This window comes from Streptomyces phaeochromogenes (genome assembly GCF_001418655.1).
GTDB lineage: Bacteria > Actinomycetota > Actinomycetes > Streptomycetales > Streptomycetaceae > Streptomyces > Streptomyces phaeochromogenes.
Genome location: NZ_LIQZ01000094.1, coordinates 1 through 55,891 on the forward strand (window position 1 = coordinate 1; position 55,891 = coordinate 55,891).

Below are 55,891 nucleotides of genomic sequence, written 5' to 3' on the forward strand. Positions count from 1 at the left end.
CGCCGTCGGCGAGGCCGACGGGCCGCGGGCCGGCCTGGCCGCACTCGCGGCACTGGACGACTCACTGCCCCGCCACACCGCGGTGGCCGCCTACCTCCACGAACGCGACGGCGACCTGACGACAGCGGCACGCCTGTATGCCGAGGCGGCCCAGAAGGCACCCAACCTCGCTGAACGCGACCACCTCACCCGCCAGGCAGCCCGTCTCAACACCCGTCGGCCCCGCTGACTCCGGATTCAGTCGCTTCCGTCCGCGAGGACCTGGCGCGCCAGTGCCAGCAGGTCAGGGATGGCCGGGTGTCCGGGCCCCTCGCGCCAGGCGAGTACGACGGGAACGGTCGGCGCGTCCGCGAGTGGGCGGTAGACCAGCGAGGGGTGCGTGTAGTTGCTCGGGGTGGCCGATGTGGAGACCCCCAGAGCGCGGCCCGCGGCAATGGCGATGAACCATTCATCCGTGTTGGTCACCTCGATGGTCGCGACAGGCCGGGCCGTCGGCGGCCACAGGTCCATCGTCGTCGTGCCGGAAACGGTGTTGAGGGCGATCGGATGGGCAGCGAGGTCTGCCAGGGTGATCCGGGGGAGGGCCGCCAGCGGGCTGCCCGCAGGCATGACCACCACCCGCTCCTCCGAGAGCAGCGGCTCCGTGCGGAGCCCGGCCGTGGTGACCGCCCCGCGCAACAGGGCCGCGTCGACCTTGCCCTGCGTGAGACCCGCCGTACGGTCGTCGATACGGAGCAGCTCCAGCGGAATCCCGGGGCGTGTCTGGTCCCAGCGGCGCAGCAACGGGACCGTGTGGTCGCCGAGGGCCGCCCAGGTGTGCCCCAGGCGCAGCGGCCAGCTTCTCAACCCCCTGGGGTCGAGGGCGGTCTCGACGGCGGCGAGGGCAGCGAGGGCCTTGTCGCGGAAGGCATGGCCTTCGGCGGTCAACTCCAGGTGGTGCGTGGAGCGGTCGACGAGCCGCGCGCCCAGGTGGTCCTCCAGCTGGCGCAGAGTGCGGGAGAGCGCGGGTTGGCCCAGGTGGAGACGGGTGGCGGCGCGGGTGACGTTGCCCTCCTCGGCGATGGCGAGGAAGGCCCGCAGGTGCCGCAACTCGATGGTCATGCCTCGGGAGCATAACCGCGGTGGAATCGGCATTTCACGCGGTGCGTCCGGATCCATAGCGTGCAGGGCATGACATCCACCGAACACCACTCGACCGCGACGACAGCCGCGCCGGTTCTCGTTCGTCACCCCGCGGGGCGCGGCACCCTCGGCGGCGTCGGACTGGTACTCGCCGGGGCGGTGTCGGTGCAGTTCGGGTCGGCCTTCGCCGCGCTGCTGTTCCCCCGGGTCGGGGCGCTCGGAGTGGTTGCGCTGCGGGTGACGTTGGCCGCGGTGCTGCTGCTCGTCATCACCCGGCCCGGCCTGCGCGGATACTCGCGCGCCGACTGGGCGGTGGCCGGCGGGTTCGGCCTGGCGCTCGGCTGCATGAACGTCCTCTTCTACCAGGCGATCGACCGTATTCCGCTGGGGGCAGCGGTCACCCTTGAAGTACTCGGGCCGTTGCTGCTGTCGGTCGTCGTCTCGCGCCGCGTCGCCGGCCTGCTGTGGGCCGCTCTGGCGCTGGCCGGTGTCTGCCTGCTCGGCCGGGGAGCCTTCGCCCAACTCGACGTCGTCGGCGTGGCCTTCGCGCTGAGTGCCGGGGGAATGTGGGCGGCCTACATCGTGCTCAACGCCCGCGCGGGCGCCCGCTTTCCACGGCTGGACGCTCTGGCGATCGCGATGGCCGTCGCCGCTCTGGTCAGTCTGCCGCTGGGCATCGGGGCCTCGGGCGGGACGCTACTGGAACCGGGGGTGCTCGCTCTGGGCCTGGCGATCGCGATCATGAGCTCGGGGGTGCCCTACACCTTGGAACTGCTTGCCCTGCGTCGGCTGCCCGCGGCGACGTTCGCGGTGCTGACCAGTCTGGCGCCGGCCCTTGCCGCGATGGCCGGCTACCTGGTCCTGGACCAAGGGCTGTCGCCGTCGCAGTGCGCCGCGATCGCGCTGGTGGTCGCGGCGAGCGCGGGCGCGGTACGTACGGGCAGCCGCTGAGGCGAGGCCCCGCCGTGCCGCGGCGGATCCTGCTGGCCGCGACTCGGCCGCCGACCGAGAGTCTGCGCCCTTTCGCGCCGGCTCTGCAGCACATTGAACCCAGTCCGATTCGAGACCACAGGAGGCCGAAGTGCCCACATCAGTGCTCGACATGTCGATGTCGCTCGACGGATACATCGCCGACCCCAACGACTACCTCGGCGGCGAAGACGGTGAGCGCCTGCACCATTGGTCCGCTCCGAACGGGGAGCCAGGACAACTGTCCGCGCCCGCGAGGCAATTCGCGGACGAGATCATCGCGACCGGCGCCGTCCTCGCAGGCCGGCGGACCGCCGAGCTCATGGACCACTGGGGCGGCGATCACCACGGCGTCCCGATCTTCGTGCCCAGCCACCGCCCGCCCGGCCCGGCCGCCCGCTGGGGCTATCCGCTGGTGACGTACGTGGCCGACGGCATCGAAAGCGCGATGGCACAGGCAAAGGCCGCAGCCGGTGACCGGAACGTCCTCGTGCACGGCGCCTACACGGCCCAACAGGCGCTCGCAGCCGGGGTACTGGACGAGCTGCAGATCCACCAGATCCCGGTACTGCTCGGAGGCGGCCATCGACTGTTCGACGTCCTGCCGTCACAGATCGAGCTGGAGATCATCCAGGTGATCGACACACCGGAGGCGACCCATATCCGGTATCGGGTTCGCCAATGAGCTGGTCGATCAGCAGGGTGGGAGTGGTTGACCGGTGGCCGCGTACTGCTCGTGCTCGCGTTTCTGCGAGTTGGAGGGCCCGGACACACCCCCGCCCTGGCAGAACTCCGTGAGTCTGCCAGGGCGGGCCGAACCACTACGGGTTCCCGCGCGATGGGCTGGTCATGGCGCCGTCGCGATGACCGTCGGCCTCCGCATGGTCAGGTGGCGGAAGTCGGCGGTACGGGAAGGTGGTGTCCGGGAGGAGGAGCGGGTCAGCGGGTGACGGTGGTCCGGTGCTCCTTGAGCGCCTGGCAGTTGGAGTCGGTCACCTGCACGTACACGTTGTTGATGTGGCCGCCCCAGTCGACGCAGTGGGCCTTGCCGTACACGTAGGCCGGGCCCGCGTACGAGGTGTACCGCCCGTAGTCCTCCGCGCCTTCGTCGGTGTCGGGGACGTAGATCCAGGTGGACATGTCCACCGCGGTGCCGGGGTTGTTGCGGATGGTCGCGACGCAGTTCTCGCCGTTCGACGAGTTGTACGTCAGGTAGACGGTGCCCAACGAGCCGACGGGCGCCGAGTTCACGGTCTTGTAGCTGCTTCCGCAGACCTTCTGCGGTGTGGTGTTGGGCGCGGCGGAGGCGGGCGCCGCCAACGCGGTGGTGGCACCCATGGACAGGGCCGCCAAAGCGGCACCGGCCAGGACGGAACGGTTGAATCTCATATTTCCCCCTTGTGCTTCTTGCAGGCGTTTGCTCCTGCCTGGTGTGACACGCGGGGCATCCGAATGGTTGTGCACAGTTCGCGTGAGGATCCCGCATTGTGCCGTCGTGCCAGTTGGAGCCGCGGAATCGTGCTTCGGCCCAACAGACGCTGGGCGGCGGTCTGTTGAGCGGCATCGCTCCTCGGTCCCGCCTACCACGGCGGCCTGACCTCGCGGCGCTGGACGGCCGCCGTGCCTCCGAGATCGTCGAGGAGTTCGGCCAGCAGCGTGCGGGCGGCGTCGAGGGCCGTGGTGCCGAAGCGCTGCCGGAGGCGTTCTTCCTGTGCTGCCCGGGCGTGACGGGCCGCTGCGACGGCTTCGTGGCCGCGGGCGGTGAGCGTGACCCGGCGGATGCGGGCGTCGCGGGGGTCCGGGAGGCGTTCGGCGTAGCCGAGGCGCTCGAGTTCGGCGACTGCTTTGGAGGCGCCCTGCTGGGTCATGTCGAGCTTCTCGGCGAGGTCGCCGATGGTGGGGCGGGCGTGGAGGAGGTGCTGGAAGACGTAGCCGTGGGACATCCGCAGGTCGGGGAAGCCGTTGGCGGCGAGTTCCGCCTGGACGGCGGACGTGGCGGCGAAACCCACGAACAGGGCGAGGGTGCCGGTGTCGAGTTCGCGTGGGTCGAGTGGCTGTTGCATGGAGCCACTCTGCCATTTGACAACCTTGGTTGTGTAACTATGGTTGTTGATATGTCGGAGCTCAACGAGCACCCCAACGTCCGCACCGCGGTCCGCTATCACCAGGCGGTGGCCCGCTTCGCCGTAGGCGAGGAACTCGCCGCCTTCTTCCACCCGGACGCGGTCCATACGCAGCTGCCCAACGCCCTGTTTCCTGACGGCACCGTCCGCCCTCTGCCGGACCTGATCGCCGCCGCACAGCAGGGGCGAAAGTTGCTCGCCGACCAGCACTTCGAGGTGATCAACACGGTCGCCTTCGGTGCCCAGGTCGCCCTGGAAGTCACATGGTCCGGCACATTGGCCGTGTCCCTCGGCGATCTGACCGCAGGTCAGATACTGCGCGCCCACATCGCGGCGTTCCTCGAATTCCGAGACGGAAAGATCATCGCTCAGCGCAACTACGACTGTTACGAGCGCCTCGGCCCAGCGGCTCCGGGCGATAACGGTGGAGTCCGCAACGCCTTTGCTCTGGAACTGAGTTGATGGTTCCGAGCCCGGCCGGAACGGGCTTCCTACATGCCTATGGGCCGCAACCAGCAGTGCCGCAGCCGCGCCTATCGCGAAGTGCGTGAAGCCCGCATTCCTCGTCGTGGCAGGGCATGAGACGCATTGCCAAGGAACTGTGGACGGATAGCCAACGACATATGGAAAGCGGCCTGACACCCTCGTTCTGATTCGATCACTGCTGCTGCGGAAGGGCTTCTGATGGTCAATATGAGGAACCGGATCGCCATCCTGCTCGCTGCGACCGCCGTGATGGTCGGCGTCTCCCTCAGCGTCGGCGCAGGCACCGCCAGCGCGGCGTTCAACGTCACCTACACAGTGAGCCACTACGACGGCAACAAGTCGGCGACCATATACCTCTACCTCAACGGCGACTACGCCGGATACGTGAACTGGAACGCGGACCCGGACAGCTTCGGCACCCCCGGAGACGCGCTGCGGGCGTACGACGGCGCGGCCGACGGGTACGGCATCAAGGGGGCGACCATATGGCCCAGCAACAACGCCACCGAGCGCACGGTCTCGACATACGGACACGCCTACCCCTACTACACCGGGTGGAACACCGGCAACCTCACCGAAGGGACCTCTCTGGACCTCTACGGGTGCGTGGGGAAGTCCGCCGGGCCTGAAGCATGCGCCGGCCCCATAGACATCCGGGCGTAGGAGCGGTCGCCCATCCGGGCAGGTGGGGTGCGGGGGCAGGGAGCACTGAGCTGACAGCCCGGCGGCAGGAGATCGGTACACGGTGGCGACGCCTGCCGGCGGGCGTCAGGCTTTGCTTGCTCTGGCCCACTTGCGGGGGATTACCCGGTCCGGCCGACACTGACATGGGCGAGCACGTTGTCGGCCAGCTCCTGCGGGGGCAGTTCGCCGTCCAGGAACACGGTGTCGCCGGGCAAGGTGTCGACCGCGGCCGTGCACGGCCCGATCCTGTCCTTGCACCACTGCCTGACCTGTTCATCCTTGGCGGGATCGTCGGGGGTGAAGCTCCGTCCGTCGATCCGCTTCACCAGGACTTCCGGCGAGACGTTGAGGAAGAAGTGGTGGGCGACGATGCCCGCGTCCTTGAGCGCGCCGAAGATCTCGCCGACATACCCGGGATTGACGAGTGTCATGGGGACCAGGACGGGGCGTCGGTACTCCTGGACCAGGCCCACGGCCAGTTCCGAGACCTGCCGGCGCCACAGTCGCAGATCCTGGAAATCGCCGGTCGGCACCTCGATGATCTCGCGCAGCACATACCCGACCATCTCCGGGTCATAGACCAGCGCCTCGGGCCAACGTGGACGCAGTTCGTCCACCAGCGTGCTCTTCCCGCTGCCGAACGCACCGTTCACCCAGACGATCACACGCTTCTCCCACTTCGTCGTCAGCGACCCCCGTCCTGGGGGGACCGTGCCCCACATCACCTCGCGGCGCCAGGACGGGGCCATTCACAATGGCAGGTGATGGCCGAGTGATCGCCAACTCGGGCCCAAAACAACTGACATGAGTCCCGGCGGGGCCGGTGCACGTCATTTTTGGGTGACGTCTTTGGATGCTGCTCGGGCGAGCGTGTCCGCCACCGTTGTGCAGGTGAGTCGTGCCACGGAACGCAGCTCGGCGTCCGAGGTGCCGGCACGGCTCAGGACGGCCAGCGACTGGTTGACGGCGACGACGAACGTGGCGAGCTCGTCGAGGGTACGGGCGTCGGCCGATGAGTCCGCCAGTGCCGCGCGTACTCGTTGGCGCTGTACGTCGAGCAGGCCACGCACCTGAAGGCTGTTCTCCTCCTTGAGCGTCTGTGACTGCGTGGCGGACTGGGCGATGAGGCATCCCGAGGGGACCGACGGGTCGGCGATACGGCCCAGGACCACGTCGAAGAACGCCTCCACGGCGCGCACCGGATCACCCGGGTGTGCCGCGAGCGCCTGCTCGTACTGCGCGCCGTAGATCGACGCATAGCGGTCGAGGCACTGGCCGAACAGGGCGTCCTTGTTGCCGAACGCGCCGTAGAAGGAGCCGCGGCCGAGGCCAGTAGCTGAACCGAGAGCGTTCTCGCACGCGAAAGGCCGCGCGATGATCGACGACACGCCAGACGTCCGCGTACAGGCGGTTCCGCCCGTCGGCGGGTGCCGGGCGCCCGCTGGATTTTGGCTCGTAGCCGCGGAGTGCACCCTGGTCGTGCTGGGTGGGACGCTGCCGATTCCGCTGTATGCGCTCTGGGTGCCGAGCCGCCCCACTTGCCGTCCTTGCCTGAGCGACCACCGCCCTCAGCGGCTTCGTGCCTTTCTTGCCCGCTCCACGAAACCCCGTCAAGTCCCGCACGTCCTGCAAGTCCTGCACGTCCTACGACAAAGGATGGTCATGAGTCTGCTGCCCACCCACTTGCCCACGCCCGAAGGCCCCGGTTCCGTCTCTCAAGTGCCGAACCTCCCGGCTCGATTCACCGAAACCTTCACCAGCCGCCTACGTCGACACCGGTGACCTGCGCCTGCACGCCGTCACCGGCGGGGAAGGGCCTCCGCTGCTCCTGCTGGCCGGCTGGCCCCAGACTGGTACGCCTGGCGTCTCCTGATGCCGTCCTTGGCTCAGGACTTCCAGGTCGTCGCGGTCGATCCGCGCGGTGTCGGGCTGTCCGACAAGCCCCTCGGCGGGTACGACACCGGCACACTCGCACGCGACATGTGGCGCTGATGGACTCGCTCAGGCATCAGCGCTTCGCCCTGGTCGGTCACGACGTCGGAATGTGGACCGGCTACGCCCTGGCCGCGGACCACCCTGACCGGCTCGACCGACTGGTCGTCGCCGAGGCCGCGATCCCGGGGCTGTCTCCTTCACCGCCTCTCTTCGGCGGTCAGGAGGCAAACGACCACCTCTGGCACTTTGCCTTCAACCCCCTCACCGACGTCAACGAGCAATTGGTCAGCGGACGGGAACAGCTCTACTTCGGTCTCCAGTTCGCCACGAAATCCGCCAAGCCGCTGCCCGACAACGCCGTCCAGCACTACGTCGACACCCTCGCTGCCGACCCGGAAGCCCTGCGATCCGGCTTCGAGTTCTACCGCGCACTCGATACGACCATCGCTCAGAACCAGAAACGTCGGACCCGACGGCTGTCCCTCCCGGTCCTCGCGATCGGGGGCGCGGAGAACATGGGTACATCGGTCGGCGAGACCATGAAGCTTGGCGCCGACGACGTGGAGAGCCTCGTCCTCCCTGAGTGCGGCGACTACCCCGCCGAGGAAGCCCCAGAAGCGATGCTGACCGCGCTGACCGCGTTCCTGGCCCCATACCGGGACAGGTAGACCGCGGCAGACATCCCGACGGCACGGAGTCCCGGAGCCCGGCGGTCAAGAGCGACCTGCAACTCGGCGAGGGCCGACGGTACTTGAGGCACTGTCGAGCCCTTGGGTCTACACCGGCAGGTTGACCGCGGCGATGCCCTTGTCGGTGGCCACGTACACGTGCCGGTTGTCGACCACGGGCCGGTAGTCCGTCAGGACCGGCGTCTTGGGGAAGGTCAGCACCCGCTGCGGGGCGCCGTCGCGGTCCACGACGAACAGTTTTTCGCCGAGGAACGCGTAGATGAGGTCCTCGTGGACGGTGGGATCGCTGCCGGTCGCGCCGCTTTGGCCGTCCATCGTCCATGCCTCGGACCCGTCGTCGAAGTCGACGGCCACGAGCTTGCCGTACGACGTGTGGACGACCAGGCCTTTGGAACCGGCGCCGTGGGGCGGGACGACGGCGGTCCCGTTGAACTCGGCGGGCCGCCTGTCGGAGGATGCCGTCTGGAACCCCGACAGTCGTGTTCCCTTCTCCGCGTTGAGGGTGATCAGCTTCTCGGAGGAGACGGTCACGTAGATGACGTTCTCCGCCACGACCGGTGGCTCGTCCGCCGGGTCGGGCAGGGAGGCGCGCCAGGCCGGACTCCCGTCGGACCGGTATGCGCGAACCATGTGCTTCTTGGCGAACACGCCGGTGGTCACCAGCACCAGTTCGCCGGCCAGCACTGGAATCGTGTCGTATTGGTCCCCGGCGAACACGTGCTCCCAGCGCACGCGGCCACCGACATCCACCGCGCACAGCTTCTGTCCGTTGCCGTACAGGCAGTAGGCGCCGTCGTCGGTGGTCACGGCCGCCCCGACCGTGCCTCCGTACAGCGGTGGTTCGCCCAGATCCGTCTTCCACAGCTCCCTGCCGTCCGGAGACACGGCGTGCAGCTTGCCGTCCACGCCCCCGAAGTACAGGGTGTCGCCGTCGGGCGACAGCGCCACACTGGGCCCGGCGTTCTCGCTGAGCCTGGCGCTGCCGTAGGCCCAGTCCACGACCGCGGGTTGCGGCGTGGCCGAGGGACGTGCCGACGGCTTGGTGCCGCCGCCGGTGTCCTCTCCGCCGCCGCCCCGATCCCGCAGCCACAGCCACGCTCCGGTGCCGACGCCGGCGGCTGTCAGAGTCCCGGCCGCGAGCCCCTGAAGCAGCCGTCGACGGGACGGTGGTGCCGAAGGCGCGACGGCCGGCGCGCCGGTGACCGTCAGCGGAGCCAGGTACTCGACCCGGCTCTCCTGCTCCCCGGAGTCCCGCTCGGGAAGCCATCGCTCGACGCCTTCGGAGGATTCGGGCCCGACCGCGGCGGCCGTGTACCACCCCGGGTGCCAGCTCACCCGCAGCGACTCGGGCGTGTGGGCCACCGCCGACATCACCTCGCCCGGGGTGGGCCGTTCCTCAGGTTCCTCCCGCAGGCAGGGCTCGACGAGCCCTCGTATGTCTTCAGGGACCGTGGACAGGTCGAAGTCCCGGTTCATGATGCGCATCAGGATCACCGCGTCCTGGCCCTCGCCGTAGGGCTCACGCCCGGCTGCCGCGTACGCGAGGACCGTGCCGAGTGAGAAGACGTCGCTCGGCGGCCCTACGTGGCCGTTGTTGCGGATCTGCTCGGGCGAGACGTACCCGACCGAGCCGACGACGGTTCCGGTGCGGGTCAGCGCGGTCGCCTCCAGCGCCCGCACGATGCCGAAGTCGATGACCCGCGGCCCGTCCTGTGCCAGCAGGATGTTGGACGGCTTGAGGTCCCGGTGGACCATGCCCTGGCCGTGGATCGCGATGAGTGCCTCGCTGAGGGCGGCGGCCAGTGACCGCACAGCTTGCTCGGGCAGCCGGCCGTGGTCCAGGACGGCGTCGCGCAGATTCGGGCCGTCGATGAACTCCGAGGCCATCCAGGGCAGTTCGGCCTCGGTGTCCGCGTCGACGACGCGGGCGATGTACGTCCCGGGCCCGCCCACGGTCCGCGCCGCCCGCACCTCCTGACGGAAACGGGCCCGGAAGGTCCGGTCCTCGGCATGCTCGGCCCGCACCAGTTTGACGGCCAGCTGCCGGCCGGCGGGCGCTTCGGCGAGGTAGACCTCGCCCATGCCGCCCGCGCCGAGTCTGCCCAGAATCGCGTACGGGCCGATCCACCGAGGATCCGTTTCGCGCAGCGCCTGCACCTCGAACTCCCCCTGTTCGCCTGTGCGATTCGTACGGCCGCAGAAAGGGAGCGTATACGCCGGAACCCGTCTGGTCAGGGGTCGCTGCCGCAACTGGAACGGGTGCGCCCGATGAGGTTGACGGCCCCTCCTGAGCCGACGGACTGGACCTGGATCGGGAGCCGGAACCGGGCCGCCATGACGGCGGACAGTGCGCCGAGATGGCCGAAGTAGTGCGCACGGCCGAGGAGTTCGGGGGCCGGGACGCTGTCGCCCCACAGTGCCAAGCCCTGTGGCCGCTCCAACGCACTGGGTGCAGGTGAGGGCTGCCCGGCACTATCGCCGCGCCATTACATTAGCGCTGTTATATTAGCGCTGTGACAAATTCTGATCCCACTGCACGGCCCGATCCCTGGCAGGCGCTGCACAAGCTGCTGGCCGCCATGGACGCCGAGATCGAGCAGGTCTACGTCGAGCGTGGCATCGAGGGGGTACGGCCGCGGTTCGCCTATCCACTGATCCGGCTTGCCCATACCGGGCCACTGACCATCCGCGAGCTCGCGGAGTCCCTGGACCGCTCGCACTCCGCGATCAGCCAGACCATCGCCGCGATGCGCAAGGAGGATCTGGTCACCTCCGAGCCGGGGCCCGACGCCCGCACCCGGCGGATCGACCTGACCGAGCGCGGCCGGTCGCTGGTGCCGTTCCTGGAGGCCGAGTGGCGCGCCACCCACGCGACGGTCGCCGAGTTGGACGCAGAGGTCCCGTACGCATTGACCACTGTCGTCGAGGAGCTGCGGCGGGCGCTGGAGCACCGGTCCATGCGGCAGCGGATCCTCCACCACCTCGTCGAGCCACAGGGATGAGTCGGCAAGTCCGGTTCCTCGACACCCGACCGCTGCGCAGCAGCCGACCGTTCCGCGACCTGTGGATCGGCTCCTCGGCCGCCCAACTCGGAGGACAGATAGCCACCGTGGCGGTGCTGGCCCAGGTGTGGGACCTGACCGGCAGCCCGGTGGGCACCGGCGCCATCGGGCTCGCGACCGGTCTGCCGATGGTGCTGTTCGGGCTGCTCGGCGGAACGTTGGCCGACTCCGTCGACCGCCGTGCGGTGGTGCGGGTCACCGCCGTGGGCCAACTGCTCGCTGCCGCAGGGCTGTTGGCCCAGGCTCTGGCGGACAACCGAAGCGTGCCGCTGCTGCTCGCCCTGGTCGCCATGGGGACCGCGTGCGGCGCGCTCGGCGCCCCTGCCCGGCGTACGTTCCCGGTCCGGCTGCTCCCCTCCGACCAGGTCGCGGCCGGTCTCTCGCTGACAAACGTCTCCTTCCAGGCCGCGATGCTGGCCGGGCCCGCGCTCGCCGGGCTGATCATCGCCCGCTGGGGCTTCCCTGCCGCGTATGCCGCACAAGCCGTGACCGTCGCGGTCTCGATGCTCGCGGTGATCCGCCTCCCGGCCATGAAACCCGAGGGCGTCGACGTGGCGGGCGACAGGCGCCGGCCGGAACGCGGTGGCTGGGGGATCATCCTGCGCCGTCCGACGCTGTGGGGCTCGATGGCCACCGACCTGTCCGCGACGTTGCTCGCCATGCCCATCGCACTCTTCCCGCTGGTCAACGAAGTCCGCTTCGAAGGCAATCCGCAGACCCTCGGCCTGTTCCTCTCGGCCGTCGCGGTCGGGGGGATCACAGCAGGCCTGCTCTCCGGGACGGTGACGCGCTGGCGCCGTGGCGGCCTGGTCCAGCTGACCGCGGCCGGCGTCTGGGGCGTGGCGTTGGCCGGCTTCGGCCTGGCCGCGCCACTGTGGCTGGCGCTCGGCTGCCTGGCCGTGGCAGGCGCCGCCGACACCGTGTCCGTGGTCACCCGCAGTGCCCTGGTCCAGTTGGAGACCCCGGATGCGTACCGGGGGCGGGTTTCCTCCGTGGAACACGTCATCGGTGTCGCGGGCCCCGAACTCGGCAACTTCCGCGGCGGCCTGCTGGCGTCGGCCACCTCCGCCTCCTTCTCCCTCGTCGCCGGCGGCCTGTCCGCCATCCTGGCGATCGCCGCCGTGGCCGCGACCAACGACCCTCTTCGCGCCTACCGCACGCCGTCTGCTGCCACGGAACCAACTGCCCGCGGGGTTGCCGACGCGGCGACGGCTGCTGGATAGGTGGTCGGTGGTCGGGGTCGGTGGTCCAACGGTTTGTCCGCCGACTTCCCCTCGAAGACGTCGGGCAGGTGCGAGGCGGGTGTGCTGCCCCGTCCGGTCCGACGAGCGCATAGGAGCTTGAGAACCTGCGAACTTGAGAACTTGAGAAGCTCAGCGTTTCCGGGAACGGGAGCGGGAGCGGGAGCGCGGGTGGGGATGGGTACGGGGATGGGGGTGTGGAACGTGGTGCGGTTCGTGGACGTACCAGTAGCGACCGACGAGGGCGCCGCCGAAGACGACGAAGCCGACGCCGATGAGCCAGGACGTCACGATCAGGACGGTGCCTACCGAGCCGTACGAGACCGCGTTGCTCACGATGAGCGGGGAGAAGACGAGGGACGAGAACAGGCGCAGGCCGACCAGGCCGGCCAGCGTGGCGATGGCGCCCGGAAGGAGGGCGCGCCAGGGGACACGGCCGCCCAGCAGGAAACGCGGTGCCCACCAGAAGAAGAGCACGCCGAGCAGCGAGGACAGGCCGATCCGGCCCCATGAGCGCAGGGTTCCCGACCCCAGGACGGCCACGCTCTGCGCTTCGGCGAACAGGTAGGCCGTCAGAGCGACGAGCCACACCACGCGTCGCCATACGGTGTGCCAGCGCCCGGCCGGCAGGTCCCACACCTTTTCGTAACCGGTCTGGACGCTGCCCGCGAACGTGACGCCGAAGAGCGCGAGCAGCACCACGCTCAGGACGCTGGTCGTGCTCAGGACCTTGCCGGGTGCTGCGAAGAGATCCTGTACGGCATCGGCGGGGCGTCCGGACAGCCCCATTCCGTCCACGATCCACAGGGCGAAGCCGCGCTCCTGGATCGGAAGGGCCGCCGCGACCACGATCAGCAGCGGCGCGAGCGTCACCAGTCCGAGCGCCGCGAAGCCCATGGCCCGGTGCATCAGCTCGACTTCCTTGCCGCGCTGCCATATGTGCGTGCCCCTCTCATGGAGGAGGCGCCCCAGTTCGGCCGACCGGTGCCTGCGGTTGTGGAGATGCGTCCAGGTCCTGGTTTGGTCCGCGCTCCTGTTCCTGTCTCTGTCTCTGCCTGTGCCTCTGCCCGTGCCGGGTCGGCCGGGGTGAGCGGAGCTCCGAGAGTCCGGCGCCTCCGAATCTTCGGGCACCCCGGACTCTTCAGGCGCCCGCGAAGAGTCCGGAGGCCCCGTTGAGCCGGACGACTCAGAGGGCTCGGAGGGCTCGGAGGAGTCAGACGGGTCCGAAAGGCGGGGCATGTCCCGCGCTCCGCTCCGGTGCGAGAGTGTGACGACGGCGAGGATCACGACGACCGCGAGGACCGCGAGGGTTACGAGGGCCGAGGGGGCTGCGAGAAGCCTTCAGCAACGACGGCACGCCCGCGTCGCACATGTGTGGTCACCTCGTCCCCTGCTCCTGTTACCGCGCACCTCATGCCGCCTCGTCCCCGCACCGGGCGGCCCCGTGCATCACGAGCGGCTGCTTCCAGCGTGCCCCGTCACCTCCGGAAGCGCGACCGGCTCAGCGGCCTTGGCACCCGCTGGCCGCGGAACCCGTTCCGGGGGAAAGCCGGGCGGTCCGCGTACCCACGACCTGCCCCAAACAGGCTCACCAGGTACTGGAAGAGGGTGGGCGGCGCGTAGTGCGCTGAGGGTGGGCCGCGACGCCATCGGCTTCGAGCCCCGGTTGCCTCACAGATCCGCCCGCCCTAGGGTGAATGCGCTTTCATCTACATGCATGCATCAGAGAGACGGGGGCCCTACCCATGAACGGCATCGCATCGTGAACGCGATCCCCACGGTGTACGACGTGGCCGAACGCTCCGGTGTGTCCATCGCCACGGTGTCCAGGGTGTACCGCAGCCCCGACTCCGTACGCGCCGCCACCCGTGAACGGGTGCTGGCCGCGGCGGGAGAGCTGGGATACGTGCCGAGCGGCAACGCCCGCGGTCTCGCCAGCCGTTCGACCGGCGTCCTCGGCCTGTGCTTCCCGGACTATTCCGACCCGGACACGCTCGATGCCGAGGACGACGATGCCGCGATGCTCTACTCGGACCAGATCATCCGGGGCATGGAGCGCGCGGCCCGCCGCCACGGATACGCCCTGCTGATCGCCGCCTCCCTCGAAGGCGGCCCGGAGAACCTCGTGGCCCAGGTGGCCGGCCGCGTGGACGGCTTCGCGGTGATGGCCCGCACGGTGCCGACCGAGGAGCTCGAAGCGATCTCCCGGCGTCGGCCGGTGGTGATGCTGGCCGGTCCCCGCGCGAAGGACCCCTCGCTCGACCATCTCGACCACGTCGAGGTCGCCAACGAGGACGGCCAGTACGAGCTGACCCGCCACCTGGTCCACGACCACGGGCTGCGCCACCTCGCCTACGTGGGGCTCGTCGACGAGTCCCCGGACGTCGAGGCGCGTTTCCGCGGATTCCGCCGGGCCTGCCACGAGGCCGGGATCGAGGCCGCCGCCGCGCCGGCACTGCGCATGCCGATGATGACCCAGGCCGAAGGCGCCCGCGCCGCTCACCTGCTGTGCGAGGGAGACGGCGACCGGCCCGAGGCGTTCGTGTTCGCCAACGACCAGATGGCGGTGGGCGCCCTCCAGGCGCTCGAACGCCGTGGCGTACGCGTGCCCGACGACGTAGTGGTGACGGGCTTCGACGGCATTCCGTTGAGCCGCCTGGTGCGCCCTGCCCTGACCACCGTGCGCCAGCCGATGGTGCGCATGGGGGAGGAGGCCGTCGACCTGCTGGTACGACGGTTGAGCGGACAGCCGCCCGAGGAGCCGGTCTCGCTGATGCTGCCGGTCGGCGTCGTCCGCCGGGCGAGCTGCGGCTGCGACGAGGCGACGACTCCTTCGACGGCGACCCCTTCGACGATGACCGGCTGATCGCCGCCTCCCTCATGGTCGGTCGCCGCCCACCTGCCTGCGAGCGACCGGCCGGCTGACTCCCGGGCACCGACTCACGCTCACCGCGCCCGGCCGAACTCGGCCCTTCCGCGCGGAGGGGGAAGGCGGCGGCCCTGGGGCTGGGGATCCACTGCCGATGGGCCGACTGCTGCCTCAGCGGAAACTCCCTCGGCGCCACTCCGCAGCGAGCGGTTCCCGCCCCTCGGCACGGTCAGCCGGTGAGCCGGTCCGATCTCCGAGAACCAGTCCTCCCCAGTCCTCCCCAGGGCGCCCCCACCGCCCGATCCCGGCACAGAAGCTCTCACCGAGACGCAGCGCGTCGGCGCCGATCTCGCCGCGCCCGCCGTAGCCGTCTCCGGTCACGAAGCCGTGGTGGGCGAACGACTCCCTCGGACGGTAGCGCCAGCAAAGCCCGCACCTGCCACCGAGCCTGCGGCGAGCCTCCGAGAGTTCACGCAACCATCTCGTGGCGAGAGCCCTGGATCACAGATGCTTTCCCCACACACTGATCCGTTTTACGTTGCTCTCGCACAGTCCCTTCGCGGTCGGCGCCGTGTCCCCGGGCAGTGCGGGCCGCCCGTCGGATGTCCCTCTCGTTACGGGAGTGTGACCAAGGCCCCTCTTGCCAGGCCCGGAATCGCTGCAACAGAGTGATGTATGCGCTTACAGGCAGCGCATACATCACTGCTCAAGGAGGAGCCGCCCATGAACCGCGCCGTCGCAACCGGGTCGATCGCACTCACCCTGGCGTCTGCGCTCACCCTCACCGCATGTGGCGGTTCGGGTGGCGCGGGCGTGGCAGCAGACGCCAAGCAGACCCTGACCGTGTGGGCGATGGGCACGGAGGGGGAGAAGCTCGGCGACGTCGCCAAGGAGTACGAGAAGTCGCACTCCAACATCACGGTCAAGATCACCCCGATCGGCTGGGACGTGGCCCATCAGAAGCTGGTCGCCGCTGCCGCCGCCGGGAAGCTGCCCGACGTGATGCAGATGGGCGGGAGCTACCTGGGCGAGTTCGCCGACATGGGTGTCCTGGAGCCGGTCGACACGAAGACCTTCCGCGAGGGTGACTTCTTCCCCGCCGCCTGGCAGCAGGGCTCCTACGACGGCAAGACCTACGGCGTCCCCTGGTACGTCGACACCCGCGTGCTCTTCTACCGCACCGACCTCGCCACCAAGGCAGGCATCAAGAAGGCCCCGGCCACCATGGCCGAGCTCCAGAGTGCCGCCGAGGCCTACCAGAAGAAGGCCGACACCAAGTGGGGCCTGTCCATCCAGCCGGGCGGGCTCGACACCGTACAGAGCTTCTACCAGTTCCTGTACTCCGCCGGCGGCGCCATCATCGACGACAACGGCAAGGCCGTCGTGAACTCCGACGCGGCCGTCAAGGCGCTGGAGAACTACGGCAGCTACTTCGACAAGGGCCTCAGCGAGAAGTCCGTACGCCCCGGATACGACGTCACCAAGGACTTCAACTCCGGTGCCGTGCCCATGTTCTTCGGCGGCCCCTGGTTCACCAACCTCCTCGACGAGAACTACCCCGACATCAAGGGCAAGTGGGCCATCGCCCCAGTTCCCGCCGACGAGGGGTCCGTGTCCATGGCCGGTGGATCCAGTCTGGCCGTCTCCGCCGACAGCGACCACAAGGCCGCGGCCAAGGAGCTCGTCTCCTACCTGACCGGAGCCAAGGGCCAGTCCGACTGGTTCGAGCGCACCAACGACCTGCCCGCCAACACGGCCGCCTGGAAGACCGGCGAACTCGCCACCGACCCCACCATGCAGGTGTGGCGGAAGCAGATGGACACCGCCCGCACCACCCCCTCCCAGCCCAAGCTGACCGAGATCACCTCCAAGGTGGACACGGCCATCGAGTCGGTCACCCAGGGCAAGTCCTCCGCGAAGGCCGCGCTGGACAAGGCCCAGTCCGAGATCGAAGGCCTCGTGCAGTAGAAGGCAGTAGGAGAGCGTCCCCTCATGTCCCTCACCACAGGACCCGCCGTCCCCCAGGCGGCCGTCGACAAGAGTCCCGACAGCGGCGGGAAATCCGGTCGCGCTCGCCGAGGCCGCCGATCACTCAGCAAGCACAACCTGACCGGATGGCTGTTCTCCACGCCGTTCCTGGTGCTGTTCGGCGTCTTCATGCTCTTTCCGATCGTCGCCACGCTCCTGATGAGCTTCACCGACTTCGGCGCCCGCAACGTCACCCGCCCGCTGGAGGCGGAGTTCGTCGGCCTGGACAACTACACACAGCTCTTCCAGGACGACAAGTTCCTCAAGGCCCTGTTCAACACCGCCTACTTCGTGGTCGTCGGCGTCCCCGCGACCATCGTCCTCGGACTGCTGGCGGCGATCCTGCTGAACAACGGCATCGACAGAGCCCGTACGTTGTTCCGGGTCGGTTTCTACGCGCCGGTCGTCACGACCATCGTCGCCGTGGCCGTCGTCTGGCGCTTCGTGCTCGACCCCTCCGACGGACTGATCGCCTCCCTCGCCTCCGAAGTCGGCCTGACGGCACCGGACTTCCTCGGCTCGGAGACCTGGGCCATGCCGTCCCTGATCACCATGGCCGTATGGCGGAATCTCGGCACCGTCATGGTGCTGTGCATCGCCGGCCTCCAGGCGATCCCGGTCGATGTCCGCGAGGCGGCCCGCCTCGACGGTGCCGGCGCCTGGCAGGAACTGCGCCGCATCACCGTCCCGCTGCTGCGGCCCACCCTGCTGTACGCCACGGTCATCACCACCATCGGTTACCTCAACGTCTTCGAGGAGCCCTTCGTGATGACCCAGGGCGGTCCCTCCGACTCCACGCTGACCGTGTCGCTCGACATGTACCGCGAGGGCTTCAACTTCTTCCACATGGGCTACGCCAGCGCCATGGCGTACGTCCTGTTCGTCGTGATCATGGGCATCACGGTGCTCCAGCTCCGACTGCTGAAGGACAACACCCGATGACCGCCGACACGGCCACCAAGGCCCGGACCCCCCGCCGCACCGGACGGATGCGCACCCCGCTGCTCTACACGATCGCCTCGGTCGCGCTGCTGGTGATGGCCGCCCCGTTCCTGTGGATGGCGCTGTCCGCGTTCAAGACGAAGCAGGACCTCACGGCGAGCCCGCCCGTGTGGATCCCCTCCCGGTGGACGCTGGACAACTTCACGGCCCTGCTCGACCAGCTCGACATGCCGCAGTACTTCCTCAACTCGCTGATCGTGGCCGTCCTGGTGACCGTCAGCAACCTGCTGTTCTGCTCCATGCTCGGCTACGCGCTGGCCAAGCTCGACTTCACCGGGCGTTCCAAGGTCTTCGCGATCGTGCTCGCCGCCCTGATGGTGCCCGGCAACCTCATGATCCTGCCGCTGTACGTGCTGATGAACGGCCTCGGCCTGATCGACACGTACGCCGGTCTCGTACTGCCTTTCGCGGCCGGTGCGTTCGGGGTGTTCCTGATGCGTCAGTTCATGCTCTCCGTGCCCGACGAGCTGCTGGAGGCGGCCCGCCTCGACGGGGCGGGGGAGTGGTACATCTTCTGGCGGATCGTGATGCCGCTGGTCAAACCCGCTCTCGCAACCCTGACGATCTTCACCTTCCTCGGCTCCTGGAACAACTTCATCTGGCCCCTGATCGCCACCAACGACCCGGACAAGTACACCCTGCCGGTGGCGTTGGCGACCTTCGCCAACGATCCCAACCGCACGGTCGGCGGCGGCAACGGCATGCTCATGGCCGGCTCACTCCTCGTCGTACTCCCGGTCCTGGCCGTCTTCATCGTCCTGCAACGGCACTTCACGCAGGGCATCGCCACCGCAGGCCTGAAGTAACCCCCGCCCGGCGCCTCTTCCCTCGGCCTTCCTGCACCTGCTCCTCCCGGCCTCCCGCACCCGCCGGTCGCCTCGCCGCGACCCCCGGGCCGGTCGCCGTGCCACCACCCCCACACCAGAAAGACAGAAACGGACGATGACGCACACCACCACCCGCTTCCCCGACGGCTTCCTGTGGGGCGCCTCCACCGCCGCCCACCAGATCGAGGGAAACAACGTCAACAGCGACTGGTGGCGCAAGGAGCACGACCCCGCCGCCGGGATCGCCGAACCCAGCCTGGACGCCTGTGACAGCTACCACCGCTGGGAGCAGGACATGGACCTGCTCGCCGAACTGGGCTTCACCGACTACCGGTTCAGCATCGAGTGGGCACGCATCGAGCCGGTCCGCGGCACCTTCTCCCGCGCGGAGATCGCCCACTACCGCCGTATGGTCGAAGGAGCTCTCGCCCGCGGGCTGCGTCCCATGGTGACCCTGCACCACTTCACCGTTCCGCAGTGGTTCGAGGACTTCGGCGGCTGGACCACCGACGGCGCCGTCGACCTCTTCGCCCGTTACGTCGAGGAGTGCGCGCCCGTCATCGCCGACGGTGTACGGCATGTGTGCACCATCAACGAGCCGAACATGATCGCCGTCATGGCGGGAGCCGCGAAGGCCGGAGACAAGGGCTTCCCGCCCGCGGGCCTGCCCACCCCCGACGAGGAGACCACCCGCGCGGTGATCGCCGCGCACCAGACGGCCGTCAAGACCATCCGTGCCCAGCACCCCGACGTCGAGGTGGGCTGGACCATCGCGAACCAGGTCTATCAGGCCCTGCCCGGCGCCGAGCAGGTCACCGCCGACTACCGTCACCCCCGCGAGGACGTCTTCATCGAGGCCGCCCGTGGCGACGACTGGATCGGCGTGCAGTCCTACACCCGCACCAAGATCGCCTCCGAGGGTCCCGTCCCGGCCCCCGACGACGTCGAACGCACCCTGACGCAGTGGGAGTACTACCCGACCGCTGTCGGCCACGCCCTGCGCCACACCGCCGAGGTCATCGGCGACGACACACCACTGATCGTCACCGAGAACGGCATCGCCACCGCGGACGACAGCCGTCGCGTCGACTACTACACCGGCGCCCTCGGCGCGGTCGCCGCCGCCATCGAGGACGGCCTGAACGTCCAGGGCTACCTTGCGTGGAGCGCCCTGGACAACTACGAATGGGGCTCCTTCAAGCCGACCTTCGGACTGATCGCCGTGGACCCGACCACCTTCGAGCGCACCGCGAAGCCGTCCGCCGTGTGGCTCGGCAGCCTGGGCCGCGACCGCGCCCTGCCGCGCACCGAGTCCTGACACCCCTCAAGACCCGGGAGCCGGCCGGCACCTGACACCGGCCGGCTCCCGTCCCCCCTCGCACGCGTACGGACCCGCCCCTCCGCACCACAATCCGGCACTACCGCACCAACCGCGCACCACGGACACGCACCCTTCCGCCTGCCTGCCTTCCCACAGCACAGGAGTCAGAGCCGCATGAACCGTCGTAGCTTCCTCACCGCCGCCGCAACCACTGCCGCGGCCACCTGCGCCACGTCCCTCACGGCAACCACCGCCACAGCAACTACCGCCACCGCGGCGAACGTCGCCCCAGCCGTACGGACCGACGCGGAACGCCGGCTGTTGCGCGACTGGTTCGTCGCGACCCACCGCTCCATGGAGGCCATGACGACCGAACTCGGCCTGGCCGCCGACAAGATCGACGTCAGCGGGAGCGGTACGCCGGTGCCGTCCGCGCAGACCTCACCGACCAACATCGGCTGCGGTCTGTGGTCCACCGTCGCAGCCGCCGGACTCGGCGTCATTTCCGCCGCCACCATGCGCCGTCGGCTGGCTCGCACGGTCGCCGCCGTGGAACGCTTGGAGCGAGCCCACGGCTTCTGGTTCAACTGGTATGACGCGCACGACGGTTCACTGCTGACGACCTGGCCGGAGACCGGCGACCCCGTGCGTCCGTTCCTGTCCAGCGTCGACAACGCGTGGCTGGTGACCGGCCTGCGCATCGCCGCGCACACGGACCCCGCCCTGCGCCCCCGCGTCGCCGCCCTCCTCGCCGACGCCGACTGGTCGTACTACTACACTCCCTACGACCCGGCCGACCCGGTCGCCGGCCCCGGACAACTGCGTGGCGGCTTCTGGCCGGACAAGCCGGGCAAGGGCGAACCCACCGGCCACCACTACGGCGCCCTCAACACCGAGCCCCGCATGGCCAGTTACCTCGGCATCGCCGACGGCTCACTGCCCACCGAGCACTACTGGCACCTGATGCGCACCCTGCTTCCGGGAGCGGGCCAGGAACAGGAACCGCAGGGCGAGTACGTCGAGATCGACGGCGTACGCGTCTGGGAGGGCCACTACACCTACCGGGGCCGGAAGCTCGTTCCCACCTGGGGTGGCTCCATGTTCGAGGCGTTGATGGTCCCGCTGTTCGTGCCCGAACCGGAGTGGTCCCCACGCTCCTGGGGCACCACCCACCGTCGCTACGTCCGCAGCCAGATCGAACACGGCCTGATCGAGGAGGACTACGGCTACTGGGGCTTCTCCCCGGCCTCCATCCCCGCCGGCGGCTACCGCGAGTACGGGGTCGACGGGATAGGCATGCAGGAGGAGGGCTACAACTCCCTGGGCGTCGTCACCCCGCACGCCTCCTTCCTCGCCCTGCCCCAGGCCCCGGCCGAGGCCCTCACCAACCTCCGCGCCCTCGACCGAGCCTTCGGCGCCTACGACGACCGCTACGGCTTCCGCGACTCCGTCGACGTCACCACCGGTCGCGTAAGCGACTTCGTCCTCGCCCTCGACCAGGGCATGATCACCGCGGCCATCGCCCAACACCTGCACCCGGGCCTGCTCCAAACGCCGTTCCGCACGGCGGGCTTCCACACCCGCGTACGCCCGCTGCTCGGCAAGGAGCGGTTCTCCCTTTAGACGGGAGGGGTATCGCCGCCGGGCCATGAGCGGATTTCCTCCGCTGCTCGACCTGGCGTCGGTACTGCGGGTTTCCACTTACTCAAGGTGCAGAGCTGCCAAGCGTGGCAGTCGGCGAGACATTTCGTCTTGGTCATCGAAGTTGAAGTCCCAAGCCAGGTCCAGGTCCAGGTTCGGGTATCGGATGGTGAACGCGTCGTCAGGGAGTCGCTTGCCGGTCGCCGTGATGTGTGCGTTCCAGGCGATGGTCAGCGTCTCCTCACAATTGAGATCGATTCCGTCGGCCGCTGCAGCTCGCACGGCGGGCATGTCTGCGAGGGCATCGGGGTCAGCCCCTATGCGCTCGAAGACCTCGCGTCCCTGCGCGATCAACCAGCCACGGAAGTAGTCGAAGCCGTCGTCGGAGCATCCGCCGTTGACCGCGTAGGCAGCGGCCCACAGAGGATTCGTGTAGGAGTCGGCCATCAGGTTCCACAACACCTGCTGAGCGGCGACGATCTCCTCGGCCGGGTGCGTGGCCAGCAGCGAGGTTGTGCGGCGGGCAACCTCTTCCGCGTCGTTCGGGTCGGGTGTCTGGTTGCGGGCTGCCTCGATGAGCTGCCAGAACCGCTGTGTGTTCATGGCTGCAGAGCATGCCAGGAGGCACTGACAACGCACTGGAGCCGGAAGGCCGGCCTGCCGGAACTCCCACGTTGCCTGTTCAGCTCCGCGGGACATCCCTGACGAACACGATCCCGTCGCTGTTCGCCAGGTGGGCCGGGTCGAAAGGGGCGTAGCCGAACCAGGGGGAGACGCGGGGTGCGGGGACGGTGTTGCCGAGGGCGGTGGTCAGTCGCGGGGCGTTGATGACGTAGCGGTCGTCCGGGAGTTCGTAGAGGAGGCCTTCGAGGGTGTTCGGCGGTGGGGTGCCCACTCCCTGGTGGCGGATCGTGCCGAGGGCCGTGGCCACGAAGGCGTACTCCTTGCCGAGTCGGGCGCTCACCAGGGCACCGGCGCTCCACCACTCCACCCGTCCCTGCCACATCTGCATGGAGCTCTTCTCCCGCTGGAGGTGGGAGTTTCCGGCATGGACGAGTGCCGGTCCCCGGGCGGCGACGGCCAGGAGGTTGTGGGACATCATCAGGTCCCGCAGCGCGCACAGCCGTGTCATGCGGGCCGGTGAGGTGTCGGCCATCGAGTGGTGGTAGCGCAGGAGGCCGGTCGCGGTGCGTCCGTACAGGCGCGCCCGGTCCAGGTCGTCCCGCGAGGTCGTCGAGATCAGGTGCGGCGTCTGTGCATCCAGCAGTGCCACCAGGTCGTCGGCGAGCAGCCGGAGCCGACCGGCCTCGGCCGACTGACCCACGGACTGGGACGGGTCCAGCATCGCGGCGGGATCGGTCCACCGGTCGTCGGCGCCGAGCAGGTGGTCGAGTGTTTCCGCGGTGCAGGGCAACAGGTCCGCGTCCACCCAGGTCGAGAGGTAGTCGTGGAGTCCGGTGAGTGCCTGCCGGGGGCTCGCGGCGGCCGTGATCTCCAGCGGGCCGTCGAAACCCGCGAAGCGGAGCCGCTCGGACGCGGGCCGGCCCTCGTTGTGGGTGCGCATCCAGCGTACGAGCTCGCGGTTGGCCGCGGACGCGCCCCAGCCGTGGCTGAATCCGTGCTCCATGACCTCGTCGAGAGTGCCCGTGCCCGAGGTGACGTAGTCGTCCACGACCAGGCCCATCATGCAGTCGCTCTCGATCGCGATCGTCCTGTAGCCCTCCTGCTCGACGAGCTGTTGGAAGAGTTCGTTGCGCAGGTCGAGCAGGGTGTCCTCGCCGTGGGTGGGCTCCCCCAGCGCGAGCAGGCGAGGGCGGGCCGGAAGCAGCCTCATGACGGCGGCAGCGTCGAAAGCGTGGACGGCATGGACGGCGTCCTTGATGTCAGTAGCCATGCCTTAAACGGTATCGTTGAACCATCGGTTGAAACTTTTTCGCGATATCGGCAGGGTCATGGGGCGAAACCTTCAAAACGGTGAGCGGCTCAGGCCGGTTGATCTGGCGCGCGGGCACGGTCTGTCCACGCAGGCGGTCAGGAACTACGAGGAGGCCGGCATCCTGCCGGCAGCTGACCGCACACCCGCCGGATACCGGACCTATACCTCTCTGCACGCGCGGGCCCTGCGCGCGTTTCTCGCCCTCGTGCCCGGCCACGGCCATCAGACGGCGACATCGATCATGCGGGCCGTGAACCAGGGCGAGGTCGATGAGGCGTTCCGTCTCATCGATGACAGCCACGCCCAACTCCTCGACGACCGGCGGACCCTCCAAGCCGTGGAGAGCGCCCTCCGCGACCTGGAGCCCACCGCGGCGCCGGAGCCCGATGTGGCTTCTGGGCCCGACGCGAGTTCCGGGCTCGCCGACAGGTTCATCGGGCCGCTGGCGGAAGAGCTCGGGATCCGGCCCGCGACCCTGCGCAAATGGGAGCGCGCCGGGCTGATGCGTCCGCGCCGAGACCCGATGACCGGGTACCGCGTCTACGACGAGTCCGACGTACGGGATGCCCGGCTGGCCCACCAACTCCGGCGGGGCGGCTACCTGTTGGAGCAGATCGCTCCGCTGATCGCCCAGGTACGGTCGGCCGGCGGGCTGGAGCCGCTGGAGGCCGCGCTGTCCGACTGGCGAGGCCGGGTATCGGCCCGCGGGCGCGCGATGCTGACCGGGGCCGCCGAGCTGGAGGCGTACCTCCGCGAGCGCGGATGAGCCGCCGGACGTCGGGCGACGAGAGCAATGGCCACTGCGCCACCGGGCGTATCGGGGAGCCGGAACGAGTACCGGCTGGGACGCAGACGCAGACGTGGATGCGGACGTAGACGTGGACCTGGTCGCGCTGTCGCGGGTCCGGCCGTCAGCGGCGTCGTAGTGCCGGGTCGAGCAGGGCGGGCGGAGTGTCGTTCTTCTCGTGTGCGGCCAGGTCGGTGCCGGGGGCGACGATGGTGTCGATGGCATCCAGTACGTCGGCCGTGAGCACGGTGTCGGCCGCGGCGAGCTGCGAGTGCAGATGGTCCAGCGTGCGGGGACCGATCAGCGCACTGGTCACGGCCGGGTGCGCGGTCACGAATCCGAGCGCGAGCTGGATCATGGTCAGGCCGGCCTCGTCGGCGACTTCGGCCAGCTGCTCGACGGCGTCGAGCCTCGCCCGGTTGGAGGGGATCGCGGTGTCGAAGCGCTGCGGCATGAACGCCGAGCGGCTGGTGGTGATGTCCCGGCCCTCGCGGATCGCACCCGACAGCCAGCCCGAGGCCAGCGGGCTCCAGGCCAGCACGCCGAGCCCGTACTCCTCGGTCACGGGCAGGACGTGGGTCTCGATGCCGCGCTGCAGGATCGAGTAGCTGGGCTGTTCGGTGACGTAGCGGCTCAGGTGGTGCTCGCGGGCGGCCCACTGTGCCTGCACGATGCGGTACGCCGGGAAGGTCGAGGAGCCGAAGTACCGGATCTTTCCCGCGCGTTGGAGGTCGGTGAGGGCCGACAGCGTCTCCTCGTCGCCGGTGGTCGGGTCCCACCGGTGGATCTGGTAGAGATCGACGTGATCGACACCGAGGCGGCGCAGGCTGTTGTCCAGCGAGGTGACCAGCCAGCGGCGCGAGCTGCCCCGATGGTTGCGCTCGTCGCCCATGGGCAGGGTCGCCTTCGTGGCCAGCACGATGTCGTCGCGGCGGCCGGCGATGGCCTTGCCGACCATCTCCTCGGACTCGCCGCCGCTGTACGCGTCGGCGGTGTCGATGACATTGATCCCGCCTTCGAGGGCGGCATCGACGACTGCGGTGGCCTCGTCCTGCGTGGTGCGCCCGATCCTGCCGAAGTTCATCGCGCCGAGCGCGAGGGAGCTGACCTGCACACCGGTGCGGCCCAAGGTGCGGTACTGCATGACCGTGATCCTCCATTGCGGGTGAAGCGTGGTGTCACTGCATGGCTTGGTTGTCGGGCCCCTGCTCTGGCATCATGAGCAAACGGAACCTCGTTCCGGAACGATACGGAACATTGTTCCGTTTAGCAAGCTCGACGGTGGAGCGACAGCGGAGGGAGACGCGGTGAACGACAGCGACGAGGGCGCGGGGGGCGCTGCCCAGTCCAAGCGGAAGGACGCACGGCGCAACAAAGAGACCCTGCTCGACGCTGCCGCCGCGGTCTTCGTCACGTCGGGGGTGGAGGCGCCGGTACGTGACATCGCGGCCAAGGCAGGCGTCGGGCTGGGCACGATCTACCGCCACTTCCCGACTCGGTCGGATCTCGTCATCGCCGTGTACCGGCACCAGGTCGACGCCTGCGCCGAGGCCGGCCCGGCCCTGCTGGAGAGCAGCCCGACACCGCACGCCGCCCTCGCGCGGTGGGTCGGCCTCTTCGTCGACTTCCTGGTCACCAAGCACGGACTCGCTGCCGCGCTGCAGACCGACAACGCCGGTTTCGAAACGCTGCACGCCTACTTCCTCGACCGTCTCCTGCCGGTCTGCACCCAGCTCCTCGACGCTGCCGCCGCGTCCGGCGAGATCCGTTCCGACCTGACCGCCTACCAACTCATGCGCGGCGTCGGAAACCTCTGCATCGGCGCCGACGGCGATTCCCGCTACGACGCACGTCGACTGGTCGAGCTCCTCGTCGCGGGACTACGCCAACCGAACTGATCGTGGCAGCCGTGGACGACGGGCTCTTCGGATGGCCGAGGGCGCGCCCTGCCGCGATGAGTTTTGGCGGCGTCGCGAGTCTGTTCCGGTGAGCGTCGTAGACATCGTATGGACGTCGCATACATGTCGCACAGACGTCGTACGGCGCTGCCCCGGCACGAGACTCCACGGAGGACACCATGACGACCACGCCCGGCACCGCGAGCAGCGACCTCCCCGGCAAGCCGCCGGTCGTCGACCTGGCCGCCTGGCGGACCGCACGTGATGAGCTGCTGGTCCGCGAGAAGGCGCACACCCGCGAGGGCGACGCGATTGCCGCTGCCCGGCGGAGGCTGCCGATGGTGGAGCTCGACGGGACGGTCGAGGTCGTCGGGGCCGACGGCCCGGCCCCGTTCCTGGACCTGTTCCAGGGGCGCGACGAGCTCGTGGTCTACCAGCACATGTGGTACGACGGCGCGCCGCACCAGGGGCAGTGCGAGGGCTGCACCACCACGGCCTGGCACGTGAAGGACGCCGTCTACCTCAACGCCCGGGGCGTCTCGTACGCGGTCCTGACCTCGGGAGCGTGGGACGAGGTGGCTCCGTACGTCGAGTTCATGGGTTACACCCAGCCCTGGTACTCGGTACGGGGCGTGGAGGCGCCGGTCGGCGGAGACATGGGGCACATCGCCTGCTTCCTGCGCGACGGCGACCGCGTGTTCCTCACCTACTCCACGACAGGCCGTGGCAACGAGCCGGTCAACGGGTCCCTCAGCCTGCTCGACATGACTCCCTACGGCCGTGGCGAGGCCTGGGAGGACAACCCCGAGGGCCGGTCCGCGATCGGCGAAGTCCGTGAGGGGCACCCGTCCGTGGGCCAACAGGCCTGCTGGTACTGGCGCTCGGACGCGGACGGCATCGCCACCTGGGGCCCGACCAGCCGCCCCGTGCCGCAGTGGACCCGCCCCGGCGCGACCCCGGCGGAGACCCTCGGCCGCCAGGGCCACCACCACTGACGCTCCTACGTCGGGACGCCGACCGCCCGTGTCACTGGAGCGAGTCGCTTCGAGCCGACTCCTGCCGCTGCTCGTGCTGCTCGTTCCAGAGGTCGGCGAGCTCGCCGAGTGCGCTGTTGAAGCGGGCGAGCTCCCAGAGCAGGTAGACACTGGCTCCGGCGAACGGTATCCACTCACCCCATCCGAAGACGAGAACCGGCATGTACAGCAGGCCTGCCAGGACAAAGAACTTGACGAAGATCTCGGCCGCGTACGTCTGCTTGCGGTCGACGGTGACATGCTCTCCGCGGCCTTGGGTCCACTGCAGGCGCGATCTCATGGCTACTCCCTATGGGCTCCGGATGGACATCATGCCGTCTGTCGCTTGGTGAGTGCCAGTACGGAATTTGGTGAGTGCTGGTGGGAAATGGGGCCGGTCGGGATCTCGACACAGGCGACTACGATCACGGTGCGCAGGGACATCAAAACCCGTTTGAACCCGGAGCGCTCCGGACACGTACGGTCAACTAGGGGCTTCTACCCGCATCCTGTGGTTCATGGCCCCCTGATTCCGTAGTGACACTTTCGAGGAGTACCGATGACCACCAACCCGCGCCTCGGAGACTGGCTGACGACGCGCCAGCCGTTCGTGCTGGGCCTTTTCCGCATGGTTCTTGGCCTGTTGTTCGCCAGCGAGGGCGCTGCCACGGTCTTCGGGGTGCTCGACAGGAAGGCCAGCCCGACGGGTGACTGGCCCTTCTGGTACGCCGGGGTGATCGAGCTGGTGTGCGGCGTTCTGGTTCTCCTCGGGGTCGCGACCCGCAGCGCGGCGTTCCTCAGCTCGGGCATCATGGCGTTCGCGTACTTCACGGAGCACCAGCAGGACGGCCTCTTCCCCTTGCAGAACGGGGGACTTGCACCGGTGCTCTTCTGCTGGGGATTCCTGTTCATCGTGTTCTCCGGCCCCGGTGCCTTCTCCCTCGCGGGACTCGTCGGCCGCGGGAGCGGCGCGCGTTCCGTCGCCGGCCCGGTGACCGAACAGGCCCGGTAGCGAGCTCAGGTCACCAGGCCCTGGCGGTAGGCGTAGACGACGGCTTGGACGCGGTCGCGGAGGTTGAGCTTGGCGAGGATGCGGGAGACGAAGGTCTTGACGGTCTCCGGGCTGATCACCAGGGTCGCGGCGATCTCGCTGTTGGAGAGGCCGTTCGCGATGAGCCGAAGGACCTCCAACTCGCGCGGGGTGAGCGGGATGTCGGGTGATGTGCCCTCGGAGGGCCGGATGCGGGCGGCGTACCTGCCCACGAGTCGGCGCGTCACCTCGGGGTCCAGCAGTGCCGCGCCCGTGCCCACGGTCCGGATCCCGTGGAGCAGTTGGGCCGGCGGCGCGTCCTTGAGCAGGAAGCCGCTGGCCCCCGCGCGCAGCGCCTCGTAGACGTACTCGTCCAGGTTGAACGTGGTCACCACGAGCACCTTGACGGGACGCGGCACCCCGGCACCGGCCAGCAGACGGGTGGCCTCGATGCCGTCCAGCATCGGCATGCGTACGTCCATCACCACGACGTCCGGGTGCACTTGGCCGGCGAGGTCGACCGCGGCCTGTCCGTCTCCGCACTCGCCGGCCACCTCCATGTCGGGCTGGGCGCCGATGATCGTCACCAGTCCGGTGCGGATCAGCACCTGGTCGTCGCAGACCAGGACCCGGATCGGTGCGGTCACGACGGGCTCCCCGCGGGTATGCGTGCCCGTACGACGAAGCCACCGGCCTTCTGCGTGCCCGCGCTGAAGTCGCCGCCCAGGACGTCCACCCGTTCGCGGAGACCCGCCAGGCCGCGCCCGCTCCCGCCGGGTGAGGCGGCCCGCGAGCCGGAACCGTCCGTACTGACCTCCACGGTGATCTCCCTTTCGGCGTGGCGCACCTGGACCGAAGTGCGGCTGCCGTGAGCGTATTTGAGGGCGTTGGTCAGGGCCTCCTGCACGACTCGGTAGGCCACGAGGTCGGCGCTGCCGGTCGACTCCGCCGGTGTGCCCTCCTCGGTGAACTCCACCGGCTGACCGGCCCGGCGCGTCTGCTCCACGAGCGTGAGCAGTCTGCCGACGGACGGTGTTCTGCCCTCGGTGCCGTGGTCGGGGTTGAGCAGGTCGAGCAGGTGCCGCAGGTCGGTGATGGCCCGCCGGCCGGTGTCGGAGACGGCGGTCAGGGTCTGGTCGAGGCGATCGGGCGAGGCGGTGAGATAGCGCGCGGCCTCGGCCTGTACGACCATCGCCGTCACGTGATGGGTCACGACGTCGTGCAACTCGCTTGCGATGCGGGTGCGTTCGGCGGTGCGGGTGTCCTCGGCGATACGGCTGCGGCGTTCGGCGTCCGCGCCCCGGGTGGAGCGCAGCCACGCCCCGAAACCCCACGCGAGGACCATCGCCAGATAGAACGTCACGAATCCGATCGGTGGCTCGCCCGAATCGAGCCGGATGAGCGTGATCGCCAGTGGCACGTACGCCACGGAGAAGGCGATCGCGGCGGTACGCCGGTGCCGTTCCAGATGGGCCCCGACACTCAGCAGCGCGATCGGCAGGGCGGTGCCCGCGAACGAGTGGTAGCCGCGGATCTGGTCGATGGCGAAGCCGACCGACACCAGGGCGAGGCAGACGGCCGGCCACCGTCGGCGCACGGCGAGCGGGAAGCATTCGAGGGCGATCGCCACGAAGGCCAGTGCGTCGAGGGGACGGTGCGGCAGGTTGCCGATCTGCGTGCCGTAGAACCCCGGCAGGAACGACGCGGCGATGCACAGCAACCCGATCGGGAGATCCCGGATCGTGACGTCGGCCCGGTGCCACCACTCGGGGGGCCGCCGAAGACTGATCATCGGGGGAGTGTAGCGGTGGTGTCGGTCCGCTCGGCTCGCCGACGGCGGGGCACCACATGGCCGCGCCGGTGGGCCAGCCACATGAACGCGATCGTCGCCAGTACGCAGAACAGCACCGAGTACACGCTTCCCTCCGGGCCGAAGTCGCCGCCGGTGAGCAGCTTCGGGCCCGACATCGCGGAGTCCAGCAGCCCTTGGGGGGTGTCGTTGCCCGAGACCTCGGTGCTGAAGATGCCGGACGCGGCGAAGTTCCAGCCGAAGTGCAGACCGATCGGCACCCACAACTTGCGGGTGGCGACGTACGCGGCGGTGAGCATGCCGCCGGCCTCGATGGCGATGGCGGTGGCGCCCCACACGCTCGCGTTCGGGTTGAGCAGATGCGACAGACCGAACAGGGCACCGGTCAGCACCAGCGCGATCCACGTGCCGATGCGTTCCTCGGTGATCCGGAACAGGACGCCGCGGAACAGCAGTTCCTCCGTCACCGCGGCGGCGGCCATGAAGCCGAACAGCCCCGCCGCGCCCGACACCGAGCCCACGCCGTCGACCTCGTAGTGCCCGGAGGTGAAGAGGTTCACCATGACGGCCCCGAACAGCGCGGCGCCGATCAGCGTTCCGCGGCCTATCGCGACCGGGGCGCCTTCCAGGGCCACTTCCGTGGACGGGCGGCGCTCGGTCCGCCGTACCACCCACCCGTAGACAACCACCGCGAGCACGGCTGTCGGGACGCCGACGGCCAGTTGGAGCCACGGGTGGTCCTCCAGCGCGGCAAGCGCCTGACCGCCGATGAACGCGACCGCCGCGACGGCCAAGAATTGCCAGACCAGCCTCATGAGAACTCCTACTCCAGAGCCGCGACCTGAGTGCCGCGGGCTGGGTAGAAAGCTATGGATCCGGCGGCCCGGAATCGTCACCGCTCGGTGGACACCTGCGCGTAGCTCTCTCGGGGGACAGGGCCTACCGGCCCGCCGGTACAGGGCGCACAGCCCGGCAGGAATTTCGGTTGCCGGTCCAGGTGCCGTGCAGCACGATGCGGGGATGCGCTTCTCGGTGAACATTCCGAACTTCGGTGACTTCGCCGATCCCAGGACCGTGGCGAAGGTGGCCGCGGCGGCCGAACAGGCAGGGTGGGACGGGCTGTTCGTCTGGGATCACGTACTGCATCGCAAGCACGGGGACAGACCTTTCGGGGACCCCTGGATGCTGCTGACCGCCGCCGCGCTGGCGACGTCCCGGATCCGGCTGGGCACGCTGGTCACCCCCGTCGCCCGTCGGCGCCCCCAGCAACTCGCCCGCCAGGTGGCCACCTTGGACGCCGTGAGCGGCGGCCGAGTCACCTTCGCCGCGGGGCTGGGCGGGCCCGTCGAGGACGAGTACGAGAGTTTCGGCGACACCACCGACCCGAAGGTACTGGCCGAGCGGCTGGACGAGGGCCTGGACCTGCTCCAGCGATACTGGTCGGGCAAGCCGGTCAACCACGAAGGACGGCACTACGAGGTACGGGACGTGACCTTGCTGCCCGCCACCGTGCAGCGCCCTCGGCCGCCGGTCTGGGTCGCCGGCTTCTGGCCGAACCGCCCGCCCATGCGCCGGGCCGCCCGCTGGGACGGCGTGGTCCCACTGTTCACCGAGGCCAGGCACGGCCACATACCGCCTGTCGACCAGGTCCGCGACCTGGTCGCCTACGTCCGCAAGCAGCGCGAGGACCGGTCCGGCACCCCGTTCGAGATCGTCCTCGGCGGTGCCACACCGGGCGACGACGCGGCCAGGACCCGCGATCTGATCGGCCCGCTGGCCGAGGCGGGGGCCACCTGGTGGGACGAGCGGCAGATCCAGACCGACGAAACACTGGACCGGCTCACACCCGTGCTGCGCCGCATCGAACAGGGGCCGCCGGTCTTGTAGTGCGGCGTACTTCTACTGGATCGCGGCTACTGGATCGCTTCTACCGGACGTGGAGGAACTCCCCGGCTCCCCGCAGCCGAGTGCGTACGCGCTTCTGGGTGGCGCCGTTGTCGAGGCGGACGTCGAGGGCGCCGGGCATGGGGGTGTCGGCCCGGCGCCCGGCAGGCAGTCGGGCCGCGTCGAGCCCGTCGCGCCGGGCGATGAGTACGCCGAGTTCATGGCGGCTGAGGGCGTCCGCTCCGGCGAGGTGGAACATGCCGCCATGATCAGACACCGCGAGCTCCAGCAGCGCGGAAGCCAGGTCTTCGACATGGACCGGGCAGCGGATGTCGTCGGTGAACAGGACGCCGTCATGTGTGCCGGCTGCCAGGGCGTGGACCAGACGCTCGTGCACGAACCCGTCAGACCCGTACCCGCCGCGTCCGATGATCAACGACGTACGTGCGACCGCGGCGGTCGGCGCCAGGAGCCGCACCGCGGTCTCGGCGGCGGCCTTGGCCGCGCCGTACGGGGTGACCGGGTCGGGCAGGCAGGTCTCGTCGTAGTGAATCCGGGAACCGGAGAACACCGCGTCGCTGGAGACGTGGACCAGGCGGCACCCGCGTCGCGTCGCGGCCATCGCCACGCGGATCGAGCCGTCGGCGGTGACCGCCCAGTCGCTTCCTCCGCTCGTGGCGTCGATGACAGCACTGGGGGCCACCGCGGCCAGTACCTCGTCGATGTGCCCGGGGGAGCGAAGATCGAGCCGGTGCCACGAGGCTCCGGAAACTCCGGCAGCTCCGGCAATGCCGTCGGGACGGGAACAGTACGTCGCGGCCGTTTCCCAGCCCGCGGCCGTCGCCCGGCGCACCAGTTCCGTACCGAGAACCCCGCTGCCGCCGATGATCAGGATCTTCATGGCGCCCTACGGTAACCGGGACCGGACCGGCCCGACCCCGAAGGATCAGGCCGCGGAGCAGGGATGACTCCCTTGATCCTGGACGACTTCCCCCGGAGACCGCGCGCGCCGGGGACGAGTGTGGCACCGTGGACACCAGGCCCGGCCCGTCACTTCCCCCCGTAGTGGCGGGTCGGGTCTGTCTGTGCTTCCCCAGCCGTTCTGTCGTTGGCGTGTCCAGGCTCCCTGGGGCTGCGGGTCATGTCGCGATATGACGCTAGTCTTCTATTCGCGCCGCTGCCCGCGTCGCGCGCAGACGTTCGACAGGACCAGGACGGAAGCATGTCGGGAGAGATTTCGCCCACCGGGAAGCACTCCGGCTCGTCGCCCGAGCTGCGAGCCTCCCATGCGGACCGGGACCGGGTGGTGGATGTGCTGCGTATCGCGGCGGGGGACGGCCTGCTGACCGCGGACGAGTTGGACGAGCGCCTGGAAACCGCCCTGTCGGCGCGGACTCTGAGTGAACTGGCCGCGCTCACCGCCGACTTGCCGCCCGTCTCGGCCGCGACCGGCACGACCGTGGCCGAGGTTAAGGACGTGGTCCGGATCGAACAGGTCCACAGCGGCGCGATCGAGCGCCTGGGGCGCTGGGTGGTGCCGCGGAGGATGGAACTCGCGGTGACGTTCTGCGCGGTGACACTCGACTTCACTGACGCAGTGATCACTCACGACACCTTGCGAATCGACCTGGCCATGACGGGCAAGACCCTGACGCTGGTCACGAGGCCGGGCGTCGTGGTCGATACCGATGGTCTGCAGCTGGTGCACAGCAGGGTCAAGTACCGCCAGACTCCGGCGAATCCTGACACGCCGGTCACTCTGCGAGTGGAACTGGTCGGTCAGAAGGCCCACGGCCGCGTGGTGGTGCGGCCCCGGCGCCGGACGTTCGGGCAGTGGCTGCTGCGCAGGACCTGATCCCTTTCCGCAGGCGCTTGGCTCCACCGTCGTGAACTGTTGGCGAGGCGAGCTGTGCTTGCGGCCCTCGACCGTCGGCGTCAGGTGTGTTCGGCGGTTCCGTCGCCGCGGCGTGGTGTCGTTGCCCAGGAGGGGAGCCAGGTCGTGTCGGGGAGCGGTGTCAGGCTTCCGAAGTGGTTGATGATCGCCCGGAGTCCGGGGTGCGGATTCTCGCGGGGGAGGATGAGCGAGAGCGGGTACGCGAGCGTCGGATTCACGACCGGGATGCGGCGCAGGTCGTGGTTCGTCGGCCAGATGTACCGGTCGCGCGAGCCCACGAGGGTTGCCACGTCCGCGGAGTCCGCGAGGATGTCGAGGAGTACCTCGTTGCCGAAGTTCGGCCCCGCGGCGTCGATGCGCAGGTCGAAGTCGGTGGCCAGCTGATCGTAGAAATCCGCCCATTCGCTTCGCGGCGCGATACCCGGCACCCAGATCCGGTGCCGGCGCAGCTGGGCCGGTGTCAGTGTCCGTGCGGAGGCGAGCGGGTGCCTCGGGCCGACGAGGAGTTCCAGCGGGGAGTCGAAGGCGTGGATCATCTGCACGTCGCGCGGCAGCGTGGCCGGGTCGGTGACCGAGCGGAACGAGGCGTCGATATCGCCTGCCTGGACGGCGGCGACCGCCAGACGCGGATCATTGACCCTGAGGGTCACCACGTCGAGGTCGGTCTCGGGATGCGACCGCCAGTAGTCGTGCAGGACGACGGCCTGCGCGGATCGCAGGCCGAGAACGTCGATCCGAAGGGCCCGCGAGCCCGGTCTGATCGCGGTGATGGCGCGATCGACACCCGTGACGATGCTCCGGGCATGCGGGAGGAAGGCCTGGCCGTCCAGTGTCAGCTCGACCCCTCGGGCGGTGCGGGTGAACAACCGGACGTCCAGTTCGCGCTCCAGGGTCGCGATCCGCTTCGACACGGCCTGTTGCGTTACGCCGAGCTCGTCGGCCGCGTGTTGCAGCTGTCCGAGCTCGGCCGCGCGGACGAACGATCGCACCGCCTCGGTATCCATTGGTCGAGCATAGACGTGCCCAACTGATGGTTGTGGCTCGCCCGGGAGTCGGTTGTTTGATCCCGCGCCGGTGCGTCCGGTGTGATTCAGCGACCCGAACATCGGTCGTCACGAGGGAGTCACATGCGCGTGCGGTTGGGGCGCAGTTTCGGTTGGCTGTGGTCGGCCTACGCCGTCAGTACATACGGTACGTGGCTTGCCTTCGGCGCGTTCCCGCTGATCGCGGTCCAAGTGCTGCACGCGTCGGCGCTCGCCGTGTCGGTGCTGGAAGCGGCCGGGCTTGCCGTCGCGGCGGTCGTCGCGTTCTCGCTGGGGCCGTGGGTCGAGCACCGGGCCAAGCGTCCGGTGATGATCGCGATGGACCTGATCCGGTTCGTCGCGGTGGCAAGCATCCCGATCGCGTACGTCCTCGGTCTGCTGTCGTACGGGCAACTGCTGGTTGTGTCGGTGATCTCAGGCACGGCGAGCATCGCCTTCTCTGCCGCATCCGGCGCCTACCTGAAGTACCTCCTCCGCGGTGATCACCTCCTCGTGGCGAACGGGAGATTCGAGGGAACGAGCTGGGTGGCGACCGCGGCGGGCCCGCCCCTCGGCGGTGCGCTCATCGGGTTGCTCGGCCCGGTCATCACGGTCATGGCAGACGCCCTCAGCTACCTGCTGTCCGCGCTCGGGGTCCTCCGCATCCGCGGAGGCGACATCGCGGCGCCTCGCGACCGGGCCACGAGATTGCGCGGAGCCGACCTTCTCTGCGGGTGGCGGTTCATCCTCCGCGACCACGTGCTGAGACGTCTGTTCCTCAACTCGATCCTGGTCGGCGGCCTGATCATGGCCACGGCCCCGCTGCTGTCCGTCCTCCTGCTGGGCCAGTACCACTTCCCGGCCTGGCAATACGGTCTCGCCTTCGGTATCCCGGCCCTCGGCGGCTTCGTGGGCGCCCGCCTCTCCGCGCGCCTCGTGACCCGCTACGGCCGATACCGGATCATGACCGTCTTCGGCTGGCTGCGATCACTCTTCCCGCTCGGTCTCGCGTTCGTCCGACCCGGCATCCCCGGACTCCTCACTGTGATCATCGTCGAGGGCCTGCTGATCACCTGCATGGGCGTCTTCAACCCGATCTACGCAACAGAACGCCTGCAGCGGACCCCCGTGGATCGCACCGCCCAAGTCCTCAGCACCTGGAGCGCCACCAGCAAACTCATGCAGGCCGCCCTGATGGTGATCTGGGGCTTCCTCGCCACACTGACCAGCCCGCTCACCGCGATCACCATGTCCGGCGTACTCCTGCTCGGAACTCCGCTCCTGCTGCCCAAACGGATACATCTGTCGGCCCCCGTGCCCGCCTTGTCGGCCGAAGAGGTCCGGGCAGGATGACGCACCTCAGTGCCCGGCTCAGGCCGGAAGGTTCCCGGCTCGCCGGTGTGGGCGGGGACGGCGTATTCGGGCCGGCGACCCACCGCCGCCATTGTGAGGCCCCTCGGTCGACCGGAGGGGGTCGGTAGAATCCGCACGTGCGTTGACCTTCCCGGCAGCGGCCAAGTGCCGCCGCAGACGGTGTGGGTGACCCCGATGCGTTTCGGGTCGCCCGGCTGGCATGCCCGTCATCACAACACCGGAGATCGCGCAATGACTGCTCAGCAGCCCATCACATACGACGCGTTTGTCGAACTCGCCGCCACTGATTCAGCAGTCGTCGGCCTCGTCCTCAAGGGGTCCCGCGCCCACGAGGGCATGACCACCGAGTACTCCGACCACGACCTGTACGTCGTCCTCGCCGACGGCGCGACGACAGCCCTCACCCGGTTCGCGGGGCACCGCACCCCAGAGCTCGACCTCGTCATCCTCTCCCTCGACGAGTTCCGCGCCGCCGGAATGCCCGGCTTCGAGAGGTACGCCCTCGCCCGCGCGCGGATCGTGCTCGACCGGCTCGACGGAGGCATCGCCCAGATCCTGGCGGGCAAGGCACGGTTCGACGCCGACGATGCCTTCCGGGAGGCGGGCGAGTGGCTCGATGCCTACGCCAACTCCCTCTACCGATCGGTCAAGAACGACCGCGACGGACATGCGCTCGCGGCCCGACTCGACGCCGCCGACAGCATCCGGTCTCTGCTGGAGTTGCTCTTCGCCCTCGACCGTCGCCCCCGCCCCTACAACAAGTATCTGGAATGGGAGCTTGCCCGATTCCCGCTGCCAGGGTGGGACACCGGCATGCTGCTCGACGCTTTGGACCGCATCTCAGGAATGGGCGACGTGTCCACACAGCGTCGTCTCTTCACTCAGGTCGAGGCGGTGGCCCGCCGGGCCGGGCACGGCGCGGTGCTGGACGCATGGGGTGAGGACTTGGACCTGATGCGACCGCAGTAGGGGCGAGCGCACGGCGAGAAGCTCTTACGCCTCCGAGCTCGACCTGTCGGAGTTGGTTCAGCTTCCGGCATGCCTGGTGGAGCGGGCGTACTCGGTGGGGGTCTGGCCGTAGCGCTTCTTGAAGGCCCGGATGAAGTGGCTGCTGTCGGCGAACTGCCAGTGGGCGGCGAGTTCCGAGACGCTCAGTCGGCCGGACGGTGTGGCGAGGGCGAGCCGGGCTTCTTCCAGGCGCCGGTGGCGGATGCAGGCGGTCGCCGACTCTCCTGTCGTGGCGAAGGCCCGTTGCAGCGTGCGTACGGAGACGTTGAGTTGACGCGCCAGCATCGGTGGAGACAGTTCGGGGTCGGCGAGTTGGCCGTTCGCGAGGTCCTTCGCGGCCTGGGCGAGTGCCGGGGCCAGCAAGGGTTCCGTGTCGTCGAACCGATGCAGCGCCACCGCCTTGGCCAGCTCGATCAGGCTGCTGTGCGCGGCCTCCACACCGGCCGGACTCAGTTCGGCCATCGTTGCGTGGACCATGTTCGAGTGGGCGGCCAGAAGGCGTACCTCGGCCGAGTCCGCCGATCCGGTCATGATCCTGTTCCCCGGCAGGGGTTTGAGCATCGCGGCGGGCAGGACGAGGACCTGGGCCGTCGTGTGGGGCACCGTCTCGAAGTGTGACGGCCGTCCGACGTGCCGGAGGAGGAACTGCCCGCCCGGGACGGTGTGTTCGGCACGATCGCGCGTGCCGCCCAACATCCAGGCTCCGCGCCGCACCACGTACATCCGCACCTGATCCTCAACGCCGCCCGGGTTACCCGCGGTCCGGATCGCCGACACTCCGTGGACATCGGTGATCGCCACATCACGTACTTTGGCGACGCGGCCCTTGACCACGGTGGCCTGATCGGACCTGCTCGCCGCACCCGCCGAGCCCGGCTTCGATTCGGCCCCGGCGTACTGCTGAACGTGGGCAGCGGCGGGACCGATGTGCACGGGAATCCTGCAAGGCAGTCCACTGCAGCCAGTCCGGGCGGGGGAGATCTCCGGCCCCTGCCTGGGCTCGCCGCCACCGCGTACGACGAGCAGGGCGACGAAGTGACCGACAGGCTCGGTGAGTTGGTCATCACCCGACCCATGCCCTCGATGCCCGTCGGCTTCTGGGGTGACACCGAGGGCGACCGCTACCGGGACACCTATTTCGACACCTATCCGGGCGTGTGGTGCCACGGCGACTGGGTGCGCTTCTCCGCGGCGACGGGCAGTTGCACGGTGGCCGGACGATCCGACGCCACCCTCAACCGCGGCGGGGTGCGCCTGGGCACCGCGGAGTTCTACCGTGTCGTCGAAGAACTGCCCGAGGTCGACGACAGCCTGGTTGTCCACCTGGAGGACCCCGTCGGCAGCCCCGGCGAACTGCTGCTGTTCGTCGCACTGCACGACGGCTCCGAGCTGGACGACGCCCTGCGCAAGCGGATCGAGACAGTGCTGCGCAACGCCCTCTCGCCGCGTCATGTGCCCGACAGCGTCATCCCCGTACCGGTGATTCCGAGGAACCGTACCGGCAAGAAGCTCGAACTCCCGGTGAAGAGGCTCCTGTTGGGAGCCGCGCTGTCCGAAGCCGTCAGCCGTGACACCCTTGCCGAGCCGACCTCGCTGGACCCCTTCACGGTCCTGGCCGCCGAGCGCCAAGTGCAAGGGTGGATCGGTCCGGCGTAGCCGGTGGTGTACTGCAGTACATGCCGCCCATGGACGAAGAACGAGAAGTGCTGAAGACGGGGGTCTTCCTCGCGGTGTTCTCGTCGGCGCTGCTCGTGGGGGTCGGGCTCTTCTGGGGATTTCCATGGCAGGTGTCGTTGCTGTTTGTCGTTGTCTCGGTCGCGATTGCCGGCCTGATCTCCGGTATGACGCTGGCCGGCGTGCGAAGCGCCGCACGTCGGAAGGCGTTGACTCACGGAGCTCTGGTCACGTGGGCCGGCCGCAACGAGGGGCGCTTCGGCATCACCGTGGCGGAGTTCACCGGCGACGCACAGGGGTGGGAGTTGCCGGCAAGTCCGCGATTCCGCGGTGAGTTGCTCGCCGTGGGCCGCCCGCAGGGCGTTGAGGTGGGCGTCGCCTGCTCTGTCGAGGACGTCGGCGAGGCGGGAACGGCAGTCACGGCGGTCCTGGTCCGTCTGCCTGGTCAGCGGTCGCCCGCACGGCTGAGCCGTCGGGAGATACGTCGGCTGGACCTGCCGTACGGCGTGGATTCGGTGGAGACGGGCGACCGCGAACTGCGCGTGCGGTACGAGGGCTGGCCGCACTCGCCTTCGGCGGTGGACGTGCTGGTCGACGCGGCCGTTCACTTGGCGGCGAACCCACACGATGTCGGCGACGCGTGACGCGTGACGCGTGACGCGCGAGGCGTGAGGCGTGAGGCGTGAGGCGTGAGGCGTGCCGTGGTGGCCGTCCGGCGGAACCTGTGCCCAGTGGCCGGCTAAGAGGCGTCGACGTAAGCGAGATGAGTGCCGCAGACAGTGCAGCGGAAGAGCATGGCGGATGCTCCCTTGCCCAGGTGCGTCAGGAAGTGCTCAAGCTTGGCTGCGTCGTGCCAGCCGCTCATACGCAGGTCGAGCCGGAGGTGGTCGAGAGCGTCGGGGTGTGCTGCCAGTTCGGTGTAGCCGACCTCGCCGAGGAAGGCGGTCGCGTCGTCGCAGTGGACGAGCCAGTGCGGATCCTGCCAGGCGTGGAAGCCGGGGGTACGGTGGGCGACCTCCTCCAGGGTCTCGTCGCTGATGCCGTCGAGCCCGTAGGCGTCGATGAATTCACCTTCGAACCGTTCGGCGGCGCTGCCGTCGGCGATGCACCAGGGGCAGAAGCTCCCGTCGACCTCTTGGGCGGTGTAGAAGGTCGCGGTGTAGATCCACCCTGTGCCGCGGTGGCAGCAGGCGCACTTCTCGGTGCTCGCGCGGATGGATCCGCTGGCGAGCGGGTCCGGGTGGTAACGGAAGACTGGCAGGCCGACGCTCACCGCTGCTGCCCGATCCATGAGCCGCAGCCCATCCCTGTCAGTGCCATGGGCTGCGGTCCGTCCTCAAGGAGATCTGTGATCAAGTGCGATGCCTCGCCGTGCCCTACTCGGTGTCAGGACCGTCGAGGAACCCAAGCAGCAGGGCGGCCTCCGCGCGGAGCCGTGCCGCTCGGTCGGCGTGCGCGGGTGCGGTCAACTGCTCCGCAGCCTCCAGCCGTTCGGCGGCCTCGGCACGCACGACATCCACCACACCGCGCTCGCTCAGCTCACACCGCGCCGCTTCGGTGGCGCCGGCACCGACCGGCGACTGCTCGAGGGCCACGCCGCGCAGCTCGGCTTCGTCCACGGGCGCCGCCTCGGCGTTGTCCAGAGCGGCGAGTGTTGACCGCAGGGCGCTCACCGCGGCCTTGTCACGCGCACGCATCGCTTCCGGCAGGGCTTGACGCATTCGAAGACGTACAGACATGCCGGTGACCTTACGGCGGGCGCCCCTGGACCCACAACGCGATATACGACGTGCAGCACCGGACTTGCCGTCAACTGAGGCGCCCTGCCTTGCCGGTGGTCAGCCCCGGGCCACCGCGATGGCCCCCGAGAGCCTCTCTCCCGCCTCGTAGATCATGTACGGGACGCCGCCGTCGGTGCCGAAGGAGGGTGCCGCGGCACGACCGTTCTCCGGAGCGGTGCCGCGCGAGTTGTAGAAGACGCCGAGGTGGGTCCGCTTGCTGAAGTCGTTGCCGACCTCGGTGATCATGATGTCGCCGCCGCTCTCCTTGTCCTTGTTGTAGACGACGTAGGTGCTGTTGTTGCGGTAGAGCAGGTGCGGGCCGCCGACGTTGACGGCGCCGACGTCGCCGTGCCGGACCAGCGGCTGCTGGTCGTAGGCCCAGGTGCGGCCGTCGGCGGACCAACCCCAGTGGATGTCACGGTGGTTGGTCGTGTTGTTGAGCATGAAGACCATCACGTAGCGGGCGCCGCGTGAGGGCAGGTCGTGGCGGAAGACCCGGGCGTACGACGTCTCGTTGGTTCCTGCCGGGAGCATGGAGGCCGACAGCACGACCTTGTCGTACGTGAAGTGGATCCCGTCGGCCGAGCGGGCGAGGCGGGTCGTGGTGTTCTCTCCGTGGAAGTACAGCCAGAACTCCTTGGCGTCCGCGTTCCACAGCACGTGGGGGGACGAGACATGGCTGACGGAGTAGTGCGGGGACCAGCTGTTGCGGACGATCGGGTTCGACGGGTACTCCGTGAACGGCCCTTCCAGCGAGTTGCCGTAGGCCAGGCAGATGCCACCGGGCGCGTCGTGCGGCGCGTAGTACAGGTAGTAGCGGCCGAGCGGGGCGCTCAGCTTGTCGTAGACGCCTCTGATGCAGGGGAAGATGATCTCGCCGGTCGGGTTGTACTTCAGCTGAGACGGCGTCAGAAGCGTACGTACGTATGTGTAGTCGGGGAATCCGCCGGGTGCTGCGGCCGAGGGCTGCGCGCCCACGGTCGTCCCGACGGCGAGGGCGGCTCCGGTGGCCGCGGTGGCGCGCAGGAAGAGGCGTCGGTCGAGGTGTTGCTCCTGCATGGTGGCTCCAATGACAGAAGGGTGGCGGAAGGTGTGTGGCTCGGCGGGCCCGAACGGGGCCCGGGCTCAGAGATAGGTGGCCGCGGTCACGCACAGGCCGCCGAGGGCGACCGCCCAGACGTACGGCAGGGTGCGCACCATGACTTGCTGGGGAGAGACGCCCGCGTACTGGGCGCTCCACACGGTCTGTGTGCTGGTGGGGTCGGCGACGCCGAAGACCTGGTTGTACGAGGTGGCCATGCCGAGGACGGCGACCGCGGGGTAGATGCCCGTGGCGATGAGGACGCCGGCGATGCCCGCGCCGAGCCCGAACACGTTGAGCGGGCCGCGGTAGAGGCACAGCGGGACGAGGAGCGTGAAGACGAGGACGAACACCACGGGGTTGTGCGGGCTGACGGCCTTGACGAGCGGTTCGAGCGCGTCGACGGCGCCGGGCAGTTTCACGGCCGCGAGCAGGATGCCGATGGAGATGAACAGGACGAGCGGCGGGGCGGCCACCTCGAAGCCGCCGTACAGGGTGCGCAGCAGCCGCTTGTTCATCCCGCCGGGCCGCGTCGTGGTGACCAGCGCGTACAGGACGCCCGCCAACAGCGAGGGGATGATGGCGAGTTCGAAGCCCAGGGCGAGAACGAGCGGGACGGCGGGGGCGAGCAGCGCGTACCAGGGCGCGTCGCCCAGCTCCGCGCGACGTGAACGAGGCTTCGCGCCGGAGGAGCCGGGGGAGTCGACGGCCTTGAGTGACCAGGCGTGCTCGGTGCCCCGCCTTCGCGTCTCGACGACGACGAACGCGAGAGCGGCGGCCAGGGCGAACGGGAAGAGCTTCACCATGAAGCCGCGCACGGTCGGGATCGGCAGTTCCAGCGCGGTCGAGAAGAACTGCCACAGCGGCAACTCGAAGGGGATGCCCACGGCGATGCCCATCAGGACCGTGCCCGCGGCGGTCACCTTGGGTACGCCGACGGCGATCATGGCGGGGATGCCGATGATGCCGGCGAGCATCGCGGCGGGCGCCGAGCCGGTCACCGTACCGACGAGAGCGGACACGGCGAGGACGCCGAGGGCCACCACGGTCGGGCGGTCACCGCCGAACTCGACGATCTTGCGGACGAGCGTGCCCGCGATGCCTGTCTCGTCGAGGAGCTTGCCCAGCCAGGACCCCAGAATGATCGCGATCATGGTGGCGGCCAGGGCCGGCGCGCCTTCCTGGAGGACGGTGTCCAGCACGCTGTTCTTGCCGGTGAACGGGGCCCCGGCGAGAAAGGCGATGGCGACGGCGAGCAGGGCCAGCGCGAAGGCGGTGGGTAGTTTGCGGGTGAGCATCAGGGCGACGCCGGCCGCCATGACGAGAAGGATGACGACACCCATGGGTCACTTCTCTCTTCCGGGCCGGGTGAGTTCCGCGCGCAGCGCGGCGGTGAGGAGCAGGGGGCTGCGGCCGAGTCCGCAGACGGTTCGGGCGTAGGCGTGCGCGGCGACTTCCTCGGCACCGGCGACATGACCAGCCAGGCGGTGGCGTCCGAGACGCAGCACGGTGTGGTCGAGCGCCTGCTTGAGCGCGGCCTTCGCGGGGCCGTGGTGGAGGTGGGCGTGCACCGCCTCGTGGGCCAGCGCGGCGGCGCGCACCGAGCCGGGCGGGTACCAGGCCCGCCAGCCACGGGCGTCGACCAACTTCTCGGCGAGGGCGAGCATGTCGGTGTAGAGCTCGACCGTCGGGGGCCGCGATGTGTAGCGGGCGAGCAGCATCCGCTCCAGGCCGTCGTCCCGTTCGACCACGCGAGCGGTGGACGGGACGGGTGCGAGCCGCGACCCGAACTCGTCGGCCCTGAGGGCCCATTGGCGCAGCAGCTCGCGGTCCCGGCCCTCGTGGGTGGGCGTGGCGGCCAGCAGTCGTACGCCCCATTCGATGTCGTCGACAGACGTGGGATCCATCAACTCCCGGTCGGTGGAGGCAAGTTCGACGGCCGTCATGACCGCACCTCCAGTACCGCGACCACCGGCTCGTCGGCTGCTCGGGCCCGCAACTCGCTGCGGGCGAGGGCCAGTAGAGGCTGGGGATCGAGGACGCCGGACAGGTCGGCGATGCGGGCGCCGAGCAGCAGTCGCAGGGCAGGGGCGCGTACCCCGCCGTCGCCGTAGGAGGTGGACTCGCCCACCAGCCGGGCGAGCACCTCCGGGGCGCCGGCCACGGTGGTGGTCTCCACGCGGGCGTCGGCGGCGTGGTGGCGTACGACGCCGTCCACGTCGACGATCCGGATGGGCCGACGGGTCGCCCGCAGGCGGCGGTGCGTCTCGGTGCCGTAGACGGTGTGGGCGGCGGTGCCCGCGAGGACATGGACCGCCGCGGGGTCGGTCTTGAGACTGGCCGCCGCGGCACGGAGCCGTTCGGTGTCGTCGGCGCGGTGGGACCGGTCCTGGGTGCGCAGTTCGGTGGCGCCGGTCGCGACCGCGCGCACGGTGTTGGTCTGCGGGTCGACGGTGACCTCGACCTCCACGCCTTCGGCGGCGGCGCCCTGGGCCACGACCGCCCGCTCCGCCTCGGCCCGGACGGCGAGGATCTGCTCCTGCGTGGCACCGGGCACGATCCGCTCGACCTGTTCCCGTACGAGCGCGAGCGCGACGCCGATGGGGCTGATGACCTCGTTGTGGCGGGCGATCCGGCCCTCCATGCCGCTGGTGTCGGCGAGGTGCGGGGTGACGGACGCGGCACCGCCGCCGCCACCGACCAGGATCGCCGTGTCCTTGTCCAGGCGGTAGTCGCGGATCATGGCGTCCACCACCGTCTTCACCTGGGCGATTCCCGCGTCGAGGATCCGCGTCGCCGCGGTCGTGACGTCGGTGCCGAGATGTGCGGCCAGCGGCGCGATCGCGGCACGCGTGCTCTCGGGATCGCAGCGGGCGAAGTCGCCCTCGGGGACGCGGCCGAGGGCATTGGCGGCACAGGTCATGGTGATGGCGAACCGACCGCCAGCCGCGTCGATCACGGCGTAGTCGGCGGGGTCGCCGTCCATGGGCCGGACGGTGTCCACCTTGGCGTCGCGCAGCTGGTCGGGGGAGGCGAAGCAGGCGTACGGCAGCCCCGCGATGTGGGCGCTGCGCGGTCCCACACCCGTCACCCGGCCGCCGCCGATCCGCACCATGGACCCACCGCCGACACCGACCGTGCGCACGTCGAGGGCGCTCAGATACGAGGTCTTGCCGAGAATGGTGGCGTGCCGGACGGCGACCTTGCCGCGGCGTACGACGCTGATGTCGGTCGACGTGCCCCCGGTCTCCAGGAAAACACCCTCGCTCACCCGCTCCTGCATCAGAGCGCCCGCGACTCCGGCAGCCGGTCCGGACAGGACCGTCAACAGCGGTCGGCGGCGCATCTCGTCGAGCGCCATCACACCGCCGTCGCAGCGCATCACCATCAGCGACGCGGTCACGCCCGCCTTGGTGATGGAGGCGTCGACGAGGTCGGCGGTGGCCAGCATCCGGGGCAGGATCGCCGCGTTGACGACGGCGGTGCGGGTGCGCTTGTGCAGCCCGTACAGCGAGGTGATCTCGTGCGCGGCGGTCATGGGCAGCCCGTACGGCCGTGCCGCGTCCAGGACGGCCTGCTCGCCCTCGGGACGGTCGACGCTGAACGGCTGGCTGGCGACGAGGACTTGAGCGCCCGCGCCCTTCAGCTCTTCGACCGCGCGGCGGACGTCTGCCGTGTCCTGAGGGTCGGTGACATGCGCGTAGACGAGCGGAAGCCTTTTGCCGGGGGCGAGTTCGAGCTTTCCGAACGAGGCGAGGCGGCGGGTGAGCACCGCTGCGGGACCGGTACCGATGCCGATCAGTCCGACGGTCGCCACGTCGCCCTCCAGGAGGGCGTTGGTGGCCTGGGTCGTGCCGTGCGCCAGGAAGGCGACGTCGGCGGGGGCAGAGCCGGTCTGCTCCAGGAGCCGGTCGAGCGCCTCGACGATGCCGTGCGCGACGCCGTCCTCGTGATGGTGGCTGGTGGGGACCTTGACCTGGCCCAGGAGTTCGAGGGTCGTGGCGTCGACGGCTACGGCGTCGGTGAAGGTTCCGCCCACGTCGATGCCGACGCGGATGCGGGGTGTGTTCATATCCGTGCACCTCCTTGTGCTGGATCGGTTCGCGCGAGTGGTCGCCGGGCGGGGCGGGTGGAGCCGCCGCGCCCGAACTCCCGTCCACGCGGGGGTTGTTCAGTAGCCGCGTACGTCCGGCCAGTGGCGTTGCACGCCGTCGCGGTCGAGCAGCCGCGCGAACTCCTCGAACCGCTTGTCCTCGGCCTGCACCTGCTGCGGCTCGACGTCCTCGGCCACGCAGTGCGCGGCCAGGGCACCGGCGACCTCGCCGACGTTCCACTCCACCGGATGGAGCCGGTAACAGCCGTTGGTGATGTGCGTGGTGCCGATGTTCTTGCCGGCGGGCAGCAGATTGCGCACACGGCGTGGCACGAGTGCGCCGAGCGGGATCTCGAACGGCACGGACCCGATGTCGATGTAGTCGTCGCCGCCGGTCGAGGGATGCAGGTCGATGCGGTAGCTGCCGACGCCCACCGAGTCGCGGTGCCGCGTGCCGCCGCGTGGGCCGACGAGGTCGATCGCCACGTCGTGCTCGGTGACCGTGGTGACAGCCTTGATACGGCGGCACTCACGGACGTACGCCGCCTTGGCCAGGCCGTCCGCCGTACCGGTCACGTCCGGGCGGATCCGCAGGCCCGGGAAGCCGGTGCCACCGTCCGCGCGCGGCGCCTCGGTCTGCAGCCAGTACAGCAGCGACAGCGACAACTGCCGTGCCTCGCGCAGTGCTTCGGCCTCCTGGCCGATGTACGGCTTGAGCCAGTAGTCGTTGAGCGGCCAGTTGACGAGCGTGATGTCGGAATCGAAGGCGCCGGAGGCGTGCAGCTTGCGGGCGAGGATGCGGCGGAAGCCCCACAGTTCCTTGTCGCCGGCGTCGGCACTCTGGTCGGCGGAGACGCCGAGCGGATCGAGATCCGGATTCGGTACGAAGGTCCGCGGCACCGGCTCCAGCGTGCGCGGGTCGGGCGCCTCGAAACCGAGCAACGGGCCCGGCCAGAACGAGGGTTGATAGGTGCGCCAGAAGCCGTAGTCCTGCGGGCGGTCGATCGTGTGGTCCTCGCCCTCGTGGTGCGAGAGCGCGAAACAGACCGTGATGCCCTGCTGGTTGAGAGGCTGGGCCTCGTCCGGGGCGTGCGGTTCGTCGAACTCGGCACGTGCCTCGGCCCCGTTGGCGTGCTCGACGTCCGCGAGGTGGAGGAGTTCACCCGTCTCGGTGGCGTCCAGGACGTACCGCGCGCTGAGCGTTCGATGTGTCCCGTCGCGCAGGTCCTCCAGAGTCACCGACCGTACGACATCGTTGTCGGACTCGGCGGAGATCGGCCGATGCTCGGTGAGTACGGTCAGTCGTCCCGCTGCCCGGTGGGGCGCGAGCATGCCCTCCAGGACCGCGAGGGCAACCCTCGGCTCGTGGCAGAGCTTGCTGACGCGGCCCGCTCCGGGGTTGAGGTCGGTGAGTGTCAGGGCCTCGGCCCGCAGGGGGTACCAGTGGCGGTAGTACCTGCGGATCTCCTCGCGCAGCCGCCGGTACGAGGCGGTCGTACCGAACTGCTCGACCCACGGGTGCTCGTCGGGCGGTACGGCCTGGCTGGTGAGCTGGCCGCCGATCCAGTCCGTCTCCTCGGTGAGCACGACGCTGCGTCCTGCCCGGCAGGCGGCGAGTGCGGCGGCCACGCCACCGAGGCCGCCGCCCACGACGAGGATGTCTGCTTCGGGTATCACGCTTCTCCTTGCTGCTGGATCGGGTTCGTCCGGGGTGCGGTTCGTACGGGCCGTGCTCAGGGATGGCTACGCGGCGGTCCGGCTGTCAGGCCCGGGCGGAAGACACAGCTGACGAGTGGTTCCCGTGCCTCCTCGCCCGCGACGAGCGCGGCCAGCAGGCGTACGGCCGCGGCGCCCAACTGCGGCCGGGGGATGTCGAATCCGGTGGGCTCGGGCTCACCCGCCAGGTCGGCGGGCGGGCTGCCGAGCAGGGCGAGAGACACCTCTGTGGGGCAGTCGAGGCCGGCCTCGCGCACGGCGGAGAGCAGGCCTCGCCAGGCCGCCCCGGTGTCGGTCTCCTCAGCGACGAAGGCCGTGACTCCTTCATCGGCCCAGGCGCGCAGGCGTTCGGGAGTGAGGTCCCGCTGCGGATCCGCGGACCGGAAGACGGTCGTGGGCCCGGATGGCAGGCCTGCCGCTTCCAGCCCTTCCAGGAAGCCGCGTTGACGGTCCGAAGAAGCGGGCGCGTCGTCGTCCTCGCGGACGAGGACGATCCGCCGATGCCCCAACTCGGCCAGATGGCCCACGACTTCACTTGTGGCCTCGACATAGTCCGCGCCCACCCATGCCACGCCCTCCAACTCCTCGCGGCGGCCCAGGTGCACGACCGGGAAGCCGTCCTCGACCAGCCGCTTGAGCTCCGCCCGGGGCGTGTGCCGACCGATGAAGAGACAGCCGTCGGCGAGCCGGACCCGGCTCAGGGCGTCGGGTCCCGCGGCCCCCGCGCCGCCGGTGCTGGACCCGGTGAACAGCACCAGGTCGTAACCGAGCGCCGCCGCCTCGCGCTCCACACCGACCAGGAAGGGGTAGTACGAGTGCTGCACATCGGTCGGGAACGTGGCGGTGAAGCTGAAGACGCCGAGCAGGTTGTTGCGGGCGGCGGCCAGCCGCCGGGCGGCCGGATCGGGTACGTAGCCGAGGCTGCGGGCCGCCTCCAGGACCCGCTGCCGGGTCTCCTCGGAGATGATGCGTCCCTTGCCGTCGGGCTTCGGGGACAGCACCAGGGACACGGTTGCCTGTGACACCCCCGCGAGCCGAGCCACCTCGGCCTGCCGGGGCCGTGACGTACGACCGGCCGGAGCGGGCGTACGTCCGGGCCGCTTCCTGGGTTCCACAGTGCTTCTCTCCTCCGGGGCAGGGTCTGGCGCTGCCGGCGACGGCATCGTTAATGCGTATTACCTAATGCGTATTGACGAGAGATTGCACCGCCCGGCCCAGCGGGTCAAGAGGTGTGACAGAAGTGCCGTGGAAGAGAGTGGCGACGGTCAGGTCGGCCCGCAGCCGGCAGGGTCACGCGGGCGGTGGCCCTTGCCTGTCGGCGTTTCGTCCCGTTAGCTTGCGGCGGGTTTCGGGTCATGGCTCAAGGCGAGGCGCACGAGTGACAGTTCGGGGCAGGACGCGCGTCGACGCGCAGTACGGTCTGCTGACCAGCATCGCCAGTGAGGCGAGGGTGTCGCTCAGTACCGTGTCCAAGGTGGTGCACCGGCGTCATGACGTCGGTGCGGCGACGCGCGCCCGGGTCGAGGAACTGCTGGCGCGACACGGGTACGTCCGGCCCGGAGAGCAGGATCCTTCGGCGCCGCGCCAGATCATCGCGGTGTTCCGGGACCTGTCAGGCCCGTACACGCTCGAAGTCGTCCGCGGGATCGTCGACGCGGCGGACGAACTGGGTGTGGACGTGGTGACCGGGACGACCGGTCAGCGCTCGATCTCCAAGTGGCTGGAGGAGTGCGTGGCGCTCGACGCGGCCGGGCTGATCATCGTGATCTCGATGCTCGCCGAGGACGACCAGCGCCGCATCGTCGAGCAGCGGCTGCCGGTCGTGCTGATCGACCCCCTCAGCGCGCCGAGCCATGACATCCCGAGCATCGGGGTGACGAACTGGAGCGGAGCCAGGGAAGCGGTTCAGCATCTGCTGGGGCTCGGGCACACCCGGATCGGCATGGTCGCGGGCCGTTCGCACTCGCTGGCCGGGGCGGCGCGGCTGCACGGTTACCGGGCAGCACTGGAGGAGGCGGGTGTCGCGTACGATCCGGCGATCGTGCGCTCGACGGACTTCGACTTCGAGGAGTCGCTGATCGCCAGCCTGCAGATCCTGCGCTCCGACGATCCGCCCACGGCCGTCTTCGCGGCGAGCGACGCGCAGGCGCTCGGCGTCCTGGAGGCCGCCCGCCAACACGGATTGAGAGTTCCCGAGAACCTGGCCGTCATGTCCTTCGACGACACGCTCGTGGCGGCCATGGCCTGCCCGCCGCTCAGCGCGGTGCGCCAGCCGTTCGAGGAACTGGGCGCCGAAGCCACCCGGGTGCTGGTGCAACTGGCAGAGGGCCGGCCGCTCGCGTCATCGCGGATCGAACTGGCGACGGAACTCGTCCTGCGCACCTCTACGTCGGTCCGCCGCCCGGCCAGTACGGGGTGAGGGGCGGGCCCCCGCCCCACTGACGTCGGCCGCGCCTGTGTCGGCCGAGTGGGATGGTCACCGTGGCGATGCCGCAACAGCCGTTCGCGGTCGGTGAGTTGTGTTTTGTGGACGCTGCGCGCCGGAATTCCCGGCCTCCCGGAAGTAATGCGCCTGAGCAGCTCGAACAGGCGCGGAGCGTACAGGAGTTGTCCGCCGAGGCTGCGAAAGAGTTTCGTAGGTCGGCCGTCGTCGGATTTCCGCAGGTCATCGGAGACCCGGATGCATTTACCCCGGACGGTGTGATCGATCCGGCGTGTACTTTCGCTCAGCACACAGTCAGCTGATGCCCATAGAGAGGTCCACGCCGAAGTGACGGGCCCAGCCAGGTCGCGCCGCAATGCCCAGTACGGGCTTCTCACCTCGATAGCCAATGAGGTCGGTGTCTCGCTCGCGACCGTTTCGAAGGTCGTCCACCGGAGACGTGACGTGTCCGAGGCGACACGGGCCCGGATCGAGGCGCTGCTGACCGAACACGGCTACGTCCGCGCCGGGGAGAGCGACGCGCACCGGCCGCGGCAGATCCTTGCAGTGTTCCGGGACCTGGCGGGCCCCTACACCCTGGAAGTCGTCCGGGGCATCGTGGAGTCGGCGGCCGAGGTGGGCGTCCACACGACCGTCGGCACGACGGGCCGGCGCTCGATCGCCCAGTGGCTGGAACAGTGCCTCAAGCTGGACGCGCTCGGGGTCGTCATCGTCATCTCCACCCTCGCCGAGCAGGACCAGCGCCGGATCCTGGACCAGCGCCTGCCGGTGGTGCTCGTCGACCCCCTGAACGCTCCCGACGCGGACATCCCGAGCATCGGCGTGACCAACTGGCACGGCGCGACGACCGCCGTCCAGCACCTGATCGACCTCGGGCACCGCCGGATCGGCATGCTGGCCGGCCGTTCGAGTTCACTGGCCGGATCCGCGCGTCTGCACGGCTACCGGGCCGCCCTCGCGGAGGCCCGAATCCCCTATGACCCCGCACTCGTTCGGTCGACGGACTTCGACTACGGCGAGGCCCTGCGCGCCGCCCGCCAGGTCCTGGACCGGCCCGAAAGGCCGACGGCACTGTTCGCCGCGAGCGACGTCCAGGCACTGGGCGCGATGGAGGCCGCCCGGCAGCTGGGTATCGACGTGCCGCGCGAGCTGTCGGTCATGTCGTTCGACGACACCCTGGTGGCCGCGATGGCCTCACCGCCGCTGAGTGCCGTACGACAGCCCTTCCGGGAGCTGGGTCAGGAGGCCACGCGGGTCCTGCTGCACCTGGCCGATGGCAAGCCTCCCGCGACGACGCGTAAGGAACTCGCGACGGAATTGATCGTGCGCATGTCCACGGCCCCGCCGAAGACCGGGCCGGAGAAGAGCGTTTGACCTCGGATTCCGCAACCCCCCGGACTGCGAAAGTCTTTCGCAACCGAGGACCCTTCGGTTATTGCCGCAGCCGAATTGCGCCGCTTAGCGTGACCGACGCCGGCTCAGCCGCAGGAGCAGCGGGACGCAAACCTTGCGTAAGCACCTGACGGTCGTGGCCATCGATTCATGTCCCCTTGCTGACAGGTCCGGGACGACCTGACGGGTGAAGCACACCCGCGAGAAGGGGACCCTGCCCACTCGAAAGGTGTTCAACGATGAACAGAGTGTCGCGACGGTGGTTTCTCACCGCCACGGCGGCCACCGCGGTGAGCGTCACCGCGGCCGGCTGCGGCTCGTCCGGCAGCACCACGTCCTCTCCCACGGGCAACGTGGACTTCTGGACGCTGCAGGACCCGACCAACCCGGTCCAGAAGACGGCCGTGGACACCTTCAACTCCGGCGGCAAGGGCAAGGTCAGCATGACCGTCATCGCCACGGACGGATACAAGGACAAGCTGCGCACCGCGATGGGCTCCTCGAAGATGCCCGGGATGTTCTTCAACTGGGGCGGCGGCAGCCTCGACGACTATGTGAAGGCAGGGAAGCTGGTCGAGCTCGACTCCGCCCTGGAGTCGCACTTCCTGCCCTCCGCGCTGGCCGCGGGCAAGGTCGACGGCAAGCTCGTGGGCATACCGTGCCGCGGCACCCAGCCGGTGTTCCTCTTCTACAACAAGAAGGTCTTCTCCGACGCCGGGGCCGAACCGCCGAAGACCTACGCCGATCTGCGGGACCTGGTGAAGGTCTTCAAGGGCAGGGGCGTCACACCGTTCGCTCTCGCGGGCAACGCCACCTCCTCATGGACCGAGCTGATGTGGGTCGAGTACCTGGTCGACCGTCTCGCCGGTCCGGAGTTGTTCGCGAAGATCGCGGGCGGCGACTGGTCGCAGTGGAAGGACCCGGCGGTCCTCAGGACCGCACAGATGATCAAGGAGCTGGTGGACAGCGGAGCCTTCGGCAAGAGCTTCGGCTCCGTCAACTACGGCCCGGGCGGCACCACCACCCTGCTGAACAAGGGCAAGGCGGCGATGGTGCTGATGGGCTCGTGGGAGTACGCGCAGCAGCAGACCGAGGACCCGGACTTCACCAAGAAGCACCTGGGATACGTGCCCTTCCCGAGCGTCGCGGGAGGCAAGGGCGACGTCGCCAACGTGGTCGGCAACCCGACCAACTACCTCTCGGTGACCACGAGTGCCGCCAAGCAGACCGCGGCGGAGTTCCTCGCGACCACGTACGGCGACGCCTACGTCCGGGGACTGGTCGAGAAGGGAGAGGTGCCGATCACGTCGGACGCCGCGCGGTTCCTCGCCAAGGCGACCGACCCGGCGTACGCGAACTTCCAGTACGACCTGGTGAAGAAGGCCCCCGCCTTCACCCAGTCCTGGGACCAGGCGCTCGGCCTCACCCTGGGCACGCCGCTGCTGACCGAGATCCAGAAGCTGTTCAACGGGCAGAGCTCGCCGGAGCAGTTCGTCAGCGCGGTACTGGCGATCAAGAAGTAGGAAGGCACGTCCACGTGGTCTCCGCAACGACTTCGCAGTCCGTCGGCAAGCAGCGGGTTCGTGACCGGGCCGCTCCACCCACCCTGGAGCGGCCCGGCGTGGCCTGGGCCGTACCCGGGCTGCTGTTCTTCCTCGTCTTCGCCGTCGCACCGATGGTGGGGGTGCTCTACCTCTCCTTCACCCACTGGGACGGACTGAACACCCCGCAGTTCACAGGTGCCGAGAACTGGTCGCGGTTCTTCGGTGACAGTCAGGTCTGGCAGGCCACCGCGGTGACGGGCGTCCTGCTGGTCGGCAACATCCTGGTCCAGGCGCCGGTCAGCATCCTGCTGGGCGTCTGGGCGGCCGGCCATCAGCGCAACCGGGCCGTCCTGTCTGCGGTGTTCTTCCTGCCACTGCTGCTGTCCACGGCGGCCACGGCCATCATGTGGCGCCAGCTGCTGGACCCGAACTTCGGCCTGCCGTCGAAGGTGCAGTGGCTCTTCGGCGCGAATCCGCTCGGCACCCAGCAGGGCGCGATCGCCTGTCTGGTCCTGGTCACCAGCTGGCAGTTCGTCCCCTTCCACAGCCTGCTCTACCAGGGGGCCGCCCGCGCCATCCCGCAGACGCTGTACCAGGCGGCCTCGATCGACGGTGCGGGGAGGCGGCTGCAGTTCTTCCACATCACGCTGCCACAGCTGCGCAACACGATGATCACCTCGACCATCTTCATGGTCGTCGGTGGCCTCACCGCCTTCGACATCGTGCTGCTGCTGACCAACGGCGGCCCGGGCACCGACACCTCGATCCTGCCCTTCTCGATGTACCAGACCGCGTTCCGCACCTACGACTACGGCTACGCCAGCGCCATCGCGAGCTTCCTGCTGCTGATCGCCACCGCCGCCTCGGTCCTCCTCACCAAGCTCAGTGGATACGACAAGATGACGAGCACCCTGGAGGGGCTGTGAGGACACGCCCGAACTACGCCGCGGGTGGCGCCGCGTTCGTCTGGCTGCTGATCATCGGCGTACCGCTGTACGCGCTGCTGAACACCGCGCTGCAACCGCCGTCGAAGTACACGGACAAGGGCCCGCTGGGGCTCCCCACGGCCCTGACGTTCGACAACTTCAGCACGGTGCTGGACAGCGGGTTCCTGCAGTACATCTGGAACACCGTTTTCGTCGCCGCCGGCACGGTCGCCATCGTGCTGGCCCTGGGGATACCGATCAGCTACGCGGTCGTACGAGGGAGGGGCTGGTACAGCAGGGGAGTGTTCCGGCTGTTCCTGCTGGGCCTTGCGATTCCCTCCCAGGCGGTCATCATCCCGCTCTTCCTCATCGTCAACGACCTCGGCTTCTACGACACGTTGTGGGGCATCATCCTGCCCACCGCCGCGTTCGCGCTGCCGGTGAGCGTGCTGGTCCTCAGCGGTGGGATGCGGGACATCTCCACCGAGTTGTACGAGGCGATGGCGCTGGACGGCGCGAGCCCGGCCCGGTCCCTGCTGACCCTGGTCGTCCCGATGTCGAAGTCGGCCATCGCCACCACGTCGGTCTTCGCGGCGCTCCAGGCGTGGAACGGCTTCCTCTTCCCACTGATCATGACCCAGTCCGACGACACCAAGCTGGTGACGCTGGGCCTGTACAACTTCGTCTCCCAGTACGGCGCGAACGTGCCGGCGCTGCTGGCCGCGGTGCTGCTGTCCGCCGCGCCCATCCTCGTCGTCTACCTCTTCGCCCGCCGGGCCCTGGTGGCCGGCCTCATGGGGGCCGGCGGCAAGTGACGGGCCCGGGCCCGGTGTGCCCGCAGCCCTGCCCTTCCAAAGCCCCCGCCCTTCCAACTGGGCTTCTCCACCATGCCCTTCGCGGCGCCCTCCGGGGTGCCTGCACGCGCCCTTCGGGTGCCCGCACACAGAAATGGATGCCACCGTGACGATCAGCGAAGAGCGCCCGACGACCGGGCTGTGGCACGACCCCGCGCTGCCCGTGTCCGACCGCGCCCGGGCCCTGCTCGGCGCCATGACAACGGCCGAGAAGATCGCGCAGCTCGGCAGCACGTGGCCGGGCCACGACGCGGGCGGCGATGTCGCTCCCATGCAGGACACCTTCCGCGGCGCCGAGCGGTTCGAGGACGCGATCGTGGACGGGCTCGGACACCTGACACGAGTGTTCGGCACCGCGCCCCTCGCCCCCGAAGCCGGCCGCGAACGGCTGGCAGCCATGCAGGAGCGGGTGGTCGCGGCGAACCGCTTCGGGATCCCGGCCATCGCCCACGAGGAGTGCCTGACCGGGCTCAACGCCTGGCAGGCGACGGTCTACCCGACCCCGCTCGCCTGGGCGGCCACCTTCGACCCCGGCCTGACACAGCGGATGGCGGCGGCCATCGGCTCGGACATGGCGGCCGTCGGCGTCCACCAAGGGCTGTCCCCCGTCGTGGACGTCGTACGCGACTACCGCTGGGGCCGGGTGGAGGAGACTCTCGGCGAGGACCCGTACCTCGTCTCGGAACTGGGCCTGGCCTACGTTCAGGGGCTGCAGTCGGCCGGTGTCGTGGC

Annotated in this window: 56 protein-coding genes and 1 pseudogene (1 of these 57 cut by a window edge); 31 read left to right on the top strand and 26 right to left on the bottom strand. The window is 69.4% G+C overall.

The features are described from left to right. Positions 1–229: pseudogene (locus tag AOK17_RS13610) on the top strand (RNA polymerase subunit sigma-24); the annotation flags it as partial. 8 nt (positions 230–237) lie between these two features. Here the strand turns inward: AOK17_RS13610 and AOK17_RS13615 are convergent. Further along, the gene (locus AOK17_RS13615; RefSeq protein ID WP_107102385.1) at positions 238–1,101 is read right to left on the bottom strand and encodes a LysR family transcriptional regulator; all 864 of its coding nucleotides are present in this window, start codon (positions 1,099–1,101) and stop codon (positions 238–240) included. Between the two features lie 69 nt (positions 1,102–1,170). Between AOK17_RS13615 and AOK17_RS13620 the strand changes: the two genes are divergently transcribed. Further along, positions 1,171–2,073 (top strand): EamA family transporter, encoded by a 903-nt coding sequence (locus tag AOK17_RS13620; protein WP_055612749.1) that lies wholly within the window; start codon positions 1,171–1,173, stop codon positions 2,071–2,073. Positions 2,074–2,203: 130 nt separating this feature from the next. Further along, entirely contained in the window at positions 2,204–2,776 is a 573-nt protein-coding gene (locus tag AOK17_RS13625; RefSeq protein WP_107102386.1) for a dihydrofolate reductase family protein, read from the top strand. Between the two features lie 254 nt (positions 2,777–3,030). Here the strand turns inward: AOK17_RS13625 and AOK17_RS13630 are convergent, their stop codons facing one another. Both AOK17_RS13630 and AOK17_RS13635 read right to left on the bottom strand, forming a co-directional pair. After that, positions 3,031–3,480 (bottom strand): hypothetical protein, encoded by a 450-nt coding sequence (locus AOK17_RS13630; protein WP_055612692.1) that lies wholly within the window; start codon positions 3,478–3,480, stop codon positions 3,031–3,033. 191 nt (positions 3,481–3,671) lie between these two features. Continuing rightward, on the bottom strand, positions 3,672–4,154 hold the full coding sequence (locus tag AOK17_RS13635) for a MarR family winged helix-turn-helix transcriptional regulator (protein ID WP_055612693.1): 483 nt from the start codon (positions 4,152–4,154) through the stop codon (positions 3,672–3,674). A gap of 51 nt (positions 4,155–4,205) precedes the next feature. On the opposite strand from AOK17_RS13635, the gene AOK17_RS13640 reads away from it, so the two are divergent. Both AOK17_RS13640 and AOK17_RS13645 read left to right on the top strand, forming a co-directional pair. Continuing rightward, positions 4,206–4,676, top strand: a complete 471-nt coding sequence (locus AOK17_RS13640) for a nuclear transport factor 2 family protein (RefSeq protein WP_245697141.1) — start codon at positions 4,206–4,208, stop codon at positions 4,674–4,676. Positions 4,677–4,907: 231 nt separating this feature from the next. Then, complete coding sequence (locus AOK17_RS13645; RefSeq protein ID WP_157881321.1) at positions 4,908–5,363, top strand: hypothetical protein; 456 nt, start codon at positions 4,908–4,910, stop codon at positions 5,361–5,363. Positions 5,364–5,503: 140 nt separating this feature from the next. Here AOK17_RS13645 and AOK17_RS13650 read toward each other — a convergent pair whose 3' ends face one another. Together AOK17_RS13650 and AOK17_RS13655 are read right to left on the bottom strand one after the other, a co-directional pair. Next, entirely contained in the window at positions 5,504–6,049 is a 546-nt protein-coding gene (locus AOK17_RS13650) for an AAA family ATPase (protein ID WP_055612751.1), read from the bottom strand. Positions 6,050–6,214: 165 nt separating this feature from the next. After that, positions 6,215–6,772: a TetR/AcrR family transcriptional regulator gene (locus AOK17_RS13655; protein WP_055612696.1), complete on the bottom strand. Its 558-nt coding sequence runs from the start codon at positions 6,770–6,772 to the stop codon at positions 6,215–6,217. Between the two features lie 484 nt (positions 6,773–7,256). Here AOK17_RS13655 and AOK17_RS53755 point away from each other — a divergent pair, with 484 nt between their 5' ends. Continuing rightward, entirely contained in the window at positions 7,257–7,376 is a 120-nt protein-coding gene (locus AOK17_RS53755) for an alpha/beta fold hydrolase (RefSeq protein WP_342671504.1), read from the top strand. Further along, entirely contained in the window at positions 7,376–7,987 is a 612-nt protein-coding gene (locus tag AOK17_RS13660; RefSeq protein ID WP_342671505.1) for an alpha/beta fold hydrolase, read from the top strand. The genes AOK17_RS53755 and AOK17_RS13660 overlap by 1 nt, the downstream gene beginning before the upstream one ends. A 108-nt stretch (positions 7,988–8,095) precedes the next feature. Here the strand turns inward: AOK17_RS13660 and AOK17_RS13665 are convergent, their stop codons facing one another. Both AOK17_RS13665 and AOK17_RS13670 read right to left on the bottom strand, forming a co-directional pair. Next, complete coding sequence (locus AOK17_RS13665; RefSeq protein ID WP_055612697.1) at positions 8,096–10,165, bottom strand: protein kinase domain-containing protein; 2,070 nt, start codon at positions 10,163–10,165, stop codon at positions 8,096–8,098. Positions 10,166–10,239: 74 nt separating this feature from the next. Then, positions 10,240–10,431: a hypothetical protein gene (locus AOK17_RS13670; RefSeq protein ID WP_055612698.1), complete on the bottom strand. Its 192-nt coding sequence runs from the start codon at positions 10,429–10,431 to the stop codon at positions 10,240–10,242. 90 nt (positions 10,432–10,521) lie between these two features. Here AOK17_RS13670 and AOK17_RS13675 point away from each other — a divergent pair, with 90 nt between their 5' ends. Together AOK17_RS13675 and AOK17_RS13680 are read left to right on the top strand one after the other, a co-directional pair. Next, positions 10,522–11,010, top strand: a complete 489-nt coding sequence (locus AOK17_RS13675) for a MarR family winged helix-turn-helix transcriptional regulator (protein ID WP_055612699.1) — start codon at positions 10,522–10,524, stop codon at positions 11,008–11,010. Beyond that, positions 11,007–12,293 carry an MFS transporter gene (locus AOK17_RS13680; protein WP_055612700.1) on the top strand — a complete coding sequence of 429 codons (1,287 nt, stop codon included), beginning with the start codon at positions 11,007–11,009 and terminating at the stop codon, positions 12,291–12,293. Before AOK17_RS13675 ends, AOK17_RS13680 begins: the two co-directional genes overlap by 4 nt. Before the next feature lie 150 nt (positions 12,294–12,443). Here AOK17_RS13680 and AOK17_RS13685 read toward each other — a convergent pair whose 3' ends face one another. Beyond that, positions 12,444–13,220 carry a YhjD/YihY/BrkB family envelope integrity protein gene (locus tag AOK17_RS13685; protein ID WP_107102387.1) on the bottom strand — a complete coding sequence of 259 codons (777 nt, stop codon included), beginning with the start codon at positions 13,218–13,220 and terminating at the stop codon, positions 12,444–12,446. An 853-nt stretch (positions 13,221–14,073) separates the two neighbouring features. Between AOK17_RS13685 and AOK17_RS13690 the strand changes: the two genes are divergently transcribed. From AOK17_RS13690 to AOK17_RS13715, 6 genes are all read left to right on the top strand, one after another. Then, positions 14,074–15,177 carry a LacI family DNA-binding transcriptional regulator gene (locus AOK17_RS13690; protein ID WP_055612701.1) on the top strand — a complete coding sequence of 368 codons (1,104 nt, stop codon included), beginning with the start codon at positions 14,074–14,076 and terminating at the stop codon, positions 15,175–15,177. A gap of 726 nt (positions 15,178–15,903) precedes the next feature. Beyond that, the gene (locus AOK17_RS13695; protein WP_055612702.1) at positions 15,904–17,148 is read left to right on the top strand and encodes a sugar ABC transporter substrate-binding protein; all 1,245 of its coding nucleotides are present in this window, start codon (positions 15,904–15,906) and stop codon (positions 17,146–17,148) included. Between the two features lie 24 nt (positions 17,149–17,172). Further along, entirely contained in the window at positions 17,173–18,150 is a 978-nt protein-coding gene (locus AOK17_RS13700; protein ID WP_055612703.1) for a carbohydrate ABC transporter permease, read from the top strand. Then, positions 18,147–19,016: a carbohydrate ABC transporter permease gene (locus AOK17_RS13705; protein WP_055612704.1), complete on the top strand. Its 870-nt coding sequence runs from the start codon at positions 18,147–18,149 to the stop codon at positions 19,014–19,016. The genes AOK17_RS13700 and AOK17_RS13705 overlap by 4 nt, the downstream gene beginning before the upstream one ends. Before the next feature lie 136 nt (positions 19,017–19,152). Further along, positions 19,153–20,355: a glycoside hydrolase family 1 protein gene (locus AOK17_RS13710; RefSeq protein ID WP_055612705.1), complete on the top strand. Its 1,203-nt coding sequence runs from the start codon at positions 19,153–19,155 to the stop codon at positions 20,353–20,355. A 177-nt stretch (positions 20,356–20,532) separates the two neighbouring features. Continuing rightward, positions 20,533–21,981, top strand: coding sequence for a glucoamylase family protein (locus AOK17_RS13715; protein ID WP_055612706.1), 1,449 nt, complete (start codon positions 20,533–20,535; stop codon positions 21,979–21,981). Between the two features lie 78 nt (positions 21,982–22,059). Here AOK17_RS13715 and AOK17_RS13720 read toward each other — a convergent pair whose 3' ends face one another. Beyond that, positions 22,060–22,602, bottom strand: a complete 543-nt coding sequence (locus tag AOK17_RS13720) for a DUF4240 domain-containing protein (RefSeq protein ID WP_055612707.1) — start codon at positions 22,600–22,602, stop codon at positions 22,060–22,062. Between the two features lie 79 nt (positions 22,603–22,681). Then, entirely contained in the window at positions 22,682–23,893 is a 1,212-nt protein-coding gene (locus AOK17_RS13725; RefSeq protein ID WP_055612708.1) for an erythromycin esterase family protein, read from the bottom strand. Between the two features lie 58 nt (positions 23,894–23,951). Here AOK17_RS13725 and AOK17_RS13730 point away from each other — a divergent pair, with 58 nt between their 5' ends. Further along, a complete protein-coding gene (locus tag AOK17_RS13730; protein WP_055612709.1) occupies positions 23,952–24,701 on the top strand; it encodes a TioE family transcriptional regulator in 750 nt (249 codons plus the stop codon). Positions 24,702–24,846: 145 nt separating this feature from the next. Here AOK17_RS13730 and AOK17_RS13735 read toward each other — a convergent pair whose 3' ends face one another. Next, positions 24,847–25,866: an aldo/keto reductase gene (locus AOK17_RS13735; RefSeq protein ID WP_055612710.1), complete on the bottom strand. Its 1,020-nt coding sequence runs from the start codon at positions 25,864–25,866 to the stop codon at positions 24,847–24,849. Positions 25,867–26,029: 163 nt separating this feature from the next. On the opposite strand from AOK17_RS13735, the gene AOK17_RS13740 reads away from it, so the two are divergent. Next, positions 26,030–26,620, top strand: a complete 591-nt coding sequence (locus AOK17_RS13740; RefSeq protein ID WP_055612711.1) for a TetR/AcrR family transcriptional regulator — start codon at positions 26,030–26,032, stop codon at positions 26,618–26,620. A gap of 179 nt (positions 26,621–26,799) precedes the next feature. Beyond that, positions 26,800–27,615, top strand: coding sequence for a DUF899 domain-containing protein (locus AOK17_RS13745; RefSeq protein ID WP_055612712.1), 816 nt, complete (start codon positions 26,800–26,802; stop codon positions 27,613–27,615). Between the two features lie 31 nt (positions 27,616–27,646). On the opposite strand, the gene AOK17_RS13750 is transcribed toward AOK17_RS13745, so the two are convergent. Beyond that, positions 27,647–27,934 carry a hypothetical protein gene (locus AOK17_RS13750; protein ID WP_055612713.1) on the bottom strand — a complete coding sequence of 96 codons (288 nt, stop codon included), beginning with the start codon at positions 27,932–27,934 and terminating at the stop codon, positions 27,647–27,649. Positions 27,935–28,192: 258 nt separating this feature from the next. Here AOK17_RS13750 and AOK17_RS13755 point away from each other — a divergent pair, with 258 nt between their 5' ends. After that, a complete protein-coding gene (locus AOK17_RS13755) occupies positions 28,193–28,645 on the top strand; it encodes a DoxX family protein (protein WP_055612714.1) in 453 nt (150 codons plus the stop codon). Between the two features lie 5 nt (positions 28,646–28,650). Here AOK17_RS13755 and AOK17_RS13760 read toward each other — a convergent pair whose 3' ends face one another. From AOK17_RS13760 to AOK17_RS13770, 3 genes are read right to left on the bottom strand one after another with little or no spacing between them, the layout of a single operon-like run. Beyond that, positions 28,651–29,310, bottom strand: coding sequence for a response regulator (locus AOK17_RS13760; protein WP_055612715.1), 660 nt, complete (start codon positions 29,308–29,310; stop codon positions 28,651–28,653). Continuing rightward, positions 29,307–30,455, bottom strand: a complete 1,149-nt coding sequence (locus tag AOK17_RS13765) for a sensor histidine kinase (protein WP_055612716.1) — start codon at positions 30,453–30,455, stop codon at positions 29,307–29,309. The genes AOK17_RS13760 and AOK17_RS13765 overlap by 4 nt, the downstream gene beginning before the upstream one ends. Beyond that, positions 30,452–31,288 carry a CPBP family intramembrane glutamic endopeptidase gene (locus AOK17_RS13770; RefSeq protein ID WP_055612717.1) on the bottom strand — a complete coding sequence of 279 codons (837 nt, stop codon included), beginning with the start codon at positions 31,286–31,288 and terminating at the stop codon, positions 30,452–30,454. The genes AOK17_RS13765 and AOK17_RS13770 overlap by 4 nt, the downstream gene beginning before the upstream one ends. Before the next feature lie 205 nt (positions 31,289–31,493). On the opposite strand from AOK17_RS13770, the gene AOK17_RS13775 reads away from it, so the two are divergent. Beyond that, positions 31,494–32,360, top strand: coding sequence for an LLM class flavin-dependent oxidoreductase (locus AOK17_RS13775; protein WP_055612718.1), 867 nt, complete (start codon positions 31,494–31,496; stop codon positions 32,358–32,360). 40 nt (positions 32,361–32,400) lie between these two features. Here the strand turns inward: AOK17_RS13775 and AOK17_RS13780 are convergent, their stop codons facing one another. Continuing rightward, the gene (locus tag AOK17_RS13780; protein WP_055612719.1) at positions 32,401–33,258 is read right to left on the bottom strand and encodes an SDR family oxidoreductase; all 858 of its coding nucleotides are present in this window, start codon (positions 33,256–33,258) and stop codon (positions 32,401–32,403) included. 321 nt (positions 33,259–33,579) lie between these two features. On the opposite strand from AOK17_RS13780, the gene AOK17_RS13785 reads away from it, so the two are divergent. After that, positions 33,580–34,212: a DUF1707 SHOCT-like domain-containing protein gene (locus AOK17_RS13785; RefSeq protein WP_055612720.1), complete on the top strand. Its 633-nt coding sequence runs from the start codon at positions 33,580–33,582 to the stop codon at positions 34,210–34,212. An 80-nt stretch (positions 34,213–34,292) separates the two neighbouring features. On the opposite strand, the gene AOK17_RS13790 is transcribed toward AOK17_RS13785, so the two are convergent. Next, a complete protein-coding gene (locus AOK17_RS13790; RefSeq protein WP_055612721.1) occupies positions 34,293–35,255 on the bottom strand; it encodes a LysR family transcriptional regulator in 963 nt (320 codons plus the stop codon). Between the two features lie 123 nt (positions 35,256–35,378). Here AOK17_RS13790 and AOK17_RS13795 point away from each other — a divergent pair, with 123 nt between their 5' ends. Beyond that, a complete protein-coding gene (locus AOK17_RS13795) occupies positions 35,379–36,626 on the top strand; it encodes an MFS transporter (protein ID WP_055612722.1) in 1,248 nt (415 codons plus the stop codon). Between the two features lie 252 nt (positions 36,627–36,878). Beyond that, the gene (locus AOK17_RS13800; RefSeq protein ID WP_055612723.1) at positions 36,879–37,616 is read left to right on the top strand and encodes a hypothetical protein; all 738 of its coding nucleotides are present in this window, start codon (positions 36,879–36,881) and stop codon (positions 37,614–37,616) included. Between the two features lie 57 nt (positions 37,617–37,673). Here AOK17_RS13800 and AOK17_RS52180 read toward each other — a convergent pair whose 3' ends face one another. Beyond that, positions 37,674–38,588 (bottom strand): helix-turn-helix domain-containing protein, encoded by a 915-nt coding sequence (locus tag AOK17_RS52180; protein WP_245697143.1) that lies wholly within the window; start codon positions 38,586–38,588, stop codon positions 37,674–37,676. A gap of 141 nt (positions 38,589–38,729) precedes the next feature. Here AOK17_RS52180 and AOK17_RS52185 point away from each other — a divergent pair, with 141 nt between their 5' ends. Together AOK17_RS52185 and AOK17_RS13815 are read left to right on the top strand one after the other, a co-directional pair. Next, on the top strand, positions 38,730–39,311 hold the full coding sequence (locus tag AOK17_RS52185; RefSeq protein ID WP_245697145.1) for an AMP-binding enzyme: 582 nt from the start codon (positions 38,730–38,732) through the stop codon (positions 39,309–39,311). 29 nt (positions 39,312–39,340) lie between these two features. After that, positions 39,341–39,973, top strand: coding sequence for a hypothetical protein (locus tag AOK17_RS13815; protein WP_157881322.1), 633 nt, complete (start codon positions 39,341–39,343; stop codon positions 39,971–39,973). 95 nt (positions 39,974–40,068) lie between these two features. Here AOK17_RS13815 and AOK17_RS13820 read toward each other — a convergent pair whose 3' ends face one another. The 8 genes from AOK17_RS13820 to AOK17_RS13855 form a co-directional block, all read right to left on the bottom strand. Continuing rightward, positions 40,069–40,620, bottom strand: a complete 552-nt coding sequence (locus AOK17_RS13820; protein WP_055612725.1) for a CbrC family protein — start codon at positions 40,618–40,620, stop codon at positions 40,069–40,071. Positions 40,621–40,705: 85 nt separating this feature from the next. After that, positions 40,706–41,026, bottom strand: a complete 321-nt coding sequence (locus AOK17_RS13825) for a hypothetical protein (RefSeq protein ID WP_055612726.1) — start codon at positions 41,024–41,026, stop codon at positions 40,706–40,708. A gap of 141 nt (positions 41,027–41,167) precedes the next feature. After that, entirely contained in the window at positions 41,168–42,169 is a 1,002-nt protein-coding gene (locus tag AOK17_RS13830; protein WP_055612727.1) for a glycoside hydrolase family protein, read from the bottom strand. A gap of 66 nt (positions 42,170–42,235) precedes the next feature. Then, positions 42,236–43,534 carry a TRAP transporter large permease subunit gene (locus AOK17_RS13835; protein ID WP_055612728.1) on the bottom strand — a complete coding sequence of 433 codons (1,299 nt, stop codon included), beginning with the start codon at positions 43,532–43,534 and terminating at the stop codon, positions 42,236–42,238. A gap of 3 nt (positions 43,535–43,537) precedes the next feature. Further along, a complete protein-coding gene (locus tag AOK17_RS13840; RefSeq protein ID WP_079053003.1) occupies positions 43,538–44,137 on the bottom strand; it encodes a hypothetical protein in 600 nt (199 codons plus the stop codon). Beyond that, positions 44,134–46,263 (bottom strand): hydantoinase/oxoprolinase family protein, encoded by a 2,130-nt coding sequence (locus tag AOK17_RS13845; protein WP_055612729.1) that lies wholly within the window; start codon positions 46,261–46,263, stop codon positions 44,134–44,136. Before AOK17_RS13845 ends, AOK17_RS13840 begins: the two co-directional genes overlap by 4 nt. 99 nt (positions 46,264–46,362) lie before the next feature. Further along, positions 46,363–47,961: an FAD-dependent oxidoreductase gene (locus tag AOK17_RS13850; protein WP_055612730.1), complete on the bottom strand. Its 1,599-nt coding sequence runs from the start codon at positions 47,959–47,961 to the stop codon at positions 46,363–46,365. A 56-nt stretch (positions 47,962–48,017) separates the two neighbouring features. Beyond that, on the bottom strand, positions 48,018–49,043 hold the full coding sequence (locus AOK17_RS13855; protein ID WP_055612755.1) for a LacI family DNA-binding transcriptional regulator: 1,026 nt from the start codon (positions 49,041–49,043) through the stop codon (positions 48,018–48,020). Positions 49,044–49,378: 335 nt separating this feature from the next. On the opposite strand from AOK17_RS13855, the gene AOK17_RS13860 reads away from it, so the two are divergent. From AOK17_RS13860 to AOK17_RS13885, 6 genes are all read left to right on the top strand, one after another. After that, on the top strand, positions 49,379–50,419 hold the full coding sequence (locus tag AOK17_RS13860) for a LacI family DNA-binding transcriptional regulator (protein ID WP_055612731.1): 1,041 nt from the start codon (positions 49,379–49,381) through the stop codon (positions 50,417–50,419). Between the two features lie 351 nt (positions 50,420–50,770). Next, positions 50,771–51,817 (top strand): LacI family DNA-binding transcriptional regulator, encoded by a 1,047-nt coding sequence (locus AOK17_RS13865; protein ID WP_055612732.1) that lies wholly within the window; start codon positions 50,771–50,773, stop codon positions 51,815–51,817. 257 nt (positions 51,818–52,074) lie between these two features. Then, the gene (locus AOK17_RS13870) at positions 52,075–53,358 is read left to right on the top strand and encodes an ABC transporter substrate-binding protein (RefSeq protein WP_055612733.1); all 1,284 of its coding nucleotides are present in this window, start codon (positions 52,075–52,077) and stop codon (positions 53,356–53,358) included. A gap of 14 nt (positions 53,359–53,372) precedes the next feature. Next, positions 53,373–54,305, top strand: a complete 933-nt coding sequence (locus tag AOK17_RS13875) for a carbohydrate ABC transporter permease (protein ID WP_055612734.1) — start codon at positions 53,373–53,375, stop codon at positions 54,303–54,305. Next, positions 54,302–55,120, top strand: coding sequence for a carbohydrate ABC transporter permease (locus AOK17_RS13880; RefSeq protein ID WP_055612735.1), 819 nt, complete (start codon positions 54,302–54,304; stop codon positions 55,118–55,120). The genes AOK17_RS13875 and AOK17_RS13880 overlap by 4 nt, the downstream gene beginning before the upstream one ends. A 133-nt stretch (positions 55,121–55,253) precedes the next feature. Further along, positions 55,254–55,891 carry the 5' portion of a glycoside hydrolase family 3 N-terminal domain-containing protein gene (locus AOK17_RS13885; RefSeq protein WP_055612736.1) on the top strand. The gene runs 1,690 nt beyond the window's last position, so the window shows 638 of its 2,328 coding nt (coding positions 1–638); the start codon lies at positions 55,254–55,256; its stop codon lies beyond the right edge, outside the window.

Bases quoted from the DNA above. Each gene is read 5' to 3' on its own strand.
- AOK17_RS13615 (WP_107102385.1), bottom strand. From the start codon at position 1,101: ATGACCATCGAGTTGCGGCACCTGCGGGCCTTCCTCGCCATCGCCGAG.
- AOK17_RS13620 (WP_055612749.1), top strand. From the start codon at position 1,171: ATGACATCCACCGAACACCACTCGACCGCGACGACAGCCGCGCCGGTT.
- AOK17_RS13630 (WP_055612692.1), bottom strand. From the start codon at position 3,480: ATGAGATTCAACCGTTCCGTCCTGGCCGGTGCCGCTTTGGCGGCCCTG.
- AOK17_RS13635 (WP_055612693.1), bottom strand. From the start codon at position 4,154: ATGCAACAGCCACTCGACCCACGCGAACTCGACACCGGCACCCTCGCC.
- AOK17_RS13640 (WP_245697141.1), top strand. From the start codon at position 4,206: ATGTCGGAGCTCAACGAGCACCCCAACGTCCGCACCGCGGTCCGCTAT.
- AOK17_RS13645 (WP_157881321.1), top strand. From the start codon at position 4,908: ATGAGGAACCGGATCGCCATCCTGCTCGCTGCGACCGCCGTGATGGTC.
- AOK17_RS53755 (WP_342671504.1), top strand. From the start codon at position 7,257: ATGCCGTCCTTGGCTCAGGACTTCCAGGTCGTCGCGGTCGATCCGCGC.
- AOK17_RS13660 (WP_342671505.1), top strand. From the start codon at position 7,376: ATGGACTCGCTCAGGCATCAGCGCTTCGCCCTGGTCGGTCACGACGTC.
- AOK17_RS13680 (WP_055612700.1), top strand. From the start codon at position 11,007: ATGAGTCGGCAAGTCCGGTTCCTCGACACCCGACCGCTGCGCAGCAGC.
- AOK17_RS13685 (WP_107102387.1), bottom strand. From the start codon at position 13,220: ATGCACCGGGCCATGGGCTTCGCGGCGCTCGGACTGGTGACGCTCGCG.
- AOK17_RS13695 (WP_055612702.1), top strand. From the start codon at position 15,904: ATGAACCGCGCCGTCGCAACCGGGTCGATCGCACTCACCCTGGCGTCT.
- AOK17_RS13700 (WP_055612703.1), top strand. From the start codon at position 17,173: ATGTCCCTCACCACAGGACCCGCCGTCCCCCAGGCGGCCGTCGACAAG.
- AOK17_RS13705 (WP_055612704.1), top strand. From the start codon at position 18,147: ATGACCGCCGACACGGCCACCAAGGCCCGGACCCCCCGCCGCACCGGA.
- AOK17_RS13710 (WP_055612705.1), top strand. From the start codon at position 19,153: ATGACGCACACCACCACCCGCTTCCCCGACGGCTTCCTGTGGGGCGCC.
- AOK17_RS13715 (WP_055612706.1), top strand. From the start codon at position 20,533: ATGAACCGTCGTAGCTTCCTCACCGCCGCCGCAACCACTGCCGCGGCC.
- AOK17_RS13720 (WP_055612707.1), bottom strand. From the start codon at position 22,602: ATGAACACACAGCGGTTCTGGCAGCTCATCGAGGCAGCCCGCAACCAG.
- AOK17_RS13725 (WP_055612708.1), bottom strand. From the start codon at position 23,893: ATGGCTACTGACATCAAGGACGCCGTCCATGCCGTCCACGCTTTCGAC.
- AOK17_RS13730 (WP_055612709.1), top strand. From the start codon at position 23,952: ATGGGGCGAAACCTTCAAAACGGTGAGCGGCTCAGGCCGGTTGATCTG.
- AOK17_RS13735 (WP_055612710.1), bottom strand. From the start codon at position 25,866: ATGCAGTACCGCACCTTGGGCCGCACCGGTGTGCAGGTCAGCTCCCTC.
- AOK17_RS13745 (WP_055612712.1), top strand. From the start codon at position 26,800: ATGACGACCACGCCCGGCACCGCGAGCAGCGACCTCCCCGGCAAGCCG.
- AOK17_RS13750 (WP_055612713.1), bottom strand. From the start codon at position 27,934: ATGAGATCGCGCCTGCAGTGGACCCAAGGCCGCGGAGAGCATGTCACC.
- AOK17_RS13755 (WP_055612714.1), top strand. From the start codon at position 28,193: ATGACCACCAACCCGCGCCTCGGAGACTGGCTGACGACGCGCCAGCCG.
- AOK17_RS13765 (WP_055612716.1), bottom strand. From the start codon at position 30,455: ATGATCAGTCTTCGGCGGCCCCCCGAGTGGTGGCACCGGGCCGACGTC.
- AOK17_RS13770 (WP_055612717.1), bottom strand. From the start codon at position 31,288: ATGAGGCTGGTCTGGCAATTCTTGGCCGTCGCGGCGGTCGCGTTCATC.
- AOK17_RS13775 (WP_055612718.1), top strand. From the start codon at position 31,494: ATGCGCTTCTCGGTGAACATTCCGAACTTCGGTGACTTCGCCGATCCC.
- AOK17_RS13780 (WP_055612719.1), bottom strand. From the start codon at position 33,258: ATGAAGATCCTGATCATCGGCGGCAGCGGGGTTCTCGGTACGGAACTG.
- AOK17_RS13785 (WP_055612720.1), top strand. From the start codon at position 33,580: ATGTCGGGAGAGATTTCGCCCACCGGGAAGCACTCCGGCTCGTCGCCC.
- AOK17_RS13790 (WP_055612721.1), bottom strand. From the start codon at position 35,255: ATGGATACCGAGGCGGTGCGATCGTTCGTCCGCGCGGCCGAGCTCGGA.
- AOK17_RS13795 (WP_055612722.1), top strand. From the start codon at position 35,379: ATGCGCGTGCGGTTGGGGCGCAGTTTCGGTTGGCTGTGGTCGGCCTAC.
- AOK17_RS13800 (WP_055612723.1), top strand. From the start codon at position 36,879: ATGACTGCTCAGCAGCCCATCACATACGACGCGTTTGTCGAACTCGCC.
- AOK17_RS52185 (WP_245697145.1), top strand. From the start codon at position 38,730: ATGCCCTCGATGCCCGTCGGCTTCTGGGGTGACACCGAGGGCGACCGC.
- AOK17_RS13815 (WP_157881322.1), top strand. From the start codon at position 39,341: ATGGACGAAGAACGAGAAGTGCTGAAGACGGGGGTCTTCCTCGCGGTG.
- AOK17_RS13820 (WP_055612725.1), bottom strand. From the start codon at position 40,620: ATGGATCGGGCAGCAGCGGTGAGCGTCGGCCTGCCAGTCTTCCGTTAC.
- AOK17_RS13825 (WP_055612726.1), bottom strand. From the start codon at position 41,026: ATGCGTGCGCGTGACAAGGCCGCGGTGAGCGCCCTGCGGTCAACACTC.
- AOK17_RS13830 (WP_055612727.1), bottom strand. From the start codon at position 42,169: ATGCAGGAGCAACACCTCGACCGACGCCTCTTCCTGCGCGCCACCGCG.
- AOK17_RS13835 (WP_055612728.1), bottom strand. From the start codon at position 43,534: ATGGGTGTCGTCATCCTTCTCGTCATGGCGGCCGGCGTCGCCCTGATG.
- AOK17_RS13840 (WP_079053003.1), bottom strand. From the start codon at position 44,137: ATGACGGCCGTCGAACTTGCCTCCACCGACCGGGAGTTGATGGATCCC.
- AOK17_RS13845 (WP_055612729.1), bottom strand. From the start codon at position 46,263: ATGAACACACCCCGCATCCGCGTCGGCATCGACGTGGGCGGAACCTTC.
- AOK17_RS13870 (WP_055612733.1), top strand. From the start codon at position 52,075: ATGAACAGAGTGTCGCGACGGTGGTTTCTCACCGCCACGGCGGCCACC.